This is a genomic window from Micromonospora sp. NPDC048170 (assembly GCF_040652795.1).
GTDB lineage: Bacteria > Actinomycetota > Actinomycetes > Mycobacteriales > Micromonosporaceae > Micromonospora.
This window is the reverse complement of sequence record NZ_JBEZMR010000031.1, coordinates 1-56,654: the sequence shown is the minus strand read 5'-3', so window position 1 is coordinate 56,654 and position 56,654 is coordinate 1. Positions and strand designations below refer to the sequence as shown.

The 56,654-nt window shown below is 73.8% G+C and carries 51 protein-coding genes and 1 pseudogene; 31 read left to right on the top strand and 21 right to left on the bottom strand.

Going from position 1 to position 56,654, the window contains the following annotated elements; all coding sequences use genetic code 11:
- Nucleotides 1–125 precede the first annotated feature (125 nt).
- A complete protein-coding gene (locus tag AB0D32_RS27670; RefSeq protein ID WP_357096348.1) occupies nt 126–773 on the bottom strand; it encodes a pentapeptide repeat-containing protein in 648 nt (215 codons plus the stop codon).
- Between the two features lie 195 nt (nt 774–968).
- On the opposite strand from AB0D32_RS27670, the gene AB0D32_RS27665 reads away from it, so the two are divergent.
- The 8 genes from AB0D32_RS27665 to AB0D32_RS27630 all read left to right on the top strand — a co-directional run bounded on the left by AB0D32_RS27665 (nt 969) and on the right by AB0D32_RS27630 (nt 11,505).
- Nucleotides 969–1,169 carry a hypothetical protein gene (locus AB0D32_RS27665; RefSeq protein ID WP_357096345.1) on the top strand — a complete coding sequence of 67 codons (201 nt, stop codon included), beginning with the start codon at nt 969–971 and terminating at the stop codon, nt 1,167–1,169.
- 222 nt (nt 1,170–1,391) lie between these two features.
- On the top strand, nt 1,392–2,411 hold the full coding sequence (locus tag AB0D32_RS27660) for a hypothetical protein (protein ID WP_357096343.1): 1,020 nt from the start codon (nt 1,392–1,394) through the stop codon (nt 2,409–2,411).
- Nucleotides 2,408–5,167 (top strand): thiopeptide-type bacteriocin biosynthesis protein, encoded by a 2,760-nt coding sequence (locus tag AB0D32_RS27655; RefSeq protein ID WP_357096341.1) that lies wholly within the window; start codon nt 2,408–2,410, stop codon nt 5,165–5,167. The genes AB0D32_RS27660 and AB0D32_RS27655 overlap by 4 nt, the downstream gene beginning before the upstream one ends.
- A complete protein-coding gene (locus AB0D32_RS27650) occupies nt 5,160–6,287 on the top strand; it encodes a hypothetical protein (RefSeq protein ID WP_357096338.1) in 1,128 nt (375 codons plus the stop codon). Before AB0D32_RS27655 ends, AB0D32_RS27650 begins: the two co-directional genes overlap by 8 nt.
- Nucleotides 6,284–8,353, top strand: coding sequence for an ATP-binding cassette domain-containing protein (locus tag AB0D32_RS27645; protein ID WP_357096335.1), 2,070 nt, complete (start codon nt 6,284–6,286; stop codon nt 8,351–8,353). The genes AB0D32_RS27650 and AB0D32_RS27645 overlap by 4 nt, the downstream gene beginning before the upstream one ends.
- Nucleotides 8,346–9,185 (top strand): hypothetical protein, encoded by an 840-nt coding sequence (locus AB0D32_RS27640; protein ID WP_357096332.1) that lies wholly within the window; start codon nt 8,346–8,348, stop codon nt 9,183–9,185. The genes AB0D32_RS27645 and AB0D32_RS27640 overlap by 8 nt, the downstream gene beginning before the upstream one ends.
- Entirely contained in the window at nt 9,182–10,444 is a 1,263-nt protein-coding gene (locus AB0D32_RS27635) for an FAD-binding protein (RefSeq protein ID WP_357096329.1), read from the top strand. The genes AB0D32_RS27640 and AB0D32_RS27635 overlap by 4 nt, the downstream gene beginning before the upstream one ends.
- Nucleotides 10,441–11,505, top strand: coding sequence for a glycosyltransferase (locus AB0D32_RS27630; RefSeq protein WP_357096326.1), 1,065 nt, complete (start codon nt 10,441–10,443; stop codon nt 11,503–11,505). Before AB0D32_RS27635 ends, AB0D32_RS27630 begins: the two co-directional genes overlap by 4 nt.
- Here the strand turns inward: AB0D32_RS27630 and AB0D32_RS27625 are convergent.
- The 8 genes and pseudogenes from AB0D32_RS27625 to AB0D32_RS27590 all read right to left on the bottom strand — a co-directional run.
- Nucleotides 11,445–13,607, bottom strand: coding sequence for a BTAD domain-containing putative transcriptional regulator (locus tag AB0D32_RS27625; RefSeq protein WP_357096323.1), 2,163 nt, complete (start codon nt 13,605–13,607; stop codon nt 11,445–11,447). The genes AB0D32_RS27630 and AB0D32_RS27625 overlap by 61 nt on opposite strands.
- Entirely contained in the window at nt 13,604–14,527 is a 924-nt protein-coding gene (locus tag AB0D32_RS27620) for a hypothetical protein (protein WP_357096320.1), read from the bottom strand. The genes AB0D32_RS27625 and AB0D32_RS27620 overlap by 4 nt, the downstream gene beginning before the upstream one ends.
- Complete coding sequence (locus AB0D32_RS27615; protein ID WP_357096317.1) at nt 14,524–15,324, bottom strand: methyltransferase domain-containing protein; 801 nt, start codon at nt 15,322–15,324, stop codon at nt 14,524–14,526. The genes AB0D32_RS27620 and AB0D32_RS27615 overlap by 4 nt, the downstream gene beginning before the upstream one ends.
- The gene (locus tag AB0D32_RS27610; RefSeq protein WP_357096314.1) at nt 15,309–16,460 is read right to left on the bottom strand and encodes an aminotransferase class V-fold PLP-dependent enzyme; all 1,152 of its coding nucleotides are present in this window, start codon (nt 16,458–16,460) and stop codon (nt 15,309–15,311) included. Before AB0D32_RS27610 ends, AB0D32_RS27615 begins: the two co-directional genes overlap by 16 nt.
- Nucleotides 16,457–17,506 carry an NAD-dependent epimerase/dehydratase family protein gene (locus AB0D32_RS27605; RefSeq protein ID WP_357096311.1) on the bottom strand — a complete coding sequence of 350 codons (1,050 nt, stop codon included), beginning with the start codon at nt 17,504–17,506 and terminating at the stop codon, nt 16,457–16,459. The genes AB0D32_RS27610 and AB0D32_RS27605 overlap by 4 nt, the downstream gene beginning before the upstream one ends.
- Complete coding sequence (locus AB0D32_RS27600; RefSeq protein WP_357096309.1) at nt 17,503–18,594, bottom strand: NAD-dependent epimerase/dehydratase family protein; 1,092 nt, start codon at nt 18,592–18,594, stop codon at nt 17,503–17,505. Before AB0D32_RS27600 ends, AB0D32_RS27605 begins: the two co-directional genes overlap by 4 nt.
- A 437-nt stretch (nt 18,595–19,031) precedes the next feature.
- Nucleotides 19,032–19,250, bottom strand: a complete 219-nt coding sequence (locus AB0D32_RS27595; protein WP_357096393.1) for a hypothetical protein — start codon at nt 19,248–19,250, stop codon at nt 19,032–19,034.
- A gap of 83 nt (nt 19,251–19,333) precedes the next feature.
- A pseudogene (locus AB0D32_RS27590) lies at nt 19,334–19,519 on the bottom strand (hypothetical protein); the annotation flags it as partial.
- 124 nt (nt 19,520–19,643) lie between these two features.
- On the opposite strand from AB0D32_RS27590, the gene AB0D32_RS27585 reads away from it, so the two are divergent.
- Together AB0D32_RS27585 and AB0D32_RS27580 are read left to right on the top strand one after the other, a co-directional pair.
- On the top strand, nt 19,644–20,741 hold the full coding sequence (locus tag AB0D32_RS27585) for an ionic transporter y4hA (protein WP_357096306.1): 1,098 nt from the start codon (nt 19,644–19,646) through the stop codon (nt 20,739–20,741).
- A 137-nt stretch (nt 20,742–20,878) separates the two neighbouring features.
- The gene (locus AB0D32_RS27580) at nt 20,879–21,532 is read left to right on the top strand and encodes an HAD family phosphatase (RefSeq protein WP_357096303.1); all 654 of its coding nucleotides are present in this window, start codon (nt 20,879–20,881) and stop codon (nt 21,530–21,532) included.
- Between the two features lie 50 nt (nt 21,533–21,582).
- On the opposite strand, the gene AB0D32_RS27575 is transcribed toward AB0D32_RS27580, so the two are convergent.
- The 5 genes from AB0D32_RS27575 to AB0D32_RS27555 form a co-directional block, all read right to left on the bottom strand.
- On the bottom strand, nt 21,583–24,132 hold the full coding sequence (locus AB0D32_RS27575) for an FtsX-like permease family protein (protein WP_357096301.1): 2,550 nt from the start codon (nt 24,130–24,132) through the stop codon (nt 21,583–21,585).
- Entirely contained in the window at nt 24,132–24,899 is a 768-nt protein-coding gene (locus tag AB0D32_RS27570) for an ABC transporter ATP-binding protein (RefSeq protein WP_357096298.1), read from the bottom strand. The genes AB0D32_RS27575 and AB0D32_RS27570 overlap by 1 nt, the downstream gene beginning before the upstream one ends.
- A gap of 342 nt (nt 24,900–25,241) precedes the next feature.
- Complete coding sequence (locus AB0D32_RS27565) at nt 25,242–25,928, bottom strand: response regulator transcription factor (protein WP_357096295.1); 687 nt, start codon at nt 25,926–25,928, stop codon at nt 25,242–25,244.
- Nucleotides 25,929–25,953: 25 nt separating this feature from the next.
- The gene (locus AB0D32_RS27560) at nt 25,954–27,147 is read right to left on the bottom strand and encodes a sensor histidine kinase (RefSeq protein WP_357096292.1); all 1,194 of its coding nucleotides are present in this window, start codon (nt 27,145–27,147) and stop codon (nt 25,954–25,956) included.
- Nucleotides 27,148–27,300: 153 nt separating this feature from the next.
- A complete protein-coding gene (locus AB0D32_RS27555; RefSeq protein ID WP_357096289.1) occupies nt 27,301–28,212 on the bottom strand; it encodes a RecB family exonuclease in 912 nt (303 codons plus the stop codon).
- 81 nt (nt 28,213–28,293) lie between these two features.
- Here AB0D32_RS27555 and AB0D32_RS27550 point away from each other — a divergent pair, with 81 nt between their 5' ends.
- The 3 genes from AB0D32_RS27550 to AB0D32_RS27540 all read left to right on the top strand — a co-directional run bounded on the left by AB0D32_RS27550 (nt 28,294) and on the right by AB0D32_RS27540 (nt 31,133).
- Nucleotides 28,294–29,448: a site-2 protease family protein gene (locus tag AB0D32_RS27550; RefSeq protein ID WP_357096285.1), complete on the top strand. Its 1,155-nt coding sequence runs from the start codon at nt 28,294–28,296 to the stop codon at nt 29,446–29,448.
- 41 nt (nt 29,449–29,489) lie between these two features.
- Nucleotides 29,490–30,479 (top strand): tRNA (adenine-N1)-methyltransferase, encoded by a 990-nt coding sequence (locus AB0D32_RS27545; protein ID WP_357096390.1) that lies wholly within the window; start codon nt 29,490–29,492, stop codon nt 30,477–30,479.
- Nucleotides 30,480–30,560: 81 nt separating this feature from the next.
- Nucleotides 30,561–31,133 carry a hypothetical protein gene (locus AB0D32_RS27540; RefSeq protein WP_357096282.1) on the top strand — a complete coding sequence of 191 codons (573 nt, stop codon included), beginning with the start codon at nt 30,561–30,563 and terminating at the stop codon, nt 31,131–31,133.
- 83 nt (nt 31,134–31,216) lie between these two features.
- On the opposite strand, the gene AB0D32_RS27535 is transcribed toward AB0D32_RS27540, so the two are convergent.
- Nucleotides 31,217–31,513, bottom strand: coding sequence for a ferredoxin (locus AB0D32_RS27535; RefSeq protein WP_091106683.1), 297 nt, complete (start codon nt 31,511–31,513; stop codon nt 31,217–31,219).
- Between the two features lie 177 nt (nt 31,514–31,690).
- Between AB0D32_RS27535 and arc the strand changes: the two genes are divergently transcribed.
- From arc to AB0D32_RS27490, 9 genes are all read left to right on the top strand, one after another.
- Complete coding sequence (gene arc, locus AB0D32_RS27530; protein WP_357096279.1) at nt 31,691–33,472, top strand: proteasome ATPase; 1,782 nt, start codon at nt 31,691–31,693, stop codon at nt 33,470–33,472.
- A 191-nt stretch (nt 33,473–33,663) separates the two neighbouring features.
- On the top strand, nt 33,664–35,181 hold the full coding sequence (dop, locus tag AB0D32_RS27525; RefSeq protein ID WP_357096276.1) for a depupylase/deamidase Dop: 1,518 nt from the start codon (nt 33,664–33,666) through the stop codon (nt 35,179–35,181).
- Nucleotides 35,182–35,285: 104 nt separating this feature from the next.
- A complete protein-coding gene (locus AB0D32_RS27520) occupies nt 35,286–35,501 on the top strand; it encodes a ubiquitin-like protein Pup (protein ID WP_091631007.1) in 216 nt (71 codons plus the stop codon).
- A gap of 6 nt (nt 35,502–35,507) precedes the next feature.
- Complete coding sequence (locus AB0D32_RS27515; protein ID WP_357096272.1) at nt 35,508–36,077, top strand: endonuclease domain-containing protein; 570 nt, start codon at nt 35,508–35,510, stop codon at nt 36,075–36,077.
- Nucleotides 35,996–36,835, top strand: a complete 840-nt coding sequence (gene prcB / locus AB0D32_RS27510) for a proteasome subunit beta (protein WP_357096269.1) — start codon at nt 35,996–35,998, stop codon at nt 36,833–36,835. The genes AB0D32_RS27515 and prcB overlap by 82 nt, the downstream gene beginning before the upstream one ends.
- 61 nt (nt 36,836–36,896) lie before the next feature.
- Nucleotides 36,897–37,718, top strand: a complete 822-nt coding sequence (gene prcA / locus AB0D32_RS27505) for a proteasome subunit alpha (protein WP_357096266.1) — start codon at nt 36,897–36,899, stop codon at nt 37,716–37,718.
- Nucleotides 37,719–38,146: 428 nt separating this feature from the next.
- Complete coding sequence (gene pafA / locus AB0D32_RS27500) at nt 38,147–39,505, top strand: Pup--protein ligase (protein WP_357096263.1); 1,359 nt, start codon at nt 38,147–38,149, stop codon at nt 39,503–39,505.
- A gap of 68 nt (nt 39,506–39,573) precedes the next feature.
- Entirely contained in the window at nt 39,574–39,759 is a 186-nt protein-coding gene (locus AB0D32_RS27495; RefSeq protein WP_357096260.1) for a hypothetical protein, read from the top strand.
- 126 nt (nt 39,760–39,885) lie between these two features.
- Nucleotides 39,886–40,434: a carboxymuconolactone decarboxylase family protein gene (locus AB0D32_RS27490; protein WP_357096257.1), complete on the top strand. Its 549-nt coding sequence runs from the start codon at nt 39,886–39,888 to the stop codon at nt 40,432–40,434.
- Between the two features lie 88 nt (nt 40,435–40,522).
- Here the strand turns inward: AB0D32_RS27490 and AB0D32_RS27485 are convergent, their stop codons facing one another.
- Entirely contained in the window at nt 40,523–41,608 is a 1,086-nt protein-coding gene (locus AB0D32_RS27485) for a DUF3866 family protein (protein WP_357096254.1), read from the bottom strand.
- A 109-nt stretch (nt 41,609–41,717) separates the two neighbouring features.
- Nucleotides 41,718–42,683 carry a cation diffusion facilitator family transporter gene (locus AB0D32_RS27480; RefSeq protein ID WP_357096251.1) on the bottom strand — a complete coding sequence of 322 codons (966 nt, stop codon included), beginning with the start codon at nt 42,681–42,683 and terminating at the stop codon, nt 41,718–41,720.
- A gap of 126 nt (nt 42,684–42,809) precedes the next feature.
- Here AB0D32_RS27480 and AB0D32_RS27475 point away from each other — a divergent pair, with 126 nt between their 5' ends.
- The 8 genes from AB0D32_RS27475 (at nt 42,810) to AB0D32_RS27440 (ending at nt 49,686) form a co-directional block, all read left to right on the top strand.
- Nucleotides 42,810–43,808, top strand: a complete 999-nt coding sequence (locus AB0D32_RS27475; RefSeq protein ID WP_357096387.1) for a WYL domain-containing protein — start codon at nt 42,810–42,812, stop codon at nt 43,806–43,808.
- Entirely contained in the window at nt 43,805–44,869 is a 1,065-nt protein-coding gene (locus AB0D32_RS27470; RefSeq protein WP_357096248.1) for a YafY family protein, read from the top strand. Before AB0D32_RS27475 ends, AB0D32_RS27470 begins: the two co-directional genes overlap by 4 nt.
- Before the next feature lie 10 nt (nt 44,870–44,879).
- On the top strand, nt 44,880–45,128 hold the full coding sequence (locus AB0D32_RS27465; RefSeq protein ID WP_357096245.1) for a hypothetical protein: 249 nt from the start codon (nt 44,880–44,882) through the stop codon (nt 45,126–45,128).
- 208 nt (nt 45,129–45,336) lie between these two features.
- Nucleotides 45,337–45,666 (top strand): Sec-independent protein translocase subunit TatA, encoded by a 330-nt coding sequence (gene tatA, locus AB0D32_RS27460; RefSeq protein WP_357096242.1) that lies wholly within the window; start codon nt 45,337–45,339, stop codon nt 45,664–45,666.
- An 18-nt stretch (nt 45,667–45,684) separates the two neighbouring features.
- Nucleotides 45,685–46,635, top strand: coding sequence for a twin-arginine translocase subunit TatC (tatC, locus tag AB0D32_RS27455; RefSeq protein ID WP_357096239.1), 951 nt, complete (start codon nt 45,685–45,687; stop codon nt 46,633–46,635).
- 393 nt (nt 46,636–47,028) lie between these two features.
- On the top strand, nt 47,029–48,147 hold the full coding sequence (locus AB0D32_RS27450) for a hypothetical protein (protein ID WP_357096236.1): 1,119 nt from the start codon (nt 47,029–47,031) through the stop codon (nt 48,145–48,147).
- A gap of 195 nt (nt 48,148–48,342) precedes the next feature.
- The gene (locus AB0D32_RS27445; RefSeq protein ID WP_357096234.1) at nt 48,343–48,948 is read left to right on the top strand and encodes a response regulator transcription factor; all 606 of its coding nucleotides are present in this window, start codon (nt 48,343–48,345) and stop codon (nt 48,946–48,948) included.
- A gap of 159 nt (nt 48,949–49,107) precedes the next feature.
- Nucleotides 49,108–49,686 (top strand): response regulator transcription factor, encoded by a 579-nt coding sequence (locus AB0D32_RS27440; RefSeq protein ID WP_357096231.1) that lies wholly within the window; start codon nt 49,108–49,110, stop codon nt 49,684–49,686.
- Nucleotides 49,687–49,710: 24 nt separating this feature from the next.
- Here AB0D32_RS27440 and AB0D32_RS27435 read toward each other — a convergent pair whose 3' ends face one another.
- From AB0D32_RS27435 to lanKC, 4 genes are all read right to left on the bottom strand, one after another.
- The gene (locus AB0D32_RS27435; RefSeq protein ID WP_357096228.1) at nt 49,711–51,519 is read right to left on the bottom strand and encodes an ABC transporter ATP-binding protein; all 1,809 of its coding nucleotides are present in this window, start codon (nt 51,517–51,519) and stop codon (nt 49,711–49,713) included.
- A complete protein-coding gene (locus AB0D32_RS27430; protein WP_357096225.1) occupies nt 51,519–53,246 on the bottom strand; it encodes an ABC transporter ATP-binding protein in 1,728 nt (575 codons plus the stop codon). Before AB0D32_RS27430 ends, AB0D32_RS27435 begins: the two co-directional genes overlap by 1 nt.
- Nucleotides 53,247–53,319: 73 nt before the next feature.
- A complete protein-coding gene (locus tag AB0D32_RS27425; protein ID WP_089003486.1) occupies nt 53,320–53,439 on the bottom strand; it encodes a SapB/AmfS family lanthipeptide in 120 nt (39 codons plus the stop codon).
- Between the two features lie 38 nt (nt 53,440–53,477).
- On the bottom strand, nt 53,478–56,045 hold the full coding sequence (lanKC, locus tag AB0D32_RS27420; protein WP_357096222.1) for a class III lanthionine synthetase LanKC: 2,568 nt from the start codon (nt 56,043–56,045) through the stop codon (nt 53,478–53,480).
- Nucleotides 56,046–56,271: 226 nt separating this feature from the next.
- On the opposite strand from lanKC, the gene AB0D32_RS27415 reads away from it, so the two are divergent.
- Nucleotides 56,272–56,654, top strand: a 383-nt coding sequence (locus tag AB0D32_RS27415) for an acylglycerol kinase family protein (RefSeq protein ID WP_357096220.1), incomplete at its 3' end; no start/stop codon positions are given.

The window sequence follows — 56,654 nt, the reverse complement described above, 5'->3', positions numbered from 1 at the left end:
TTGCTGTCTCGTCCCGTTCCCCGTGCCGGATCTCCCCGGCCCCTGCCAAGTCCGACCCGGAACTGTACGCACCGCACGGGCGCCGGCGCATCCCGCGTCGGCGCCCGCACCCGCTCACGCCGGGCTCACTCGCCGTCGGCGTCCTCGATGCGGATCCCCAGGGCTCCCGCCAGGGTGTAGGAAAGGGCGGCGAGGTCCTGGTGGGCGACGACTGCCCCGGCCATGCTCGTCACACCGCCGATTCCGGCCAGGATGCAGTTGGCGAACCGGGTACCGTCCAGCGTCGCATGGGAGAACTGCGCCCCGGTCAGGTCGCAGTTGGTGAAGCGGGCCCCGCCGAGGTCCGCGTTCTGGAAGTCCGCCCGGGTCAGGTTGCACCCCTCGAAGGCGACGCTGGAGAAGTTCGTGAATCGCCACGACGACAGGTCCAGCCGGCAGTCCGAGACGGTGACGTCCCGTAGCCCACCGTTGATCCATTGCACGCCTGTCATCCGCAACGTCGACAGTCGTACCCGCAGCATCGACGACTTCTCCGCCCGCAGGTTCGCCAGGTTCGTGCTCTCGAACAGGCAGTCGGTGAACTTCGCGCCCTCCAACTGGGTACTGCTGAGGTCCGTGCCCTTGAATCGGCATTGAGCGAACTCGACGTCGTCCGCCGATTGCCCGGACAAGTCAAGATCGACAAATCCCAGCCGCCGGAACGTGGCCTCGTCCTCGACGGCGGCGCTCTCGACCGTCGCCAGCTCGAGCGATGCGGGAGGCTTCGGCTTCACCGGCGGTCGCCACCGGCCAGGACCACGACGCGACGATCCCACAACCATCCCCGCACGCTAGCCGACAGTCAGCTGGCCGGGACGGCCGCACCACCCGCATTGTTCCGGGATAGGGCGCGCATAGCGTCGTCCCCGAGACTTGGCTGGGACCGGCGCGTCAGCCGTCCACATGGATTCGACCATGAGGAGAAACGCATGTCGTACGACACGAACTCGGGCGCTGGCACCGTCACGCCCGCCACCGAGAAGTTCATCGACCTCGACGACCTGGACTTCGCCGCCCTGGAGGTCGAGGGCACCGACGAGGTTGCCGGTGGCTTCGGGTTCCGGTGGACCGACTGGTGCTCGATCAGCAAGGCCTGCGGGACCGCCGGGTGCAACGACGGCAGCTACTGAGCCACCCGACATCGTGTGCCGGTGAGCGACCACGTTGCCCGGCAGCGGTGTGACGACGGTACGGGGTCCGGGGCTGGTGCCTCCGGGCCCCGTACCGGTCCGGCACGCCGTCGTGACCTGCGTCGATGTCGGATAGCGGGGGAGAAGCAGCCGGATAGCGGGACGGGCCAGACTGCGGTCCGCAGACTGAAGTACCCGGCCGGGGGCGGGAAGTATCCACCAATGCCTGACACTTGCCACAACACCCAATATGACGCCGGGGACCTGGCGCCGGTCGCCGTCCCGACGCAGACCGTGCCGGCCGTCCCGGCGGCGTGGCCGTACCCGTTGGTCTGGCGCCGCGACGGCCCGGAAGCCGGCAGCCTCGTACACGGCGTGGAACTGGTCCGCCAGGTGGCGACCGGGGACGTCAGCGAGGGTTGGCTGTGCATGATCGCCAACGGGACGGCGCACTACCTGTCGACCTTCGCCTCCGACGAACTGCTGGCGCGGTTGTACGTCGACGCCAACCAGGTGTTCGGTGTGGTGGCGCAGGCTGGCACGATCGTCACCGAGCCGGATGGCTCGCTGCGGGTCGACGGGCGCTGGCGGTTCGCCTCCGGCGCGGACCGCGCCACCTACCTCGCGATGGGCTGCGCGCCCGTGGAGGGCCGGCGCCGCACCGTGCTGCTGCCCCGTGCCCAGCTCCGGGTCGACGAACCGTGGGCCGGCCCAGGGATGCTCGCCACCACCAGTCACACCCTCCGCGCCGACCACCTCCCGCTCGTCCCGGACCACGTCGTCGACATGACGGACATCCCCTCGGGCCGGCCCGTCGGCATCCACGGCGACGCGGAACTCTTCCTGTGCAACATGCCCGCCGTGCCGCTCGGCCTGGCGGAGAGCCTGCTGGCGCTGCTCGGGCCGTCGGTCACCACCGCCTCCTCCTGGGGGGCGGTGTACAGCGACGCGTACAGCCGGTGCGTCGTTGCCCGGCGCGGCGTCACCGAACTGTTGCGTGACCTCGACAGCCTGGCCCGGGCCGGTCGGCTCGGCCCGTTCGCACCGCCGCTGCGCGCGGAGTTCCGGGCGCTGCTGTCCGGCGCGTACCACGTGGCGCTCGACGCGGCGCTGGCCCTCGTCAACGCCTGCGACACGACCGACCCCGCGCTGCGCAGCCGACTGGCGGCGGCCCGGCTGGACGGCGCCACCATGCGCCCGCACGCCGCGATGCGCTCCTACCTCGCCGGGCGGCCCGCGTGACCGGCCGCCCCGGTTCCGGGCTGAGCCCCGTGGACTGGTGCCTGGTCCGGGTGCCGATGCTGCCGGCGACCCCCCGGCCCGACCCGGCCGACACCGGCGCGGACGGTCTCTCCGACCGGCTGCTCGACCTGGCCGTCGCGTACGCGACGACGTACGGCCGCACGCCGGAACCGGACCAGGACGGCCGCGACGACCCGACGCTGCGGGCCATGTACGCCAGCCGGGCCCGGCACCGGCCCACTCCGTTCGGCCTGTTCGCCTTCTCCGCCCGCGCGGACCTGGTCGACCAGCCCAGCCCCACCACGGTCGACCTGGAGACCGAGGTCATGGTGCACCCGGTCGACGTGCCCCGGCCGGACGGCGGATGGTTGGTCAACCCCACGCTGGCCGCCGACGCCGGCCGCTGGATGTACGTCCGTCCGGACCGGGGCGGCGCCTCCTCCGCCCCCGACACCCCGGTGCTGCGACAGATCGCGCATCACCGGGAGAGCGGGCCCCGCCCGGCCGCCGACTGGATCGCCGACCTCGGCCAGGACCGGTTCGACCAGTACGTGGAGCGACGGGTGCTGCTGCCCGCGCACACGCCGGGACCCTTCGTGGACCCGGGCGCGTCGTCGCCGGTGGCGACGGTCGGCGCGGTCACCGGTCGGCCGTTCGACCGGGACCGGTTCGTCGACGCGTTCAGCAAGGTGCGACCCGCGCTGGACCGGGGCGCCGCGCGGACCCTGGTCGCCGGGGCGGCGCAGGTGCTGGGGATGACCTGGACGAGCAACCGGCTGTCGTCCCTGCGCGGCCACCTCGAGTCCGCCGTTACCGGCGGGGCCGTGCCGCTGTCCTGGTTGCTGAGCGCGCCGGTGGACCACCCGCTTGGAAGCTGGCGGCGGGATCCGGCTCCGACGACCGGAACAGCACCGCCGCCCGGTCCCGTACGGCGGCTGTTCGTGCCGGCCCGGGACCGGGACACCACGCTGGTCGACTGGTGGAACACCAGCCAGGACGTCGACGCGTGGCGGCCCAGACGGCCGGCCGACGGGGACGGGCCGACCGGCCCGGTGGCGGTCGCCGAGCCGCCCACCGGCATGGTCTGCGGGGTGTTGCTGGCCGCGCCGGTCTCCGACACCGACGTGTGGCTGAAGGTGGTCATGCCGGGGCTCTGGGCCGGGCCGGGCGCCCGGCTGGCCGACCTGGTGACGCTGCCCCCGCCGCCGGAGAACGCCGACCTGGGGCGGCTCACCGTCGAGCTGGGGTGGACGCCCACCGATGCCCGGGCGCCGCTGACCCGCCGGCCGGCGGGGTCGCTGCCCCGGCTCAACCTCAACCTGCCGCGTCGCCCCGGTGACATCGGGCTGGACGACCTGGCGGTGACGGTGTTCGACGGTCGCCTCCACCTCGTGTACCGGCGGGACGGCCGGCCGGTCGAACTCCGCTTCGACAGCCCGCTCAACCTGGACCAACCGCTCAACCCGTGGGTGGTACGGCTGCTGGGGATGATCGCCGCCGAGGGCAACGCCACCGGCCGGATGGTCGACCCGAGCTACCGGCTGCCACCGGGCTCGCCGATTCCCCGGATCACTGGCGGACGTTGCCTGTTCGCCCGGCGCGGGGTGGTACTGGACGACCGGCACCGGGCCGATCTTCTCGCCCTGGCCGGCGATCCGGCCGCGCTGGCCGGGGTGCTCACGGAGGTGGGCCTCGGCCCGGTGATCGAGGTGACCGAGCGCTCCGCCGACCTGACCATGCGCGTCGACGTCACCGATGCCGACCACCGCCGGTGGCTGGTCCGCCGGCTGCGCCGCCCCGGCCTGTTGGTGCTGCACGAGGCGCTGCCCGTGGCCACGCCGGTGACGTCCCGGCTCGGTGAGCACGCCCACGACGTCTGGGTGCCGTGGGTGCGGGTCGACGCCCGTCCCACCCCACGACTGTCGCCGACGCGGATCGTCGACCGGCCGCCGGCAGCGGACCCCGAGTGGACCAGCTGGTACGTCTACGCGCCCGACCGGATGGTGGAGACCTGGCTGGCCCGCCCGGACGTGCTCGCCCTGATGGACCGCGCCGAGCTGTTCTACATCCGCTACCGGGACGACCGCCCGCACCTGCGGCTGCGGTTGCGTGCGACGGCCGCCTCCCCGGAGTTGCTGGCCGACCTTCGCACCCACCTCGCCGCCTGGTCACCGCACCACCCCTGCCCGGTCGAGACGTACCCGTGGGTGCCCGAGGACCACCGGTACGGCGGCCCGGTCGCCCGCGCCGCGACCGTCCGCCACTTCTGTGCCGACTCGGCCTGGTGGACCCGACGTGTCGCGCGGGCACCCGAACCCGCCGGGCGGTACGCGCTCGCGGTGACCCGGATCGCCACCTGGTGCCACCAACTCGCCGCAGACGACGCGGTTGCCTTCCTGGCCAACCTGCGGGGCCTCGACCCCCGACTGCCGAGCAACCAGGCCCAACGGGAGTGGATGGCCACCTACCGGGCCGCCCGCACCGACCTGGACCGCCGGTTCGCGCAGGAGAGCGGCACCCCCGACCCGACCCTGGCGCACCTGGCCGGGCTGGACCCGGACGCCCGCGTGCTGACGTTCAACAGCATGATCCACATGACGGTGAACCGGGGTATGCCAGTTTCCCAGGCGGTGTCCCGCGAGCCGGAGATCGTGCTGGCCGCCGCCCGCGTACTCAGGGCGCGGGCGGCCCGCGCCGCGACGCCGGGCGGGGGACGGGCGTCCCGCGCCGCCCACCCGGGCGGTCCGGATGCCTGACACCGACGCCGCCGCGAACCTGCTCGCCCGGCTGGTCGCCGCCGTGCGGCACCGGCGCCGGGCGCCGGCGTCCGCCCTGGCCGGCATCGCGCTGCTGGCCCTGCGTCTCGACCGGCAGCCGCTCGCCGCCGCGTTGACCCGGGTCGCACTCGGCGGTGGTCCGGTCGCCGACGACCGGACCGCGTGGCTGCTGTGTCGACTCGCCGAGTACTGCCTCAGCGCCGCGCCGGATGACCGGGCGCTGGTCGCGGCGGCCCGACGGAAGGCCGTCGCGGTGCTCCACGAGCAGTACCGGTTCGACCTGGCTGCCGACCACGTCGACCTGATCAACGGGGCCGGCGGCGTGGGCATGCGGCTATGGGACGTCGCCGACGACGCGCTCCGCCGAGCCGTGGCACCCTCCCTGGCCGAGGCGGCCAACCAGATCGCCCGGCAGCCCACCAACGGCCTCTACCACGGCCGCAGCGGCGCCCTCCTGCTGCGGCGGATGCTGCACACGGTCCCCACCGCCGACACCGCGTCCGCTGCTCCCGCCGTCGCCGACACCGCTGGCGGCACCACCCCCGGCCCAACCGCTGCCCGGCGGGACACCGGCGATGCCGTGGTCGTCGACGACCTGGCCCGGCTGACCCCGGCCGCGCTGGACACCGGGGAGCTTGGCATCGGCGGGGTCACCCTCTGCTATGGGCTGCCGGGCATGGCCGTGGCCCTGGGACCCGACGTCGACCCCCGACTGGCGGCCGCGGTCGAGGGGACACCGGTCGCCGCCGCGTCGCTCACCCGGCTGGCCGCGCTGGTTGCCGACCCGGACAGCGACGAGACCCTCTGCCACGGGCTGGCCGGGGTGGGTCTGGCGATGCGGCTCGCCCCACTGTGGCGGCGTATCGTCCCCGACGATCTGCGGACCCGGCTCACCGACCGGCTCGTCGCCCACCTGGACCGTGCCGACGACGAGCAGGTGTACGCCACCTTCGACGTGCCGTCGGTGCACGCCATGCTCAGCGGGCCGCTCGGCGTCGCGCTGGCGCTGGCGGAGACAGCGAACCCGACCCCGCCCTGGTGGGGTGCCGGACTGAGCCTCGGCGACGGGACACCGACGGTGGCCGGAGGCGGAAGATGACGTTCACGCTGCAACAGCAGGACAACGACTGCGGCGTTCAGGCCCTGATCACCAGCCTGCGACTGCTGGGGCACGAACCGCCCGAGGCGCGGCTCCGGGAGGCCCTCGACATGCGGGGCGCCCGCTCGATGCGGGAACTGCGCGACACCGCCGCCGACGTCTGCGGCGTCCGCTACCGGGGCGTCCGCGACTGTCCGTTCGACACGCTCACCGTCGGCGCGGTGGTGCACCTGCAGGCCGAGCACTTCGTCACCGTGGTCGGCCGGCGGTTCCGCCGGGTACGGATCTTCGACCCGGCAACCGGGCCGGGCTGGCTGGACGAGCACGCCTACCGCGACCGCGCCTCCGGCTGGGTGCTGTTGCCCCAGGCCGACCCCGGGTCCGCCCCGGTGTCCGTGACCGGGCCTGTGCGGGTGTCCCGGTTCGGTTGGCTGCGCCCGCTGGTGAGCGCCGGCGGGCTCCGGTTCCGCCAGGTCGTCCCGGTCCTCGCGGTCAGCCTGCTGCTCTACACCGGCCTGACCCTGCTAAACCTCGTGCTGGTGCCGTACCTCAACCGGACCAGCATGGGTGGCGACGGCGCGCAGGTCGGGCTGCTGGTCGGTCTGATGCTCTTCTTCGTCATGCTCAGCGCGATGTTCTGGTTCCGGCACCGGCAGCTCACCACCCTGGGTCTGGCCTTCGACCGGGCGTTGATCACTCACCTGGTGGACCGGCTCTCCCGGACCGCCACGACGACCGAGACGTCCTCCGGCTCCCTGTTGCACCGGGTGATGACCGTCCGGGAGGTCCGCGAGGGAAGCACCACGATTGCCCTGTCGATCTTCACCAACGCCTGCGCCGTGGTGATCCTCATGGGCTTCATGATGTCCATGTCCCTGCCGCTCTCCGCGCTGGTCGCCGCCCTCGCCGTCGGGCATGTCGGGTTGACCACCCTGGCCCGCCGCCCGATCGTGCGCCACTACGACGAGCGGCTCCGGCTCGAGGGCGAGGTCCAGGACATCCTCATCACCCTCACCAAGGGCCTGTCCACGTTCCGGGGGCTGGGCGCCACCGGCCACCTGCGGACCGCCCACGAGCAACGCCTGGACCAGCTCAACGCCGCGATCCGGGCACTGCAGTTCCGGCTCTCCTGGATCAGCGGCCCGACCGAGGCGCTGCGCTTCGTCGGCCTCTACGCGATCCTGCTGGTCGGCTCGGTGCTGGTCGGCGCCGGCACGGTCAGCACCGGGGAACTCTTCGGGTTCCTCACCATGGGCGGGACGGTGATGTTCGCGATCGTCAGCATCGCGGAGAGCCTGCCGGCAACCGCCCAACTGGAACGCCAGCTGCGCTACGTCGCCACCCTGCTGGACCTGCCGGTCGTCCCGGCCGGCACGCACACCGATCCGCTGCCCGGCGCCCCGGCGGTGGTGCTGCGTGACGTCCGGGTCCACCGCCCCCGCGACCGCTTCGACCTGCGGCTGGACCTCCAAATCGAGAGGGGCGAAACGGTCACCGTCGGCGGGGCGAGCGGGGTCGGCAAGTCGACCATGGCGCGGATCGTCTGCGGGCTCGACCCGACCCCGTCGGGTTGGGCCGGTGCCTACGGCGTCCCCCTCGCCGAATGGGACCCGGACCGGCTTCGTCCGATGGTCTGCTACGTGCCGCCGCGGTCGGACTTCGCCCGCACCAACCTGCGGGACAGTCTGTGCAGCGGCGCCGACGACATCGGCGACGACGAACTCGACGAGGTGCTGCGCCTGTTCGAACTGGACGAGGTGCTGCGACCGTTACGGCTGGGCCTGCGCACCATCCTCCAGATCGACGGCGCCACCTTCAGCGCCGGTGAGGTGCAGCGTTTCGCCCTGGCCCGGGCGCTGCTGCGGCGGCCGTCGCTGCTCATCCTCGACGAGGCCACCAACTCCCTGGACCGGGCGATGGAGCTGCGGCTGCTGCGCGCCGTTCAGCAGCGGGTCGAGACCCTGGTGGTGGTCAGCCATCGGCCGGTCGCGGCGCACCTGGACAGCCGGCACCTCGAGATCGAGCGGGACGGCGACGGCGTCTCCCGGCTGGTGCCCGATGGCTGACGGACTGAACGGCGTGCACGCGTACTGGCGGGTCCCGGGCCGGCAGCCCCGCGCGTACCGGCAGCTCGCCGCCCTGACCTGGCTGCTCAGCATCCTCTCCTGGCGTCGGTACGCCGGCCCGGTGGAGCTGTACGCCGACGCCCCGACCACCGACTGGCTCGCCGGGTTGGGCTGGCTCGACCACTACGACCGGACCACTCTGCTCGACGACACCGGCCTCGACGACCGGTACGACCGCGCCGCCTGCTTCGCCCTGCCGAAGCTGCTCGCCCTCGCCCGGTTCCCGGCCGCCGTGCTGGTCGACACCGACGCCTACCTGCTCGCGCCGCTGCGGCTGGCCGGCCCCGGGTCGCACTTCGCCCACCTGGAACTCGGCGACGGCGACTTCTACGTCGGCCTGCACGGGCTGCGCAACCCGGCCGGGGTGGAGCTGCCCGACGCCCCGGAGCTGATCGGGAACACCTCGCTGTTCCGCGCCGCCGACCCCGCCCTGGCCAAGCGGATCAGCGCCGCCGGACTGGCCTTCCTGGCCGGCAACCCGGCCACCCCGGGCCGGGACGTCCACCTGCACATGACCGTCGCCGAACAGGTGCTCGCCACCCATCTCACGCTGCGTGCCGGGGCGCCGGTGGCCAGCGTCTTCGACGCCCGCTGGTCGACCCGGTCACTGCGGTGGCTGACCCCGCCACCGGCCTTCGGCCACCTGTGGAACCTCAAGCGCGGCGGCGGCCCCGACCAGCTCGTCGAGGTCTTCACCCAGGTCCGTCAAATTCTCGTCCGGGCGTACGGGATCGCGCCCGACCGGCTGCGCACAGTCCTGGAGCGAGCATGATCGGCACCGACCTGCCGGACCGGCTGACCAACACCGGCGCGGTGGTACGCCGGGCACCGGACTCCACCGTGCCCGGCGGACATCCGCCCGACTGGCTGGTCGAACCCGGGTCGCTGGCCGGACTCGTCGTCGCCGTCGGTCTGCTCAACGCCGCCGGAATCCGTTGGCGGGTCGACGCGCTCGGCCGCAACTGGGGCTACGACGACGCCCGGGTGCCCGAGCCCGGAGTGATCCTCCGGCTGGCCCGCCTCGACCGGCTCGACCTCGACCCGGAGTTGGGCCTGGCCACTGTGCAGCCGGGGGTCACCTTCGCCCGGTTGAAGGCGGCGCTGGACGACACCCGAGCCCCGTTCCGGCTGCCGGCGCCCGGATCGGGTCCGCACACCTCGGTGCTCGGCAACGCCCTCGACCGGGGGCTGCTCGCCGGCCTCGGCGAGCGGGAACAGCACTGCCGGGACTTCCTGGTGCTGGCCCGTGACGGCACGCTGTCCCGGCTCGACTGGACTGGGTACGAGGACGACCGGGTGCGCCGGGCCCTGCCCTACCCGGCCGGCCCGCATCGGCGCGGGTCGGTGTTCCAGACCGGCGGGCACGGCCCGGTCGTGGTCGAGCTGACCCACGTGCTGCCGGCCGCCGTGCCGTACACCGCGCCACTGGTCCTGCTCGCCGGCCCGGAACCCACCGAGGCCCTGCTGCGCTGCTGGCGGGAGCTGCTCCTGCAGCGGCTGGTGAACGGATCCCTGCTCCAGCCGCCGACCCGGCGTCGGATCCAGGGCGTGGTCACCACCCACGACGGTCTGGTGCTGCACCTGACCGTCGGCGCCGGGTCCCGGCCGATGCTCGGTGCCATCGTCGCCGAGGTCCGGCGGATCGCCGGGCAACACGGGCTACGGGTGGCCCTCGACGCGGCCGGCCCTCCCGACGACCTGCGGGTGATCGACGGACGCGCCGATCAGCCGGACGCGGTGGCGCAGAGCCCGGTGGGACTGGAGTGGCACACCACCTGCCTGCCGTTCGACCCGGCGCTCGTCGTCGCGTACTGGCGGGCCAGCCAGGAGGAGCCGGCGCTGACCGACGGCCCGTGGACGCTGCGCCCGCTGGACTCTCGGGCGCTGGTCTGGCTGGCCCCGCTGACCTACCGCAAGGACGACCCGGCGAGCCTGGCCGACCTGCGCCGGCGCGGGGCGGCGTTCGACCGGGTCCGGGAGGCGTTCGGGCTGCCCTCGTACCGTCAGGGCGGCCTGCGGGCGCCCCGGTGAGCCACCTGCTGGTCGTCAGCGTCCACCAGCTCACCGGTGGCCGCTCCGGGGAGGCCGTCCACCTGCGGCAGCTCGCCCGGGCGCTGACCGCCGCGGGGGACCGGGTCACCGTCCTGGACGGACCGCTGCACCCCGGCCGGCCGGTGGCCGACCCCGGCACCGTGCTGCGCCCGCTGCACGCCGACCTGGACCGGCTGCTCGACGCGGACCGGCCCGACGTGGCCCTGCTCTGGCCCGGCGCGCGGGGCGAGGAGACGCCGCTGGCCCGCCGGCTGGCCGACGCCGGGGTACGTCTGCTCCTCGAACACCCCGCCGCCGACCTGCCCCCTGCGCCGGGGACGGTCGACGTGGCCGCCGAGGTCGTCGTGCCGTCGCAGTTCGCGCGCCGGCATTTCGCCGCCGCGAGCGGCCGGTGGGCGCATGCCGTCGAACCGCTGCTGCGCGCCTGCGACTGCCCGCCCGACCGCCCGCCCGCCGCAGGCACCGGGCCGGTACGCGTCACCTTCGTCAATCCCGAACCCGCCAAGGGTCTCGGCGTCGTGCTCGCCGTGGCGCAGGCCAGCGCCGTGCACCGGCTGCCGTTCCGCTTCCGGATCGTGGAGGGCCGGTGGACCGCCGCCGAGCTGCGCCGCATCGGTGTCGACCCGGACCGGATCCCCCATGTGGAGGTGGTGCCGTTCCGGGAGGACGTCTGCGCCCTGTACGCGCAGACCGACCTGCTGCTCGCGCCGAGCCTGTGGCAGGAGAGCTTCGGGATGGTCGCGCGGGAGGCAACGGTGCACGGCGTACCGGTCGTGGCGACCCGGGTCGGCGGGCTGCCGGAGGCGGTCGGCGCGGGCGGGATCTGCCTCGATCCGCCGCCCTGCGACCCGAACTATGCGGTGGCGCTGGCCGGCTCGGAGATCCGGCGGTGGCTGGAGGCGATGGTCGCGGTCCTGCGCGGGGACCATCGGGCACCGGCTGGACTGCGGGCGGACAGCGCCGCCGCCACCGTCGTCGCCTACCGGGAACTCCTGCTCGGCCCGGCGACGGCCGGCACCGGCCGGCCCGCGCAGCCGTAACGGCGACCGCGTGCCAGAGCGGCGGCAACCCGTACGGCCAGCTGCGGCCAGTCCCGTTCCCCGGCGAGGACCAGCACCGCGGCGAGGTTCGCCCGCTCCTCACGCAGCCAGCCCGCCGGGTCGGCAAGGGCCCGCTCCCGCAGGTCCACCGGCAGGGCGTCCCGGCCGTCGCCGCGTGGCGGCCCCGGCGTGTCGATCCGCCGGACGGCCTCGGCGGCCAGCACGCCCCAGGTGTGCGCGGCGCGGGCCACGGGGTCGGCGGGCGGCGTGTCCCCGCCGCCGACGTCGGTGGCTATGAACGCGGCAACCAGTGGGTGCACGAGGTAGTGGTTCGGACCGGGCACCCCCCGGTGGGCCAGGATCAGCAGGTGGCGGCGGACCAGTTCGTCCAGAGCCCGGACCGCCTCGCGGGTGCCGAGGCCGGCGCAGGTCAGCGGCACCCAGTCCGGCACCGACGGCGTCGGCAGACGGACCACCGCCGACAGCACCCGGGTGGCCGTCGGACTCAGCGAGCGGTGTACGGCCGTCAGGCCGTCCCGGACCGAGATCCCGTCGACGGCGAGTTCGTCCAGCAGGTGCCGGGGATTGCCGAGCAGGTCCGCCAGGTCGGCCAGCCACGTCCCGGACCGGACCCGGGCCGCCGCGATCCGCAGCGCGAGCGGGTGCCCGCCGCAGGCCCGGACGACGGCGCGGGCCGCGCCCAACTCCGCGTCGACCCGCCCGACGTCGAGGTGTGCCGCCAGCAGGTCCAGTGCCGCCGTCTCCGGCAGCGGGTCTACCCGGTGCCGCCACGCCCCGGGCAGGTCCAGCATGTGTCGGCTGGTGACGACGATGCCGCAGGTCGGCGCGGCCGGGACGAGCGGCTGGACCTGGTCGACCGAGCCCGCGTCGTCTAGCACGACCAGTAGTTGCCGGTGCGCGACCAGGCTCCGGTACAGGGCGGCGCGTTCGGCCAGCGAGTAGGGAATGTCCCGGTGGTCCACACCGAGACCGCGCAGCGCCTCCGCCACGACGTGCCGGGGGCTGCGCGGTTGCGGGCCGCTGCCGCGCAGGTCGAGATAGAGGTGCCCGTCGGGGTGGCCGGCCGCGGCCGTGTGCGCGACGTGCACCGCCAGGGCGGTCTTACCGACGCCGGGCATCCCGTGCAGCAGCAGTACGGGTGGGGCTGGACAGCTGCCCGGGTGCTTCGCCCCACGCAGGCGGCCGGCGAGATGGGCCACGTCGTCGGCGCGGCCGGCGAACGGGTACGGGGCCGGCGGCAACTGGGCCGGGTCGCACGGCACCGGCGTGCCCGGACGCTCGTCGCCCGCCCCGGTGACCATTTCGGCTGGCGGGGCCTCCGCCAGGTTCAGCGCCGGATCCTGGCGCAGGATCGCCGTCTCCAGCTCGGACAGCGCCGGCCCGGGATCGAGCCCGAACTCGTCGGCGAGGATCTCGCGACCCCGACGGCCGACCCGCAGGGCGTCCGGCTGCCGGCCGCTGCGGTACAGCGCCAGCATGAGCTGCACCCGCAGCCGCTCCCGTAGCGGGTGTTCGGTGACGTGCTCGGTCAACTCGGCGATCAACCGGTGGTGCCGGCCGAGCGTCAGCTCCAGGTCGACCAGCCACTCGTACTCGTCGAGCCGGTGCTCCTCAAGCCGGGTGCGGGCCGGCTCCAGGAGGTCGCCACCGGCCCCGGAGAGCGCCGGGCCGCGCCACAGCGAAAGCGCCGAACGCATCAGGTCGGCGGCGGCCGCGCACCGTCCCCGCTCGGCCTCGGCCCGGGCCAGCAGCGCCCGGTCGGTGAAGAGGTTCAGGTCCAGTTGCTCCGGCCGCAGGTCCAACCGGTACCCGCCTGGCTGGGTGGTGATCGGCTCGTCCGGCGAACCGGCCGAACGGATGGCCCGGCGCAGCCCGTGGATGTCGGACTGGATCTGCGCACGCGCGGTGGCCGGTGGCGCGTCGCCCCAGGTCGCGCCGATCAGCCGGTCCACCGTGACCACCTGGTTGGCGTTGAGCAGCAGGTACGCCAGCACCGTCAGCCGGCGGGGCCGGTGGATCTCGACTGGTTGCGCTCCTACGGTGACCCCGACCGGGCCGAGCACCGTGAACCGCAGGGTCATGGCCCGGGCACCGGATCCGGGGCCCGGTCGCGCACCGCGGCGACCGCCGGGGCGAGGGGGGCGATCGCGGCGAGCCGGTCCAGGTCCGCCGGCCAGTGCCGGCTCACCTCGGTGACCAGTTGGCGTACGTACCGGGCCTGCCACACCGGGTCGATGGCGAGCATGCTCTTGCGGAACCAGGTGTGGCGGAACGGCACCCCGGTGGTGTCGCCGGACCAGTCCCGCCGCTGCGGATCCCAGACCGCCGGGATCACCGGCGCGCAGGTCAACCCGAGGCGGTCCGCTTCGAGCAGCACCAGCCGCTGCTCGCAGAAGGCGGGCAGGGCGACCGGATCGCAGCCGGCCGGGTCGGCGTTGCCACGCATGAACCGCGCCGCCGTCGCGGTGAAGGCGGCCCGGTGCCGGTCGTCGTTGAACACCGCCAGTGAGGTGTTCGCCGCCCAGTCCGGCGGTGTGCCGGTGACCCTGCCGGCGCCGGGAAGCCGGTCCAGCGGCGGGTAGATGTCGCCGTTGGCGCGTTCCCGGTGCGCGAAGACGAAGTCGGCCCGGGTGGTGTCGACCGCCCTGAGCAGGAACAGGTCCAGGTCCAGCATGGCCACCGGGGCGCGTTCGGCGGCCAGCGCCACCAGCTTGCCCCCGGTGTAGTAGACGACCGGGTCGATGTCGTCGGCAGCGATTCCGGAGAGGTCCTCGGCCACGTCGGCGTAGAGGTCGAGCAGTCCCAGCCGATCCAGCAGCCGGGCACCGTCATGGTCGGTGTGCAGCCCAACGGGCCCGTGGAACCGCTGCCAGGACCGGACCGACAGCACGGTCGTGACGATCTCCCAGGGGGCGAACTCGTGGGTGGCACCCTGAGCGCGGCTCGGCGCGGTCCAGAGGGTGTGGAAGGCCGGTACCCTGGCCGTCGGGACGTCGCTCATGCTTTCTCTCCCACCAGGTGCACGTGCCGCCCCAGCCGGGACAGCACCGGGTCCTCGCCGGCGGCGCGGTCCAGGGCGAACACCGCCTCCAGATCGACGGTCGAGTCGCCGGACGCGGCGGCGAGCACGTCGTTGAAGATCCGGACGCCGTAGTGGCCGACGACGCGCAGCCCGGCCGCCCGCATCCGCCGCGCGACTTCCTCGGCGGGCAACGCCGGGCGGGTGAACCGGTGCCCGTCGAGGCCGACCGTGAGGGCACCGGAACGCAGTTGGTCGAGCAGGTGCCCGGGGTCGGCGCCCCGCGCGGCGGCGGCCAGCAGTTGGCCGTACGAGTTGCTGACCACCACCGAGACCAGGCATCCGGCGGGCAGCGTACGCAGGCAGCCGTCCAGGGCGGCGACCCAGTCGGGCAGGTACTCCAGCACGTTGTGCAGGCTGAGCCCGTGCGGGGCCTGTCCGGCCACCAGCCGGGGGACGTCGTCGACGGTGCCGGCGACGACGTCGCACCGCTGGAGCAGCCTCGCCGAGGCCAGCCGGTGCCGCGCCGCGTCCCGCAGGTCGGCGGCGGGCTCGACGAGGGTGACCCGGCGGCCGTGGCCGGCCAGGTCGGCGGCGAGCAGCCCGTCCCCGGCCCCCACGTCCAGCCAGCTGCGGTGCGCGGCGGTCAGGTGCCGGCCGAGGTTCGCGATGATCAGCCGGTGCCGCAGCCGCTGCCACGGCGTCTCCTCCAGGGCCGCGTACTGCGCGGCGAGCCCGTCGAACGCGTGTGGTGCCGTCGGGTTCACAGCCTCTCCCACAGCCGCTCCAGGTCGTCGTCCGTGGTGTAGTAGTGCGGGGCCAGCCGGATGTGGTCGGTCCCCGGGCCGGGCAGCCGACGCACCGAGGTGACCACCCCGCCGGCCAGCAGGTGCCGGGCCAGGACGTCGGCGTCCACGTCGTCGCGGCGGAACGCGGTGATGCCGCTCCATCGCGCCACGTCGGCTCCCGGCACGTGGTAGCCGCGCCCGGTCAGGCCGGCGACCAGCGTCCCGCGCAGGGACCGCAGCCGGTCGGTCACGGCGGGCAGCCCCACTTCGGCGAGCAGGGTCAGCGCGGCCCGCAACCCGAGCAGGCCCAGCACGTTGAGCGAGCCCGGCTCGAACCGTCGGGCGTCCTCGGCGAGCGGCCCGTCGGCGGCGTACCGCTTCGGGTCTTCCAGGCTGTGCCAGCCGACTGCCGGCACCCGGAGCTGGTCCAGCAGCGCCCGGCGGACGTACAGCACGCCCATCCCGGCCGGCGCCAGCAGCCACTTGTGCCCGTCGGCGGCGAGGAAGTCGACGTCCCGGGCGTCGACCGGGAACGCGCCGAGGGTCTGGATCGCGTCGACGGCCAGCAGCACCGACCGCCCGCGCAGGGCCCGCCCGAGACCGGACAGGTCGACCACCGGCCGGCCGGTCACGAAGTGGGCGGTGGAGACGACCACCAGCCGGGTCCGGTCGTCGACGGCGCCGAGCACCTCGTCGCTGCCGAGCGGCGCGTCCCGGTACGGCAGGGTGGCCACCTCGACGCCCTGCTCGCGCAGGCCGGCCCAGGGCAGCAGCAGGCTGGGGAAGTCGTCGGCGAGGACGAGGACCCGATCCCCGGCCCGCCAGCGCAGCGCCCCGGCGACGGTGCCCAGCGAGGCCGACGTGGACGGGCTCAGCGCGATCTCGTCGGCGTCCACCCGGAGCAGGTCGGCGGCGAGCCGCCGGGTGTCGTCGGCCAGGCCGGGGCAGAGCAGGTCGAACTGGCCCTCGCCGGCGGCCCGGTGCAGGTAGCCGGTGACCGCGTCGACCACCGGTCGGGGCAGCGGCGCGACGGCGGCGTGGGCGAGGAAGGTCCGGTCCCGGGTCACCGGGAAGACCTCCGCCCGGTGCGCGGCGTCCCGCAGGAGCCGCTCCAGCGGCGCGCTCATCCGGGTGGACCCGTGGCGGCGTACCGGACGGTGCGGGCGAGCCCTTCGGCGAGCGGGACGGTCGGCGTCCAGCCCAGGTCGGTCCGGGCCCGGGTGACGTCCAGGCTCTTGACGATCGGCCGGTCTCGGCGGGGTCCCCGGAAGATCGGCACCCGGGCCACAGCGTCGTACGCCTCGCTGACCATCCGGACCACGTCACGGATGGCGGTGGGCCGCCCGGAGCCGAAGTTGTAGCAGTCACCGGGGTGCCGGGCGAGGCGTTCGGCGACCCGCAGGTAGCCCTCCACCATGTCGCCGACGTAGAGGAAGTCCAGGCGGGTCGTGCCGTCGTCGCGGTCGCCGAAGTCGTACGGGCCGCCCTCGCCGAGCCGCCGGATCGCGTGCGGCACCAGCCGGGAGGTCTGCCGGTCGCCGGGCCCGTAGGTGTTCATGAACCGGCACACCGAGGCGGGCAGGCCGAACGTGCGGGCGTACGCCTGCACGGCCACGTCGGCGGCGATCTTCGACGCGCCGTAGAGGTTCGCGGCGGCGCGCGCCGGATCGTCCTCACGCAGCGGCCGGTCGTCATGGTTCTCGCCGTAGTACCCGCCCGTGGAGGCGAAGACGAACGCCTCCACGTGGTCGACCCGACGGACCGCCTCCAGCAGGGTGTATGTGCCACCCGCGTTCACCGCGAGGGTGTCGGCCGGCGCGCGGACGCTCTCCGGCACCAGCGGCTGGGCGGCCAGGTGGAAGACCGCCTGAGGCCGCCACCGACGCAGCACCCCGGTGACCGCCGCCTCGTCGCGGACGTCACCCCCTACCACGTCGACCTGGGTCCGCGCCGGGCTGTCGGCGAGGACACCGGCCTGTTCCGGGTCCCGGTCGAGCACGCCCACCTCGGCGCCGAGCGCGACCAGTCGGATCACCAGGTGGCCGCCGCCGAACCCGCAGCCGCCGGTGACCAGCACCCGCCGGCCGGTCCAGAACGTCGCCGGGTCGACTGCGGACGGCCCGACCGGGATCGGGGGAGTCCCCGGACCGGCCGATGGGATCGACGCGCTCATCGCGTGGTGCCGGCGAGTACCGGACGCGCCGCCGGATCGAGGTGCCGAGCGCGGGCCGCCCGTACGGTCGCCCGAAGTCCCTGGTCGAAGTCGAACCGGGGGCGGAAGGAGGTGAATTCGCCGAATTTCGTGCCGTCAAGGTGCTGGCGGCTGATCGTGGTCACCCCCGGTGTCTGCCCCCGTACCACCACCCGGAACCCGTTCGCCATGATCCGTTCGGCGCGCTGCGGGTCGTGGTCGCGTTCGTGGCTTGCGGCGGCCTCGACGATCCTCCGCAGCACCTCCGGCGTGCTCAGGTTGACGCAGCCGGCGATGTTGAACACCTCGCCCCGGCAGGCCGGGCGGACGGCGGCGAGCAGCAGCGCCGCCACCACGTCGTCGACGTAGACGTAGTCCCGCCAGTGACCGATCGACTCGAAGTACAACTCCGGTGGCACCGGGCCGGTGGGGTCGAAGAGAAGCGACAATGACCGGGGGACCAGCCGGTAGCGGCAGTTCCGGTCGTCCGGGCCGAACACGTTGCACAGCCGCAGGACGACGGTGGGGATGCCGAAGGACTGGTGGAAGGCCTGCCCCATGACGTCCCCGGCGAGCTTCGCCGCATCGTAGATCCCGATGCCCCGCAGCGGGCTCTGCTCCGTGTATCGGTTGCCCTCCATCTCGCCGTAGACCTTGTCGGTGGAGGCGATGACCACCGAGTCGGGAACGGTGGCCGGCGAGCGGCGCAGTGCGTCGAGCAGGTTGACTGTGCCGATGGCGTTGGTGGCGATCGCGCCGGCCGGGTCCTGTGCCGCCCGCTCGATGACCGAGTACGCCGCCAGGTGGAACACCGACCGGAAAGGGCCGTCGGCCAGGGCCTGCTGGAGGTCCTGCGGGGACCGGATGTCGCCAGCGACGAAACGCAACCGCGACCCGGCCCCAGCCGGCAGAGTCGGTCGCACCCGCGCGGCCCGCTCCGGCGTCTGGTCGTTGTCGAAGACGGTGACCTCGCCGCCGAGGGCGAGCAGGTGCCGGACGAGGTGAGCGCCGACAAACCCGAGCCCGCCGGTCACCAGGTAACGGCCACCCGCCACCGTCGCGGCGGGCACCGGCCGCGCCTCGGGTTCCTGGGCGCCGTCCGCCGCTACGGGCGCGGGGGTGCGGGGGCCTGGAGACTCCAGGGAGCCATCGGCGGCTGCGTGGGACACCCGTGACTCTGGTTCCACCACAACCTCGCTTACTGTCGGTGACCTTCTGCTGCTGCGGGGACTGCCGGCCGCCTACAGTCGGGAGATCCTGCGCTGGGTGGTCCATAGTGTCACCACCGCCGACATGGTGACCGGAATCACTGGTCACGGCCCAGGTTACGATGCCCGCACCAGAGCGGCAACGTCGTGGTGATCTCGTAACGGTAACGCGGGGGCCGCTACAGTCTACAGTGGAGCCACTACCTTAAGTGACTATCCAGCTCGCCGGCGCCCGCGGTGCGACCTGAGCAGGACCACGCCGTTGCTGTCCCCGGTGCGGATCCGCAACCAACCGATCCTCACCGCTCCGCGGCTCCCGACGGTACGCGATCCAGGGTGCTCGGTGACCGCGTCGCCGTGAGCATGCTGTTGGCGGACCTCGGGGCGTCGAGTCGCCTGCCGAGGAGGATCCAGGCGCCCACGGCTGCCATCGGCATCGCCACCAGGAGCATCATCGCGATCTTGTCGAGCCTTCCGCCCTCCACCAGCAGCGCGCCCGTGGGCAGAGACAGAACCATAGCCAGGCGAGGGCGATCTCCTGCAACTGGAAACCCACCGCCAGGCCGCGTACTCGGCGCCGGAGTAGTTCACGCCGCAGCTGGCTCGCGGCCAACAGCAGGTCCGCCGGGCGTTCGGCCAGCCCGAACCCGGTGACGCTCTCGTCGACCGTGCGGGTGCGTCCGTTCGTGAGCCGGGTGAACAGGCCGAGTTCGACGCCGACCGCGAGGGGCCACGGTGGACCTGCCCGGCCGCGTCGCTGTGGGCCGGTGGCGCCTGCCCCACACATCGTCGCCGATCCGGGCACCGCCCGCACCGGCAACCGCCGGACGTCACCGGACCAGGTACGGCACGGCCCAGCTGATCCCGCCGGTTGGCGATCGGATGATCGTCCTTCCTGACAAGGTGGGGGGATGGCCATGCTGTTCCGCTCCCGTCTGACCGACTGGACGGTCTTCGTCCCGGTGCTGGCGATCCTGGTGTTGCTCCTGACCTGGGAGCGCGACCTGTCCGGACCCGCCGTGGTCGTGTTGGCCGTGCTGCTGGCCGGCGCGGTGCTGGCCGCCGTGCACCACGCGGAGGTGGTGGCCCACAGGGTGGGGGAGCCGTACGGCTCGCTCGTGCTCGCCGTGGCCGTCACCGTCATCGAGGTCGCGCTGATCGTCACGCTCATGATCAGCGGCGGCGAGAAGACGGCGTCCCTCGCGCGCGACACCGTCTTCGCGGCCATCATGATCACCTGTAACGGCATCCTCGGGCTGTCGCTGCTGCTCGGCGCGCTGCGCCGCCGGGTGGCGGTGTTCAACTCCGAGGGCACCGGCGGGGCACTGGCCACCGTGACCACCCTCGCCACGCTGAGCCTCGTGGTGCCGAACTTCACCAGCCGGCCGGGCCCGCAGTTCACCCCGGCGCAGCTCACCTTCGCCGCCGTGGTCTCGCTCGCCCTCTACGGCCTGTTCGTCATGGTGCAGACCGGCCGCCACCGTGACTACTTCCTGCCCGTCAACAGTCAGGGACGGGTGCTCGACACGGACGGGCACGCCGAGCAGCCCTCGAACCGGGCCACCCTGATCAGCGCCGGCCTGCTGTTGGTGGCGCTGGTCGCCGTGGTCGGCGACGCCAAGTCGGTGTCCCCGGCGATCGAGTCCGTCGTCACCGGGGCGAACCTGCCCCCGTCGTTCGTCGGTGTGGTCATCGCGCTGCTGGTGCTGCTGCCCGAGACGATCGCCGCCGCCCGGGCCGCCCACCGCGACCGCGTGCAGATCAGCCTGAACCTCGCCCTGGGCTCGGCGATGGCCAGCATCGGCCTGACCATCCCGGCGATAGCGATCGCCTCGATCTGGTTGGAGGGGCCGCTGCTGCTCGGCCTCGGCGGCACCCAGTTGACCCTGCTCGCCCTCACCGTCGTCACCAGTGTGCTGACCGTGGTGCCGGGGCGGGCCACTGTGCTCCAGGGCGGCGTGCACCTGGTGCTGCTCGCCGCGTTCGTCTTCCTCGCCGCCAGCCCCTGACCACCCGAGCCGCCCCTGCGCAACCGTCGGCCAGGTCACCCCACCGGCACCGGGGCGCGCCGGCGGCATGCCGGCTGAGAGGATCCCCGGGTACGCACCCGAGGGAGGACCCACTGAACAGTCACCACCCCGCCGCCGTGCTCTTCGACATGGACGGCACCCTCGTCGACAGCGAGAAGCTGTGGGACGTGGCGCTGCGCGAACTGGCGGCCGAGTACGGCGGCACCCTCTCCGACACCGCCCGCAAGACCATGATCGGCATCAGCATGGCTGCGTCGATGCGCATCCTGCACGACGACCTGGGCCAGCCGGAACGCGACCCCGAGACGAGCGCGGCGTGGATCAACGCCCGCATCCTGGAGCTGTTCCGCACCGGACTGCGCTGGCGCCCCGGCGCGCTGGCCCTGCTGCGGGCCGTCCGGGCGGCGGGCATCCCGACCGCGCTGGTGACCTCCAGCGGCCGGCCCCTCGTGGAGGTGGCCCTGGACACCCTCGGGCGGGACAGCTTCGACGCGGTCGTCTGCGGCGACGAGGTCGACGCGGCCAAGCCGCACCCGGAGCCGTACCTGACCGCCGCCCGGCTGCTCGGCGTGCCGATCGCCCGCTGCGTGGCGATCGAGGACTCGCCGACGGGGGTGGCCAGCGCGCTCGCCGCCGGCGCGGCGGTGCTGGCCGTACCGGCGGAGGTGCCGATCGGGCCCTTGGACGGCGTACACCAGTTGGAGAGCCTGACCGGCGCGGACCTGGAACTGCTGGCCGCGCTGCTCGGCGCGCCCCCGCCCGGCGCCTGACGTGACGAGGGGCCCCGCCGACCGGCGGGGCCCCTCGTCGTCGATCGGGATCAGTCGTGCGCGATGGCGCCGAGCACGTTGATCCGGGCGGCCCGGACCGCCGGGAGCGCCGCGGCGACCACCCCGACGATCGCGGCGAGACCGAGGAAGACCCCCATCTGGGTCCAGGGCAGCACCAGGTCGGTGATCCCCTCGTCCCGCAGCGCCTCGACCACGGCCGCGCCGAGGCCGGCGCCGACGACGACGCCGAGCAGCGCGCCGAAGACCGAGATCACCACCGCCTCCACGGTGATCATCCGCATGGTCTGCGCCCGGCGCAGGCCGATCGCCCGCAGCAGACCCAGCTCCCGGGTGCGCTCCAGCACCGACAGCGCCAGGGTGTTGATGATGCCGAGGACGGCGATCACGATGGCCAGCGCCAGCAGGATCTGGATCATCGTGAGCAGCCCGTCCAACTGGCCGGTCTGCTGCTCGATGAACGCCTCCCGGTCGGCCACCGACACTTCGGGGGAGTCGGCCAGCAGCGCCTCGATCTGCGGCTGCACGTCGGCCACCCGGGTGCCCGGGGCCAGCTGGATGAAGCCCTGGATCGGCTGCGGGATGGTGAAGCCGCGCGCCGCCTCCGCCGGCAGCACCACCGGGTTGGTCAGCTGGGAACTGGCGTAGATGCCGGTCACCGTGTAGGTCTGTGCCTCACCCCGGGACGTCTGCACCGGCACCTTCGACCCCACGGAGAGGCCGCGCGCCTTCGCGGTGTCCGAACTGACCAGCATCTCGTCCGGCGCCAGCCGGTCGATGTTCCCCGCGGTCGGCTCGGCCCCGAAGATCTGCCGCAGCGCGGCCACGTCGCTGCTCGCCGCCACCCAGGTGCGCTCGCCGCCGACCATCGCCAGGTCGCCGTACTCGCCGTCGGCCAGGCGCACCCCGGGGATCGCGGCGGCCTTCTCCAGCACCGCCGGGTCGAAGCTCGGCGGCCGGGGGCCGCTCTGCGCCCCGGCGATCACCAGTTCCGCCTTCAGGTTGTCCTGGGCGAGCCCGCCGATGCTGCTCTTCGCCGAGTCCAGGATCACCGTCACCCCGGTGACCAGGGCGATGCCGACCATCAGCGCGGCGGCGGTGATGGCGGTACGGCGCGGGTTGCGCCCGGAGTTGAGCCGACCCAGCTTGCCCGGCACGGACCAGGCGAAGATCGCGCCGAGCAGGCTCACTACCGGCCGGCTGATCAGCGGGGTGAGCAGGGCGACGCCGATGAAGGCGAACAGCACCCCGCCGAGGATGGTGACCAGGGTGCTGCCCCCGGCGTTGCCGGTGAGGCCCAGGGCCAGCAGCGCGCCGCCGATGGCGGTGACGATCGCCCCGGCCACGGTGACCTTGGTCAGCGGGCGGTCGGGGGTGGCCACGTCCTGCATCGCCGCGATCGGCGGGATCCGGGACGCCCGCAGTGCCGGCAGCAGCGCCGCCACCACGGTGATCACCAGGCCGACGGCGAACGCGCCGATCACGGCGGAGAGCGGCACCCCGACCCCCGCCAGGGTCAGCCCGCCGGCGAACGTGCTGAACAGGTACGCCAGCAGCGCGCCGATGCCGATGCCGGCGCCGAGGCCGAGCACCGAGGCCACCAGCCCCACCGCGACGGCCTCCAGTACCACCGATCCGATGATCTGCCGGCCGCTGGCCCCGACGGCGCGCATCAGCGCCAGTTCCCGGGTGCGCTGCGCCACGATGATCGAGAAGGTGTTGAGGATGAGGAAGGTGCCCACCAGCAGCGCCACCGCGGCGAAGCCGAGCAGGATCCGGTTGAAGAAGGACAACGCCTCCTTCATGCCGGCCGCCGCGTCCTCGGACAGCTGCGTACCGGTCTTCACCTCGAACTCGGCGCCCACCGCGGCGGCCACGGCGTCGCGCAGTTCCTCGTCCGACACCCCGCCGGCGGCGGTGACCGAGATGTTGCTGTAGGTGTCCGGCGCGCCGAGCATCAGCCGCTGCGCGACCGGCGTGGTGAACATGATCTCGTTGGCGCCACCGATGGAGTCCCGGCCGCCGCTGTAGCCGAACAGGCCGACGATGGTGAACTCCTGCTTGGGCGCGAGGGTCAGCACGCCGACCCGGTCGCCGACCTTCACCTTGCCGGCCACCGCGAGCGCCTTGTTGATGACGATCTCGTCGTCGGCCTGCGGCGCCCGCCCCTCACGCAGCTGCACCAGGTCGCTCTCGCCGGTCCAGTTCTCGCCCAACTGGGGCGGACCGAACGAGGCGACCGCCTTGCCGTTGCTGCCGATCAGCCGGGCCCCGTCGACGCCGACGACGCCGGTGGCCTCGGCCACCCCGGGCACCGCCCGGACCTTCTCCAGCGTGGCCGCTGGCACCGGCGAGGTGGCCTGCATGCCCTCGGTCTCGCCGATGTCGATCTTCGGCTTGGCGGCGACGTTGACGTCCACGCCCTCGTACGCGTCGGCGAAGATCGCGTCGAACGAGCGGCCGAGGGTGTCGGTGAGCACGAACGCACCGGAGACGAACATGACGCCCAGCACCACCGCCAGGCCGGAGAGGATCAGCCGGACCTTGCGGGCCAGCAGGCTCTTCAGGGTCGCCCTGAACATCAGCGCGCCACCTCGGCGGGGGTGTCCAGCTTCTTCATGGTGTCCAGCACCGTGTCGGCGGTCGGCTCGATCAGCTCGGAGACGATCTGCCCGTCGGCGAGGAAGACCACCCGGTCGGCGTACGCGGCGGCGGTCGGATCGTGGGTGACCATCACGATGGTCTGCCCGTGCTCGCGCACCGAGTTGCGCAGGAAGTTCAGCACCTCCGCGCCGGCACGCGAGTCCAGGTTGCCGGTCGGCTCGTCGGCGAAGATCACCTCGGGCCGGGCGACCAGCGCGCGGGCGCAGGCCACCCGCTGCTGCTGGCCCCCGGAGAGCTGCGCCGGCCGGTGGTCCAGCCGGTCCCGCAGCCCCACCGTGGCGATCACCGTGTCGTACCAGGCCGGATCCGGCTTGCGCCCGGCGATCGACAGCGGCAGCAGGATGTTCTCCTTGGCCGTCAGCGTCGGCAGCAGGTTGAACTGCTGGAAGATGAAGCCGACCTTGTCCCGGCGCAGCTTCGTCAGGCCCGCGTCGCCCAGGCCGGTCACCGTGGTGTCGCCGATCGACACCGTCCCCCGGGTCACCGAGTCCAGCCCCGCGAGGCAGTGCATCAACGTCGACTTGCCCGAGCCCGACGGTCCCATGATCGCCGTGAACCGGCCCCGCTCGAACTCCGCGCTCACCCCCCGCAGTGCGATGACCTGCGCCTCGCCACTGCCGTACACCTTCCACACGTCGTTCGCCCGGGCCGCGGCCTGCGCCTGCTGGCCTACCGTCGCGGTCACGTCATCTACCTCTTCCGTCTGTCCTTCGATCCGCGCCGCCCCCGCTGGTCCGGCGCGGCAGTTCCATCATCTGTGCCCGCCGGCGCCGATCCGTCCGACTCCGGTCGGAGCCACGGCGGATTTCACGCTGCGGGTGCCCCCCCAGTGCCGACTCAGGGTTGCCCCTGAGTCGGCGATCGGTCGACGGCTTTTTCCGCCGGCCGGGACCGATCCTGCACAGTGACGCCGCGTCAGGGTCAACCTCCCGGCGCCGTCTCCGGTCACGGTAGGTGACGGCGACAACCGCGCCGCCGGGCCCCGGCACATTCCCTGGTACGCCGTGGACCGGCCGGCGACGAGGCGTTACGCCCGCGGGCGGACCAGACCCGACTCGTACGCCAGCACCACGGCCTGCACCCGATCGCGCAGCCCCAGCTTCGTCAACACGTGCCCGACGTGGGTCTTGATGGTGGTCTCGCTGACCGACAAGGCCCGGGCGATCTCGGCGTTGGACAGCCCCCTGGCCATGTGCACGAGCACCTCCCGTTCCCGCTCGGTCAGCGCGCCCAGCACCCGGGGCGGCGTTGCCGCGGGGTCGGGCAGCGCGTCGGCGAACCGGTCCAGCAGGCGCCGGAGGATGCGCGGCGCCACCACCGCGTCCCCGGCGGCCACGGTGCGGATGGCGGCCACCAGGTCGTCGGCCGGCACGTCCTTGGCCAGGAAACCGCTCGCCCCGGCCCGCAGCGCCCCCACCACGTACTCGTCCAGGTCGAAGGTGGTCAGGATCAGCACCCGCACCGGCAGCCGGGCGTCGACGATCGCCCGCGTCGCGGCGACCCCGTCCATCCGCGGCATCCGGATGTCCATCAGCACCACGTCGGGCAGCAGCCGGCGGGACAGCTCCACCGCCTCCAGGCCGTCGGCGGCCTCGGCCACGATGTCCAGGTCGTCCTCCGTGCCCAGCACCATCCGGAAGCCCGTACGCAGCAGCGGCTGGTCGTCGGCGAGCAGGATGCGCACCGGTCGTGCCGGCACCGTCGTGTCGGTCACCTGGTTCCCCCGTTCCGATCCCCGGTCACGCCGCCGCGCCCCGGGGATCCACCGGGATCCTCGCGGACACCCGGAAGCCCCCGCCCGGGCGTGCCCCGGTGCGCAGGACACCACCGTAGAGGGCGACCCGCTCCCGCATCCCGACCAGGCCGTGCCCGATCCGGTCGCCGTCCGGCCCGGGGCCGCGCCCGGTGTCGGTGATCTCCACGTCGACCGTGCCCCCGTCGAAGCCCAGCAGCACCTGCACGGTGGCTGAGCCGGCGTGCTTGAGCGTGTTGGTCAGCGCCTCCTGGGTGATCCGGTAGAGGGTCAGCGCCACCCCCTCCTCCAGCGCCCCCGGGGTGCCCCGGACCCGCAGGGTCACCGGCAGGCCGGCCTCGCGTACCTGCTCGACCAGCGCCTCGATGCCGGCGAGTCCCGGTTGCGGGGCCAGGTCGGCGGCCGGCTCGGCATCGGTACGCAGCACGTCGAGCAGCCGGCGCAGCTCCCGCAGCGTGGCCCGGCTGGTCTCCTCGATGGTGGCGATCGCCCCGTCGGCCGCGACCGGATCCCGGGGCAGTACGCGACGGGCGCCCGTGGCGAGCACCCCCATCACGCTGACGTGGTGCGCGACCACGTCGTGCAGTTCCCGGGCGATGCGGCGACGCTCGTCGGCGACCGCCCGCTCGGCCAGCGAACGCTGGTTCTCCTCGGCGGCCCGGGCCCGCTCCCGCAGCGCCTCCGTGGAGGCCCGGCGGGCGTGCACGGCCCGTCCCACCGAGTACGACACCACCCCGATCAGCAGATTGTTCAGCACCAGGTACGTGGAGTTGACCTCCGCCAGCAGTTCGTCGGGCGGCGCGGCGGCGCTCGTGACCCCGACCGGGACCCACAGCGCCAGCGCCGCCACGGCCGCCGTACCCGGTGGCCCGGCGGCGGCCATCGTGTAGGTGAGCACCATGAAGGTCAGGCCCTGCGCGGTCGGCGCGGGACCGACCAGCAGGGGCACCGCCAGGGTCGCCACCGCCATCCCGACCGCCGCCCACGGCGCCACCCGCCGCCACACCACCGGCGCGGCACAGACCACGCTCCAGCCCAGCGCCGCCAGCAGCCGTCCCGGCCAGTACTCGCGGGGCGTCAGCGCCGTGAGCACCACCTCCGCGACGACGAGCCCGCCGGCGAGGAGCACGTCCGCGGCGAGCGGGTGCCCGCGCAGCCACGCCCGGGGCCCAGAAGTCATACCGCGACGCTATCCGGCGACGCGCCCGATTGATCGTCGCGGACGGTGAACCCCGCCTCCTCCCTCAGGAGGAGAGTCACTCATCCCCGGCGGGGCGGCGCTGGCCCCACGCGGTCATCCGCCGGCCCGTGCGGTTGTTCGCCGGCTCCGTGGTCACTCGTCGGCCCCCGGAGGCGTCGGGCGGGACCGGGCGTCGCGCAGCGGATCCGGCGCCGCCTGCGTCGGGAACGGCGGCGGCGTGCCCCCGAAGGTCGGGCAGAGAGCCTGGTGGCTGCACCAGTCGCAGAGCCGGCTCGGCCTGGGGCGGAAATCCTGCTGGGCGGTCGCCTGCTCGATCGCCCGCCACAACGCCACCACCGTGCGCTCAAAGCGCAGCAGCTCGTCGGCGTCCGGGGCGTAGTCGCAGACCTCCGCGTCCTTCAGGTAGAGCAGCCGCAGCACCCGGGGCACCACGCCCCGGGTGCGCCAGAGCACCAGCGCGTAGAACTTGAGCTGGAACAACGCCCGCGCCTCGAACGCCTCCCGCGGCGCACCGCCGGTCTTGTAGTCGACCACCCGCAGCGCCCCGTCGGGCGCCACGTCGAGCCGGTCGACGTAGCCCCGGATCAGCAGCTCCTCGTCGACCACCGCCGAGATCAGGCTCTCCCGCTCGGCCGGCTCCAACCGGCGCGGGTCCTCCACCGTGAAGTAGCCCTCCAGCAGTCCGGCGGCGGACCGGAGGAACTCGGCCGCCGCCGGGGAGTCGCCGTCGGCGAACAGCGCCGCCAGCTCGGGCTGCTCGGTGACCAACCGATCCCACTGCGGGGCCACCAGGTCGCCCGCCGCCGTCGGGGTGCGCCCGGCGGCCGGCAGGTCGAACAACCGCTCCAGCACCGCGTGCACCAGCGTGCCCCGGGCCTGCTCGACGGTCGGCCGCTCGGGCAGCCGGTCGATGCTGCGGAACCGGTAGAGCAGCGGGCAGGTCTTGAAATCCGCCGCCCGCGACGGCGACAGCGAGGCCCGCACCGTCGCCGGGACCTCGGCCGGGGTCGAGGACTGCTGCGTGGTCACCGGTTGCGCCGTCATGCCCGGAAGGTTAGGGCACCGGTATGACACCACCGCCGTCGCCGCACCGGCGCATGATCCCCGCCGCGTAGCATCGAGCCGATGGAGCAGACGAGGCGACCGCGCCGCCGGCCCGACGCGCGGACCGGCCTGACCGTCGGCAGGGTGTTCGGGGTGCCACTGCACCTCAACGGCTCGATGGTGCTGCTCACCCTGCTGGTGACCGTGCTGTACGCCGAGTTCGCCCGCCGCCAGCTCGATCTCTCGCAGCTCGCCGGCTACCTGATCGGCTTCGGCTTCGTGGTCTCCCTGCTCGGCTCGGTGCTCCTGCACGAGCTCGGCCACGCCCTCACCGCCCGCCGCTACGGCATCGGTGTGCGCGGGATCACCCTGGAGCTGCTCGGCGGCTACACCGAGATGGACCGGGACGCCCCGACACCCCGGATCGACCTGCTGGTGTCCCTCGCCGGCCCGGCCGTCTCCGCCGTGCTCGGCGTGCTCGCGGTCGCCGCCACCCTCGCCCTGCCCGACCGCACCCTGGCCAACCAGCTCGCGTTCCAGCTGGCGGTGAGCAACGTCATCGTCGCGCTGTTCAACATCCTGCCCGGGCTGCCGCTCGACGGCGGGCGGGCGCTGCGGGCGGCGGTCTGGGCGGTCACCCGCGACCGGCACCGCGGCACCGAGGTCGCCGGCTGGGTGGGACGCGTCGTGGCCGTCGGCACCGCCGCGCTGGTCGCCCTGCTCACCCTCACCCGTGACCTGGTGCCGCTGGCGCTGCCGCTGATGCTGCTCGTCGCGTTCACCCTGTGGCGCGGTGCCGGCCAGTCGATCCGGATGGCCCGGATCAGCCGACGCTTCCCGCTGATCGACCTGTCCCGGCTGGCCCGGCCGGTGCTCGCCGTGCCCACCGGTACGCCGCTGGCCGAGGCGCACCGGCGGCGCGTCGACGGGGGCACCCCGGACGCCGCGCTCCTCGTCACCGACACCGCCGGGCGGCCGATCGCCCTGGTCGACCCGGCCGCGGCGCAGGCCGTGCCCGTGGAACGCCGACCGTGGCTGGCCGTCGACGCGGTCGCCCGCTCGCTGGCCGCGCTGCCCTCGATGCCGGTCGGTCTGGACGGGGAACGCGTGATGGAGACGGTGCAGACCCACCCGGGCGCGCAGTACGTGGTGACCTCAGGCGAAGATGTCGTCGGCATCCTGCACATCGCGGATCTGGCTCAGCTCCTCGAACCTCAACGGAAGATGAACACGTGACCGCAACTCCCCCCGTCGCCCCGGCCGACCCGGGCACCCCGGTGCCCGCCGACACCCCGGCGTTGCCCCCCGTGCACCGCGGCCCGTTCCGGCCCGGCGACCGGGTGCAGCTGACCGACCCCAAGGGGCGCATGCACACGGTCACCCTGGAGCCGGGCAAGGCGTTCCACACCCACCGCGGCATCCTGGAGCACGAGGCGCTGATCGGCCTGCCCGACGGCAGCGTGGTCACCACCTCCGGCGGCGGCACCGCGTTCCTCGCCCTGCGTCCGCTGCTGTCGGACTACGTGCTCTCCATGCCACGCGGCGCCCAGGTGATCTACCCGAAGGACTCCGCCCAGATCGTCGCCATGGGCGACATCTTCCCCGGCGCCAAGGTCCTGGAGGCCGGCGCCGGCTCCGGCGCGCTGTCCTGCTCGCTGCTGCGCGCCGTCGGCACCGAGGGTGAGCTGCACTCCTTCGAGGTGCGCGACGACTTCGCCCAGATCGCCCGGCGCAACGTCGAGGCGTTCTTCAACAGGCCGCACCCGGCGTGGCACCTGCACGTCGGCGACGTCGCCGGCTGCACCGAGACCGGTTTCGACCGGATCATCCTCGACATGCTCACCCCGTGGGAGACCCTCGACATGGTCGAGCGGGCCCTGGTGCCCGGCGGCGTGTTCATCGGCTACGTCGCCACCACCCCGCAGCTCTCCGAGCTGGTCGAGGCGCTGCGCGAGCGCGGCGGCTGGACCGAGCCGCGGGCCTGGGAGTCGCTGGTCCGCGACTGGCACGCCGAGGGCCTGGCCGTGCGACCGGACCACCGCATGATCGCGCACACCGCGTTCCTGGTCTCCGCGCGTAAACTCGCCCCCGGCGTCACCGCTCCGCCGCGCCGCCGCAAGCCGAGCAAGGGCGCCGAGGCGTACGCCGAACGCCGCCAGGCGCTACGCGAGGTCGAGGCCGCCAGGCAGGCGGCGGCAGCCGAGGCCCAGCAGTCGACGGCGGAAGCCCAGCGGGTAGCGGCGGCCGGTGACCCGGAACGGCCGTGACGGCACGGCGGGGCGACGAGGAGTGAACGGACGGATCCCGCCCGCCGGCGCGCGCCGGCGGGCCGGGCACGGGGAGGTGGCATGAGCCGGCCGGGTTTCGGCGGGGGTGACCTGCCGGCGGTGTTCCCGGACTGGTCGCCCTACCAGGACCTCGAATCGGCGGCCCGGGCGTACCTGCGGGATCCCGACGTCGCGCTGGAGGCGCTCGGCGGGGTGCTGCGGGGCGCGTCGGTGCTCGGCTTCACCCTGGAACGCTTCGTCAACGAGGTGAACGGGGTGTGGCAGGAGGTCGTGGTCTGCGACGGCAGCCGGCTCGTCCTCTGGCACGGCGAGGACGTGCCGCCGGGGGAGGGGCCGGCGGGGTCGATGACCTCGTCGCTGCGGGTGGTGCCGGTCTCCACGGTGACCGAGGTCGGCTGCCGGCGCCGGCTGACCCGCGACGACGACGGCGGGATCCAGGTCGACAGCATCGACGTCTACCTGCTGCTCACCTCGCTGGACGAGGCGCCGCCCAGCGACGAGTCGGTCGGCGCGCCCCGACACGACGCGCTGCGCTTCGGCAAGACCCTCGACGACGGCGGCGCCGGGCAGATCGCCCGCCTGGAGGAGTTCGCCCGCCTGGTCGCCTCGGTGGTCGGCCGCCCGATGCTCTGAGCCGTACGACCGGACCGGCCGCGCCAGGCGGGGCGCGCGGCCGGGGTCGTCCCTCCGCGCCCGACGGCACGGGGGACAGGCCGTCAGTCCTCCTCGGCCTCCGGGCCGGCCACCTCGACGCCGTCGCTGCCGCGCACCACGTGGATGCACTCGCCCGGGCATTCCTTCGCCGAGTCGATGACCTCGAGGCGCAGGTGTTCCGGCACGTCGACCCGGCTGCCCGGGGCCAGCCGCAGCTCGCCGTCGGGTCCCTTGACGTACGCGAGCCCGTCGACGTCGAATTCGAAGACCTCGGGCGCGTACTGCACGCAGAGCCCGTCTCCCGTGCAGAGATCCTGGTCAACCCAGACCTGCAGCTGATCCGTCACGACCTCCGCCACGGCGTAACCCCCATGTTCTCCCGTCCCACGCCCCGACGGTACCCGAACGCCGGGACCGGCCCCCGGGGCCACCCTTCGCGATCAAGGTTCGGTGACGAGCGCGTTGCGTGGGACCGAATCGGCCTCATAGCGGCTAGTGTTAGGGCAGAACGTTCAAGCCCCCCGGGGAGGTGGGACGTGGCACGCAGCGACGACGCGGACTCGCGCGCCGCACGGTGGGAGAAGGAGGCCCACGATCTCTCCACGCAGGTCGCGTTCCTTCAGGAGGAACTCGCCCTGGTGCGGCGCAAGTTGACCGAAAGCCCCCGACACGTCCGGCAGCTCGAAGAGCGGTTGGCGGCCACCCAGGCACAGTTGGCGCGGCTGACAGAGAACAACGACCGGCTCGTGAGCACCCTCAAGGAGGCGCGCGCGCAGATCGTGACGCTCAAGGAGGAGATCGACCGCCTCGCGCAACCGCCGAGTGGTTATGGCGTCTTCCTCGCGCGGCACGACGACGGCACGGTGGACGTCTTCACCGGCGGGCGCAAGCTCCGCGTCGCCGTCTCGCCCTCGCTGGACGTCGCCGAGTTGCGGCGCGGCCAGGAGGTCCTGCTCAACGACGCGCTCAACATCGTCGACGCGCTCGGCTACGAGCGGGTCGGCGAGGTGGTGATGCTCAAGGAGATCCTCGCGGGTCCCGACGACGGCCCGGGCGACCGGGCGCTGGTGGTCTCGCACTCCGACGAGGAGCGCATCGTGCACCTCGCCGAGTCCCTGATCGGCGCGCCGATCAGGGCCGGCGACTCGCTCATGATCGAGCCCCGCTCGGCGTACGCGTACGAGCGGATCCCGAAGAGCGAGGTCGAGGAACTGGTCCTGGAGGAGGTGCCCGACGTCGGCTACACCGACATCGGTGGCCTCCACTCGCAGATCGAGCAGATCCGCGACGCGGTGGAGCTGCCCTTCCTGCACGCCGACCTGTTCCGTGAGCACCAGCTCCGCCCGCCGAAGGGCATCCTGCTCTACGGCCCGCCCGGCTGCGGCAAGACGCTGATCGCCAAGGCGGTGGCCAACTCGCTGGCGAAGAAGATCGCCGAGCGGGAGGGCAAGGAGCGGCACACCAGCTTCTTCCTCAACATCAAGGGCCCGGAGCTGCTCAACAAGTACGTCGGCGAGACCGAGCGGCACATCCGGCTGATCTTCCAACGGGCCCGCGAGAAAGCCGGCGAGGGCACCCCGGTCATCGTGTTCTTCGACGAGATGGACTCGATCTTCCGGACCCGTGGCTCCGGTGTCTCCTCCGACGTGGAGAACACCATCGTCCCGCAGTTGCTCAGCGAGATCGACGGTGTGGAGGGGCTGGAGAACGTCATCGTCATCGGCGCCTCCAACCGGGAAGACATGATCGACCCGGCGATCCTGCGCCCCGGCCGACTCGACGTGAAGATCAAGATCGAGCGGCCGGACGCCGAGGCGGCCAAGGACATCTTCTCCAAGTACATCCTCTCCGGGCTGCCGCTGCACCCGGACGATCTGGCCGAGCACGGCGGCGACCCCCAGGCCACCGTCGCGGCGATGATCGACGCGGTCGTGCTGCGGATGTACTCGGAGACCGAGGAGAACCGCTTCCTCGAGGTCACCTACGCCAACGGCGACAAGGAAGTCCTCTACTTCAAGGACTTCAACTCGGGGGCGATGATCCAGAACATCGTCGACCGGGGCAAGAAGATGGCCATCAAGGAGTTCCTCACCTCCGGACGCAAAGGCCTGCGCCTGCAACACCTCCTCGACGCCTGCGTCGACGAGTTCCGGGAGAACGAGGACCTGCCCAACACCACCAACCCCGACGACTGGGCCCGCATCTCCGGCAAGAAGGGCGAACGGATCGTCTACATCCGTACGCTCGTCTCCGGCGGCAAGGGCGCGGAGGCCGGCCGGTCCATCGAGACCGCCAGCAACACCGGCCAGTACCTCTGACGGACATCCGCACGGGGCCCGCGACGCGACGCGTCGCGGGCCCCGGCCCGTCCGGGCCGCCCCTCCGACCAGAGACGGCTCGGCGACGGCCGTGCCGGCGTCGCCCCGGTCCGGCGTGCCCCCTTCCGCCGCGCGGCCGACTACGCTCGACGTGACGGGGGACCGGTCGGGCGAGCGAAGCGGGTAGGTCGATGAGCGTTAGACGGATCATGGGCACCGAGGTCGAGTACGGCATCTCCGTTCCCGGCCAGGCCGGGGCCAACCCCATGGTCACCTCCTCCCAGGTGGTCAACGCCTACGGGGCACGCCCCGAACTCAACAGGGGCGGCCGTGCCCGCTGGGACTACGAGGAGGAGTCGCCGCTGCGGGACGCGCGCGGCTTCACCTACTCCGGTGCCGCGTACGACCCGGCCGAGGCGCTCGCCGACGAGGACCTCGGGCTCGCCAACGTGATACTCACCAACGGGGCGCGGCTCTACGTCGACCACGCCCACCCGGAATACTCCACACCCGAGGTGACCAACCCGCTGGACCTGGTGCGCTGGGACAAGGCGGGGGAACGGGTGATGGCCGAGGCGGCCCGCCGCGCCGCCACCATTCCCGGCACCCACCCGATCCACCTCTACAAGAACAACACCGACAACAAGGGCGCCAGCTACGGCTCCCACGAGAACTACCTGATGCGCCGCCAGACGCCGTTCGCCGACATCGTCGCGTACCTGACGCCGTTCTTCGTGACCCGGCAGATCGTCTGTGGCGCCGGTCGGGTCGGCATCGGCCAGGACGGCGGGCAGAGCGGCTTCCAGATCTCCCAGCGTGCGGACTTCTTCGAGGTCGAGGTCGGCCTGGAGACCACCCTCAAGCGCCCGATCATCAACACCCGCGACGAGCCGCACGCCGACGCCGACAAGTACCGCCGGCTGCACGTCATCATCGGCGACGCGAACCTGTCGGAGATCTCCACGTACCTCAAGGTCGGCACGACGGCGCTGATCCTCACGATGATCGAGGAGAAGGCGCTCGGCCCCGACCTCGGCATCGCCGACCCGGTCAGCGAGCTGCGGGCCGTCAGCCACGACCCGTCCCTGACGCACCGGATGCGGCTGCGCGACGGGCGGCGGCTGACCGCCCTGGACCTGCAGTGGGCGTACTACGAGCGGGTCCGGTCCTTCGTGGACGACCGCTACGGCAGCGACGCCGACGCGCAGACCCTCGACGTGCTCGCCCGCTGGGAGCGTGTGCTGGACAGGCTGGGCCGCGACGTCATGCTCTGCGCCGACGAGCTGGACTGGGTGGCCAAGCTGCGGCTGCTGGAGGGTTACCGGGAGCGGGAGCAGCTCGGCTGGGGCTCGCACAAGCTCCAACTGGTCGACCTGCAGTACTCCGACGTCCGCCCGGAGAAGGGCCTCTACCACCGGCTGGTCTCCCGCGGCGCGATGAGGACGCTGCTCGACGACGAGCAGACCCGTACCGCGATGACCGAACCGCCGGAGGACACCCGGGCCTACTTCCGTGGCCGCTGCCTGGCCCAGTACGCCTCCGAGGTCGTCGCGGCCAGCTGGGACTCGGTCATCTTCGACGTCGGGCGGGAATCGCTGGTGCGGGTGCCGATGATGGAGCCGGAGCGCGGCACCCGCAAGCACGTCGGCGCACTCTTCGACCGGTGCCCCAGCGCCAAGGACCTGTTGGAGACCCTCACCGGCGGCTGACCGTCGTCGACGGATGCCCGTCGCGTGCCGAAGCCGGCGCGCGGCGGGCTTTTCGTCGCCTCCGCGAGGTAAGTTGATCGCAGGCGATCGTGGAGGAGGCAGCAATGGCCACTCGTGACAGCGGCGGGCAGTCGCAGTCGGGCAAGTCGCGTCAGGGCGAGGAAGTCGAGGACGTCACCACGGAGGCGAACCCGGAGGTCGCCGAGCGGCACGCCGAGATCACCGAGGACGTCGACGACCTGCTCGACGAGATCGACTCCGTCCTCGAGGAGAACGCCGAGGAATTCGTGCGCGGTTACGTGCAAAAGGGCGGTCAATGATACCTTATGTCCGATTTGCAAATCATGTCGGACAAGGTGTGCCCCCAGGGTGACCGTCTGCTGCCCGTCGCCGAGTTCCACCGCAATCGGCGGCGGGTGGACGGGCTTGCCTACTACTGCAAGTCCTGTCCGGCGGCCCGTTCTGCGGCGAGTCGTCGTAAGCGCGGCATCGGGCCACGGAATCGTTCTGTCGTGCCGGTTGGCGAGGGTCTGAAGCGGTGCCCGGACTGCGAGCAGATCAAATCGGTGGAGGACTTTCCGCGGACGACCAGGGGCAGCGGGCGGCACGGCTACTGCAAGCCCTGTCACAACGCACGGGGCAAAGAGCCGGCCCGGCGGCTCTACGGTGGCGCGGACCCGCAACATCTGGACCACGATCATCGCACCGGGTGGGTGTGCGGGATATTGTGCTTCAACTGCAACGGTGGTCTTGGCCAGTTCCGTGACGATCAGTCGCGGCTGGCCGGGGCGATCACATATCTGAGAGGAACCACGTGGCAGCGGGTTTTGATCCATCCGGGCGTCTACCAGATGTGTTCACCAACGCGGGGACGTCCTCCTTCACCTCGTTCCTGAGCAAGGTGGCCCCCGAGATGCTGCCCGGCCGCCGGCCGCTGCCGCCGGGTATGGCCGCCGACATGGCGCCGCACGCGACGACCATCGTGGCCATCTCGGCCGTCGGCGGTGTCGTGATGGCCGGCGACCGGCGGGCCACCATGGGCAACCTGATCGCCCAGCGCGACATCGAAAAGGTGCACCCGGCCGATGCGTACTCCCTGGTCGGCATCGCCGGCACGGCGGGGATCGGCATCGAGCTGATGCGACTGTTCCAGGTGGAACTGGAGCACTACGAGAAGATCGAGGGCGCGATGCTCTCGCTCGACGGCAAGGCCAACCGGCTCGCCTCGATGATCCGCGGCAACCTGGGCGCCGCGATGCAGGGTCTCGCGGTGATTCCGCTCTTCGCCGGCTTCGACCTGGCTGGCAAGGACCCGGCGCGGGCCGGCCGCATCTTCAGCTTCGACGTCACCGGCGGCCCCTACGAGGAGACCGGCTACGACGCGATCGGCTCCGGCTCGCTCTTCGCCCGGTCGGCGCTGAAGAAGCGTTTCCAGCCGGGGCTCTCCATCGACGAGGCGGTCCGGCTCGCGGTCGAGGCGCTCTACGACGCGGCCGACGACGACACCGCCACCGGCGGCCCGGACCTGATCCGGCGGATCTACCCGGTCGTGATGACGGCGACGGCGGAGGGCACCCACCGGCTCACCGACGAGGAGATGTCGGCGATCGCCGAGAGCGTTGTCTCGGGCCGGATGGAGAACCCGGGCGGTTGATCCGCTCCCGCCCGCACCAGTCAGCAGCCGCCAGCACAGCGCCCTAAGGAGAACCGCCGCCGTGGCCATGCAGTTCTACGCCTCGCCCGAGCAGATCATGCGCGACCGTTCCGAGTTGGCCCGCAAGGGCATCGCCCGGGGCCGCAGCGCGGTGGTCCTGAGCTACGAGGGCGGGGTGCTCTTCGTCGCCGAGAACCTCTCCAGCGCCCTGCACAAGGTCAGCGAGATCTACGACCGGATCGGCTTCGCCGCCGTCGGTCGCTACAACGAGTTCGAGAACCTGCGCCGCGCCGGGGTGCGGATGGCCGACTTCAACGGCCTGAGCTACGACCGGCGTGACGTCACCGGCCGGGCCCTGGCGAACGCGTTCGCGCAGACGCTGGGCGCCATCTTCACCGAGCAGTCGAAGCCGTTCGAGGTGGAGATGTGCGTGGCGGAGGTCGGTGCCACCGCCGATGACGACGAGCTCTACCGGCTCACCTACGACGGCTCCGTCAACGACGAGCCGGGCCGGATGGCGATGGGCGGGCAGGCCGAGGCGATCACCGGCGTGCTGAAGTCCCACCACCGTCCGGACATGTCGCTGGGTGAGGCGGTGAAGGTCGCGGTGCAGGCGCTCGGCAGCGTCGGGGGAGAGGGCGGCGCCGCGCGGACCATCGCCGCGAACCAGCTGGAGGTGGCGGTGCTGGACCGGCGCCGGGTGGGGCGGACGTTCCGCCGCATCACGGGGGCCGCGTTGACCGCCCTGCTCGACGGCGACAGGGTCGAGGAGCCGGTGCCGGCCCGCCCGGAGACGCCGGCCTCGCCGACCGAGGAGGCGAAGAAGCCCACCACGTCGGCCGGCTCCGCGGACCTGGAGGGCCAGGAGAACCCCGAGGCGTAGCGGAGCAGGCCCCGGACGGGCGGCCGAGGGCGCGTCGCCGTGCCCGGCCGTCCTCCGGGGTCCGCGTCCGCCGGTCCGGGCGTGGCCGGGACTCTTCGCGGGCCGGTCCACGCGACGGCCGGCGGTCCCGGGTGCTTCCGGCGCGCCGAGGCGGGCGGGCCCACGAATTCACTCGTCCGCGCACCGGCAGCCGGGCCGACCGGCCGCGAACTGCCGGTCGGCCGAGCCCGGCAGCAGCCGAGCGTCACGCAGCGCCGAGCGTCCACCTGGGACGCGGAGACGGGCGGGGACGTGTCGCCCGTGGCGGCTGACTCCCGTGTCCACCGGGCACGGTGGCGCGGGGTCCGGGGTGACCATTGGGCGTCCGGGTGAGACAGGCCTGCTGTGTGCGCTGCCCGTCTGGGGCCTCGGGCGGCTAATGTCTCATCATGGAGCGGCGAATCTTCGGCATCGAGACCGAGTACGGCGTCACCTGCACCTACCGTGGGCAGCGGCGGCTGTCCCCCGACGAGGTCGCCCGATACCTCTTCCGCCGCGTGGTGTCGTGGGGCCGGTCGAGCAACGTGTTCCTGCGTAACGGCGCCCGGCTCTACCTGGACGTCGGCTCGCACCCGGAGTACGCCACGCCGGAGTGTGACTCGGTGGTGGACCTGGTCGCGCACGACCGGGCCGGTGAGCGGATCCTGGAGGGTCTGCTCGTCGACGCGGAGAAGCGGCTGCACGACGAGGGCATCGCGGGCGAGATCTACCTGTTCAAGAACAACACCGATTCGGCCGGCAACTCGTACGGTTGCCACGAGAACTACCTGGTGTCCCGGCACGGGGAGTTCGGCCGGCTGGCCGACGTGCTGATCCCGTTCCTGGTCACCCGGCAGTTGATCTGCGGGGCGGGCAAGGTGCTGCAGACGCCGCGCGGCGCGGTCTACTGCCTCTCCCAGCGGGCCGAGCACATCTGGGAGGGTGTCTCGTCGGCGACGACCCGGAGCCGGCCGATCATCAATACCCGGGACGAGCCGCACGCGGACGCGGAGCGCTACCGCCGGCTGCACGTCATCGTCGGGGACTCCAACATGAACGAGGTCACGACGCTGCTCAAGGTCGGCACGGCCGACATCGTGCTGCGGATGATCGAGGCCGGGGTGGTGATGCGCGACCTGACGCTGGAGAACCCGATCCGGGCGATCCGCGAGGTGTCGCACGACATCACCGGCCGGCGCAAGGTGCGGCTGTCCTCCGGCAAGGAGGTCAGCGCGCTGGAGATCCAGCAGGAATACCTGGCCAAGGCGACGGAGTTCGTGGAGCGGCGCGGCGGCGACCAGACCGCCAAGCGGGTGGTGGACCTGTGGGGCCGCGTGCTGAACGCGGTGGAGACCGGTGACCTGGAGCCGGTGTCGCGGGAGATCGACTGGGTGACCAAGCTGCGGCTCATCGAGCGCTACCAGCGCAAGCACGACCTGCCGCTGTCGCATCCGCGGGTGGCCCAGATGGATCTGGCCTACCACGACCTGCGCCGGGGCCGGGGCCTCTACGGGCTGCTGGAGCGGCGCGGCGAGGTGGACCGGGTGGCGACCGATCCGGAGATCTTCGAGGCCAAGGAGACCCCGCCGCAGACGACCCGGGCCCGGCTGCGCGGGGAGTTCATCCGGCACGCGCAGGAGAAGCGGCGCGACTTCACCGTCGACTGGGTGCACCTCAAGCTCAACGACCAGGCGCAGCGCACCGTGCTCTGCAAGGACCCGTTCCGGGCGTACGACGAGCGGGTGGAGCGGCTGATCGCCAGCATGTGACGGTGACGCCGGCCCGGTGCGGTGCTGACCGCCGTCCGGGCCGGCCGGCCGGGTAGGCTGACCGCGCCATGACGACTTCTGAACCTCCCGAGAGCGGCCGCCAGCGCCAGAACTGGGCCGAGCGCCGCCGCGAGAAGATCCGCGCCGAGATCGAGCGTAACCGGCGCGGCGAGTACACGGTGCCCACCTGGGTGCTGGCGGTCGCACTGGCGCTGATCGTGGGCGCCTGGCTCGCCTTGATCTTCCTGGTCTGATCCCGCCGGGCGACGCCGCAATTCCGAAGTTGTGCCGGCTCCCGCGAAGCTGGGACCGTCATGCCCGTTCGGCATTGTCGGCGATCGACCGCGTGCGAGCGCGGCCGTGGCAGGGAGGGTGACCGCATGGCACACATCGACCTTGGTCTCGACGAGCAGGCGCATCCGGGCATCAATGGCCCGATGCGGTTCCGTCCCGAGACGGCCAAGCCGCTCAGCGAGTTGGCGGAGACGCTGCTGCGTACCCCGCACCCGACGCTGACCCCGGGCGAGCGGGAACTGATCGCGGCGTACGTGTCGGGGCTGAACGAGTGCCGCTTCTGCTGTGCCTCGCACTCGGCGTTCGCGGCGGCGCAGCTTCCCTCCGGCATGCGGCTGGTGGACCAGGTCCGTGCCGATCCGGTGACCGCCGAGATCAGCGACAAGCTGCGGGCGCTGCTGGAGATCGCCGGTGCCGTGCAGCGCAGTGGCCGTGACGTGACGGCGGACCTGGTCAAGGTTGCCCGGGCCGCGGGCGCGACGAACCTGGAGATCCACGACACGGTGCTGATCGCGGCGGCGTTCTGCATGTTCAACCGGTACGTGGACGGGCTGGGCACGCTGGCCCCGGAGGACCCGGTGGTGTACGAGAGGTCCGCCGAGCACATCGTGCGGTACGGCTACGGCGCGCGCTGACCGTCCGGCGGGCACCTGCGCCAGCGCCTGCCGGGCGCCGCCGCCAGCGTCCGCCGGGGCGGCGGTGCGCCGGCGGCGCCGGCGTGGGTCAGGTCAGCAGGCGCGCGGCGTGCCGGCCGGCCGCGGCGGCGGCCAGGAAGTAGGCGTGGTCGGCGTCGAGACCCCGGCCCATGGTGGACAGGGCCACCGGCGTGGACCGCAGTGCGGCGTCGAGCCCGTCGGTGGGTACCCGGACGACGGTGTGCCGCGCCGCGAGGGGCGTCAGCGCCGCGTCGACCTCGGCGGCCAGCGCCGGGGCCAGGCCGTCGGGCACGACCAGTTCGGCGGGGGCGAGGGCCACCCGGCCGTACGCGGTGAGGCTGTGGTGCGACACGCCCCGGTGCCGGGGGCGGGGGTCGGCGTCGGAGATCCGCAGCGACCCGACGGGGCGTCCGCCCAGCGTGGCGACGGCGTTGACGGCCTCGCCGACGGCCACCCCGGAGAAGCCCCACCGGGTGCCGGTGCCCAGGTTGCCCGGCCCCTGGGCGACGATCGCCACGTCGGCGCGCAGCACGTGCCGGGCGGCCAGCAGCGCGCTGTGCACGGTGCTCGCCTCCAGGTCCCCGCCGAAGGCCTGGCCGACGGTGACCGTGCCGACGAGGTGGTCGCGCAGCCCGGCGAGGGTGCGGGAGAACCAGGCCGGCAGTGCCCCGCCGTCGGTCAGCAGGTACGCGACCCGGGAGTCGGGGACGTCGGCGTGGATGCCGGCCAGGATCGCCGGCAGCGCGGAGTGCAGGTCGGCGGTGACCACGGGCAGGCCGGCCAGGTCGTCGGCGGCGGCCATGACCTCCCGGTGCGGGGAGGCATCCTCGTCGACGCCGAGCAAGATCGGTTGCAGCGGGGTGTAGCGGGCCTTCACCAGGTGGCCGGCGTCGCGGGTGTCGAGGGACTGCGGCGGGTCCGGCGGCAGCCGGTCGGGCAGCGCCACGACCAGGGCGTACCCGCCGGTGCCGAGACCCATCAGCAGCGCGCCGGCGTTGAGCAGCACCCGGTCGCCGGGCTCGGGCCGGCCGACGAGCGCGGGGTAGGCCAGGGCGCGTACGGTGCCGCCGTCGGGCAGGTCGACGTCCAGTTCCACCGCCCCGGTCCACTGCCGCCGCAGCGCCGTCACCGTCCCCGACCGCCATCGCACCATGCCCGGCACGCTAGCGTCGCCGCCCCGGCCGGCCGCGCCCGGGGCGGCGCGCCCGGACGGCGGTCAGCCGCCGGGTCCCTCGGGCTTCCGGTCGTCGCCGGGCCGCCGATCAGTTGCCAGGGACCTCGGGCTCCCGGTCGTCGCCGGGGCCGCCGCTGCGGGTCGGGTCGAGGAAGACGTACCGGATGTGCGGGTGGCGGGCGATGAGCCGCCGCTCGGCCTGGTCGGCGGCGGCCTCGATGGTCGCGCCGCTCGCCTCGTCGTCGAAGTCGACCTTCGCGGCGACCAGGACGTCGCTCGGCCCGAGTTGCATGGTCAGTAGCGTGTCGATCCGCCGGACGGCGGGCAGGCCGGCGAGTTCGTCGGCGATCTCGCCGCGCAGCCGTTCCGGCACCGCCCGGCCGACCAGCAGCGAGATGTTGCTGTGGGCGAGGACGGTGGCCACCACGAGCAGCAGCACGCCGATCAGGACGGAGGCGATGCCGTCCCACAGTTCGTCGCCGGTGAGCTGGGAGAGTGCCACCCCGGCGGCGGCCAGCACCAGCCCGATCAGGGCCGCGCTGTCCTCGAGGAAGACGGCCTTGACGGCGGTGTCGGAGGTCAGCCGCAGGAACCGGCGCGGCGTGGTGCGCCAGCGTCGGGACTCGGTCCGGACCTGGCGTACGGCGCGGGCCAGCGAGACCGACTCGATGGCGAAGGAGACGGCCAGCACGACGTAGGAGGCCAGGAAGTCGCCGCTGTGCTCGTGCACCAGGATGGTGGTGACGCCGTGGGTGATCGCGAAGCCCGCGCCGGCGACGAAGGTGAACAGCGCCGCCAGGAACGCCCAGACGTAGCTCTCCTTGCCGTACCCGAACGGGTGCCGGGCGTCGGCGGGCCGCGCGCCGCGGCGCAGCGCGAGGTAGAGCAGCACCTCGGTGGTGGTGTCGGCGACGGAGTGCGCGGCCTCGGAGAGCATCGCCGCCGACCCGGAGATCACCCCGGCGATCAGCTTGGCGACCGCGATGGCGAGGTTGGCGGCGCCCGCCACCACGACGGTGCCGACGCTCTCGCTCCTGACCTCCGGCTGGGTCACCACGCCACTGTATGGTCGTCGGCGGTGGGGCGCCCGGTGACCGGTGAACAGGCCGGCTGCGACGCGGCGCACGTCCTGCCCGCGTGGGTGCACGGGCGCGGCGCGCGGGCTGCTAGCGTCTACCGCGTGTCGCGGACCCGCACCGAACGCCTGGTCAACCTGGTGATCTGCCTGCTGTCCACGCGACGGTTCCTGACCGCCGCGCAGATCGCCGCGACCGTGCCCGGCTACGAGCACGATCCGGACGACGCGCGTGACCACGAGGCGTTCCAGCGCAAGTTCGAGCGGGACAAGGCCGAGCTGCGTGAGTTGGGTGTGCCGCTGGAGACCGGGACGGCGAGCGTGTTCGACGCGGAGCCCGGCTACCGGATCGCGCACCGGGAGTACGCGCTGCCCGACATCCCTCTCGAACCGGACGAGGCCGCCGCGGTCGGCATCGCCGCCCGCCTGTGGCAGCACGCCGGCCTGGCCGCCGCCGCCTCCTCCGGGCTGGCGAAGCTGCGCGCCGCGGGCGTGGACGTGGACCCGCAGGCCACGTTGGGCCTGGAGCCGATGGTGACGGTGGATCCGGCGTTCGCGCCACTGACCGCCGCCGCCCGGGACCGGCGCGAGGTCAGCTTCGACTACCGGGTGCCGGACCGCGACGACTCCACCCGCCGCCGCCTGCAGCCGTGGGGGGTGGTGTGCTGGCGGGGCCGCTGGTACGTGGTCGGGCACGACCTCGACCGCGAGGCGACCCGCTGCTTCCGGCTGTCCCGGGTGGTCGGCACGGTCCGGGCCACCGGCGCTGCCGGGGGCTACGAGCCGCCGGTCGGGGTCGACCTGATCAGCCACGTGGCCCGCTGGTCGGGGCCGGCGGAGCGCACCGGGCGGGCCACCGTGCTGGTCTCGGCCGGACGCGCCGCCGGGCTGCGCCGCTGGGCGGTCGGCGTCACCGCCGGGGTCGACGGCGACCGGCTCGTCCTGCCGTACGCCGACGCGGACGTCCTCGCCGGCCAGCTCGTCGGCTACGGCCCGGACGTGCGCGTGCTCGATCCGCCGGAGGTGCGGGACGCGGTGATCCAGCGGCTCAAGGAGATCGCCGCCCGGCACGACGACCTGGCGGTCGCCGGGGGTGCCCGGTGACCCGGCCGGCGGCCCGGGGCGGTTCCCGCGCGTCGGCCGACCGGCTGGCCCGGCTGCTGAACCTGGTGCCCTACCTGCTGGCCCGGCCCGGCATCGAGATCGCCGAGGCGGCCGGCGACCTGGGCGTCACCGAGCGGCAGCTGCGTGAGGACCTGGAACTGCTGTGGGTGTGCGGCCTGCCCGGCTACGGCCCGGGTGACCTGATCGACATGGCGTTCGACGGCGACCGGGTGACGATCACCTACGACGCCGGCATCGACCGGCCGCTGCGGCTCACCCCGGACGAGGCCCTCGCGTTGGTCGTGGCGCTGCGGATGCTCGCCGAAACGCCCGGTGTGACCAACCGGGAGGCCGTCGAACGGGCGCTGGCCAAGATCGAACACGCGGCCGGTGACCTGGTGGCGGCGCCGGTCGAGGTTCGGCTGCCCGCCGACACCCACCGGATGGAGGAGCTGCGGACGGCCGTGGAGAGCGGCCGGGCGCTGCGCATCACCTACTACACGGCGGCGCGCGACGAGACCACCGACCGTGTCGTCGACCCGCTGCGGATGCTGATGGTCGGCGGGCGGGCGTACGTGGAGGCGTGGTGCCGCCGGGCGGAGGCGGTGCGGCTGTTCCGGGCCGACCGCATCGACGCGGTCACCGAGCTGGACGAGCGGGCCGTGGTGCCGCCGCAGGCCCGCCCGCACGACCTGACCGAGGGCGTGTTCCGCCCGTCGCCGGACCTGCCGCTGATCACCCTGCGGATCGGTCGGGGCGAGCGGTGGCTCACCGAGTACTACCCGTGCGAGCGGATCGAGGCCGGTGGTGGCGACCACTGGCTGGTCTCGCTGCGGGTAACCGACCTGGGCTGGGCCCGCCGGTTCGTGCTGGGGCTGGGCCCGGAGGTGACCGTGGTCGCCCCGGTCGAGCTGGCCGAGCAGGTCCGGGCCGCTGCGGTCGCCGCCCTCGACGCGTACGCCTCTCCGGCGCCGGCCGGGCCGTGTGTGCCGGTGGACGGGTCGGACACGCCGCGGGCGGCGACCCCGGCCGACCCGGCGGTGACCGCGGGCACGCAGTAGGCTGGCCGCCGTGGTGAAGTGGATCGTGCTCGCGGTGGTGCTGTTCGCGCTCGTCGTGTTCGCCCTGGCCCTGCGGCCGTTGCTGGGGCGGCTGCCCCGGCTGCGGCGCGCGGCCGTGGCCCTGCAACGCCGTGCGGCCGAGGCGGAGGCGCTGCGGGAGACCGCCGAGACCCTCCAGGCACGGGCGGAGGCGCTCCAGGAGCAGCTCGACACCGCCCAGCGGCGGGTGGCGGTGATCAAGGCCCGGCGCGGCAGCTGAGCGATCGGTGACCGGTTCCTGCGCGAACCGGTCCGGTTCCGCGCAGGAACGATCCTCCGGCAGGTGGTTGACGAGACGTCCCGCGTTGGTCAAGACTTCACCGGCCGGGACGAACCACCACCACCCGGCGGGTGTCAACGGCCGTCGGCGCACGTACGATGGGCTGCGGTACACCCCTCACGACGACACAGAGCGACTGGAGCTTCCCATGGGTGCCCTCAAGCCGTGGCACATCGCCGTACTCGTGGTCGTGCTGATCCTGCTCTTCGGCGCGAAGCGGCTCCCCGACGCGGCCCGCTCGCTGGGCCGTTCGCTGCGGATCATCAAGGCCGAGACCAAGAGCCTGCACGACGACGACCGCGACCTCGCCGAGAAGGCCGACGCGCAGTCCGCCTACCAGCCGCTCCCGCCGCAGACCGTTCAGGGGCAGCCGTACGCGCCGCCGCACGCGGGGCAGCAGCCGCACGCCGCCCCGCCGCAGCAGCAGCCGTACGCACCTCCGGTCAGCGACCCGGTGCAGCGCGTCCGCGACAACTGATCGAAGGGCCCGAGACCCGTGGCCTTCGCCCTCAAGAAGCGCGGCCCGAGCAACTTCGAGCGGGCCGCCGACGGCTCGATGACACTCATCGAGCACATCCGCGAGCTGCGCACCCGGTTGTTCCGCGCCTCCCTGGCGATCGCGGTGGGGCTGATCATCGGCTTCCTGCTCGCCCAGCCGGCGTTCGACCTGCTCAAGCAGCCGTACTGCCGACTTCCCGGCATGATCGTCGACGGTGAGTGTCAGAACTTCTTGCAACTCGCGCCGACGGACGGCTTCGTCCTCAAGCTGAAGCTGGCGCTCTGGATCGGGTTGATCATCGGTGCCCCGGTCTGGCTCTACCAGCTGTGGGCGTTCATCGCGCCGGGCCTGCACCGGCACGAACGCAAGTGGGCGTACGTCTTCGTCGCGATCGCGGCGCCCCTGTTCGCCGCCGGCGCGGTGCTGGCGTACTTCGTGGTGGACAAGGGCCTGGCCTTCCTGCTGGAGGCCGGTGTCACGGGCACCGACTCGCAGCTGGAGGTGACCCGGTACATCTCGTTCGTCACCAACATGATCCTGCTCTTCGGAGTGGCGTTCGAGTTCCCCCTCACCCTGCTGATGCTGAACTTCACCGGGGTGGTGAGCGCCCGCCGGCTGCTGGGCTGGTGGCGAGCCGTGGTCTTCGTCTGCTTCGCGTTCGCGGCGGTGGCGACCCCCGACCCCGGGCCGTTCGGCATGACGCTGCTGGCGCTCTGCCTGTCGCTGCTCTACTTCGTCGCCGTCGGGGTGGCGTTCCTCAACGACAGGCGTAAGGGGCGCGGCAAGGAGGTCTACGCGGGCGTTGGCGACGACGAGGTGTCGCCGCTCGAGTTCGACCCCGAGCCGGTGGAGGCCGGGCAGCGGGTGGACGGCAGCGCTCCGGTCGCCGCCTCGGAGCCGGTCGCGGCGCCCGCGCCGATCGACCGCCGCTACGACGACATGACCTGACCAGCCGGTCGTCCCGCGACGCACGGAACAAGCCCTCCCTCACCGGGGGGCTTGTTCCGTTGCCGGCCGGCCGGGGGTAGGTGCCGCTGCCGGGCCGGACGAGCGTCGCGCCGCCCGCCGGGGTCGCACTGCCTTCGCCGACCCCGTGGTGCCCGGCATTGCCGCAGGTGCAAGCGGCTCCGGAGGCGGCTTCCTCTAACGCATCGCGCGCCAGCCGTCAGCACCCAGTCGGCAATCCGTCACCGCGCATTCACGAGCTGCGATCGGGTAAGCAGATCTTTACGATGTGTCGACGTGCCCGACGAGGGAGGTCGCTGTCCAGTGCGTCGCCCGACGTTTCGTCGTACACCCGTCGCCGTGCCGGAGCCAACTTCTCCGCCGCGGCGGCGCAGGATGCCCGTCGCCCGGTTCGCCGTGCTGTTGGGCGCGGCCGTGGGGGCGGGTGTCCTGGGTGTCGCCCTGTCCGGCGACCCGGCCGCCGCCGCGGACCGGGCCGGCCTCGCCGGGGCGGGGCAGAGCGGCGTCACGGAGGCCTCGGGCCCGCCGGGTTCCCGACCCGCTCCGGCGCTGGAGGACGACGGTCCTGCCGTGGTCGGGCCTGCCCGGTCCGCGACCCGCGTCGGGCAGCGTGACCGGCCGGGCGCGCGTGCCGGCCTGGTGACGCCGGTGGGCGACCTCGTGGCCGAGCTGGGCCGGCGGGTGACGACCCCCCAGGACCGGGATCGCCCCCGGGACGACGAGCGGCACCGCAGACCGGTCGCCGCGACCCCTGCCGCCCCGGTCACTGCCGCCCTTGGCGCCGTCGTGCCGGACGACGGCACGTCTGCGCCCGTACGCCGCGTCGCGGCCTCGTCCCGCACCCGGCCGGCCACTCCTGCCGGGACCTCCCTGGTTCCCCGTCTTGCCGGAACGGCGTCGTCCGTCGCGCGGCCGGCGGCCTCTGCCGGGGTGTCCCTGGTTCCCCGGGTCGCCGGCACCGTGTCGTCCGTCGTGACGCCGGTGGTCCGCACGGCCCTGTCCATCACGGACTCCGTGCTGTCGCGCGTGATCGGGCTGCCCTGTGTGGTCGCCCCGGCGCCGCCCGCGGCGCCGGTCGTGCCGGGTGACCCGTCGTCGCCTCCCGACGGCGGGCCGGGCCTGTCGCCCCCGGACGTGGGGGCGGTGCGGCCGGTGACGTCGGCGCCGGTGATGTCGCCGGGCACGGCGAACGCCCCACCACGGGCCACCGGGACGTGGTTCCCGATCGCCTCGGCGCCCGGTGGCGGACTGGACTGGCGTACCGGCCGGGGCGGTGGGGACGCCGCCGCGTCGGTGCCGGGACAGACCGGCCTGCCGGCCCGCCCCGTGGTGCCGGGCGAGGGCGACGTCGCGGCCACCCGGGACGGCAGTGCCCCGGCGATGACCGAGCCGTCGATCGACACGGACCGTCCCAGCGGGACCGACGGCGGGTCGCCGCCCGCACCACCGGCCCCGGGTGACCGCTTCCCCGGGGTGAGTGCCCGCCCCGGCTGAGTCCCTGGGGGCCCGCCTGCGCGGTCGTCCGGCCCGTCCGGCCGTATCGCCCGGCGCCTGGCCACACGGTTGCCCCAGACCGTCGGGTCGTTGACGCGTCGGGGCCAGGATCCAGCCGTTTCGTGCGGCCGGCCCGCGCGGTCCCGTCGACAGGACCCGGTTGCCGCTCGCGCACCCCGAGATCGGAGCTACGCGTTGATCCGCGTCGTCGTTGTTGAGGAGATGGGTCTGCTGCGCACCGCGCTGTGCGCGGCGTTGTCGAGCGAGGAGGACATCGAGGTCGTCGCCGAGGTGACCGGGATGACGGAGTTGCCGGCTCTGCTGCGTCGGCACCGGCCGGACGTGGTGCTGGTCGATCTGGCGCCGGACGCCCCGCACCCGGTCGAGGCGGTCGCCGAGATCACCGGAGCGGCGCCCGGCACGGCCGTACTGGCCATGGGCCGGCGGTGGAGCCGCAGGGTGGTCGAGGACCTGCTGGCCGCGGGTGTCCGGGGCCTGCTCGGCAAGGACGCCTCCCTGGAGGCGTTGGTCGAGGCCGTCCGGGAGCTCGCCGCAGGGGAGACGGTCATCGACGCTGCCGCCGCCGTGACGGCGCTGCGCCCCGCGTCGAGCCCCCTGACGCGTCGGGAGGTGGAGGTGCTGAGGGCGGCCGCGGAGGGCCTGCCGCTCAAGGAGATCGCCCGCCGGCTCTTCCTGGCGCACGGCACGGTACGCAACCACCTGTCGGCGATCATGCGTAAGACCGGCGCCCGTAACCGCATGGAGGCGGTGTGGCGCGCCCGGCGCGACGGCTGGATGTAGCCGTCCAGGCACGGGTCGGGCTGCCTGTCCGGCCCGTACCTCGGGCGCCGTGCTCATCCAGCGTGGACGGTGCCGGTCGCTCGCCGAGCGGAACGCACCGGGACGTGTTTGAATGCTGACGGTCCGTGATCTGTCTGACGACGCCCCGGAGGGCCAACGGTGATCCGTACCCTGCTCGCCCTGGACGGCGCCCTGGTCCGTGGCGCCCTGTCGCTCGTCCTCGCCGCCGAGGTGGACATCAGCGTGGTGGCGGAACTGGACCGGGGCGACGCCCTCCCGCCGGCGGTCCGCGCGCAGCGCCCCGACGTCGCGGTCGTCGACCTCGACCTCATCGGGGAGGCGGGCGTGGCGGGGCAGTGCCCGTTGCTGGTGCTCGCCGACCGGCGCCGGGCGCGCAGCCTGCACCGGGTCTTCGCGCCGGGACGCCCCGTCGGGATCCTCGGCAGCGACGTCTCCCCGCACCGTGTGCTGGACGGCATCCGGCGGCTGGCCCGGCGCGAGTCGGTGGTCGACGCCGACCTGGTGATGGCGGCGCTGTCCCGGGAGAGCCCGCTGACCTCGCGGGAGACCGAGATCCTCGACCTGACCGCGGCCGGGGCACCGGTCGTGGAGGTCGCCCGGGCGCTCGGGCTCGCCCCGGGGACCGTGCGCAACCACCTGGGCCGGATCACCCGCAAGGCGGGCGCGCGGACGAGGGTGGAGGCGGTGCGGGTCGCCCGCGAGGCCGGCTGGATCTGACGGGGGAGCCGGCCCGGCGCGTCGTCACGCGTGGCCGAGCGGCACGCGGGCCGGCGGCGGCACGTCCTCCCAGTGCCCGACCAGTTCGCGGTAGGTGGGCGAGCGGGCCAGCAGGTCGTCGTGGGTGCCGACGAGCGGCCGGTCGCCGTCGAACACCAGCACCCGGCGGGCCCGGGTCGCCGAGCTGATCCGGTGCGCGATCACCACCAGGGTGCCGCCCCGCCGGGCGAAGGCGCGCTCGACGGTCGCCTCCAGCGTCGGATCCAGGTGACACGTCGCCTCGTCGAGGATCACCAGCGACGCCGGGGCGAGGTAGGCCCGGACCGCCGCGACGAGCTGGCGTTCCCCGGCGGAAAGGGTGGCGGGGTCCACTTCGCTGTCGAGGCCCCCGAGGCGGTTCACCAGGGCGCCCGCCCCGAGGGCGTGCACGGCGGCCAGGACCCTCGCGTCGTCGGCGTCGGGGCACAGGTAGCGGAGGTTGTCGCCCAGGGAGCCGGAGCGCACGTACGCCTCCTGCGGCACCAGCACCCGCAGCCGGGCCAACACGTCCGGCGGGGTGCCGGCGACCGGCACGCCGGCCAGGTGGACTGAGCCCGAGTCCGGCGACACCAGCCCGGCGACCAGCGCGGCCAGGGTGGACTTGCCGGCCCCGCTCGGCCCCACCACGGCCAGGTGCTCGCCGGCCGCCACGGTCAGGGTGAGGTCCGCCAGGACAGGTCGGGCCTGTGGGCCGTACCGGAAGGTCAGCCCGCGCAGCTCCACGACCCACGCCCCGGCGTCGCCGCCGACGGGAGCGGCGGTACGCGGGACGGAGCCGGTGCCGGCCGGTGCCGGGGCGGCGTCGACCGGGGGCGTCGGAGCGGCGGGCGGTGGCTGGTCGGGCGGGCTCGTGCGCAGGATCCGGCCCAGCGTGACGGCGTAGCGCAGGCCCCCGCCGCCGACGCCCTGCACGACCGCGTGCAGCGCGGGTTGCAGCCCGGTGGTCACGTAGACCAGTGCGCCCAGCACGGCCCCGGCGCTCAACCCCTGCCGCACCAGCCACGGCGCGGCCAGCAGCAGCACCGCCACCGGCAGCCAGCCGCCCACCCCGAGGCTGAGGCTGCGCAGCGCCGCCATCCGGGCCAGTGTCCGCTCGGCGTCGGCCTGCGCCGTGACCCGCCCGTCCACGTCGGAGACCACCCGCTCCCGCGCGCCGCAGGCGACGACGTCGCGGTGCCCGGCCAGCGCGGACGCCGCCGAGCGGCCGAGCCGCTCGCCGGCGGTCACCTGGGCCCGCTGGTGCGCCACCATGGCCGGCAGCGACGCCCCGAACACGGCGAGCCCCACCACCAGCGGGGCGGCCACCGCGCCCGCCAGCGGCGGCGCCAGGGCGAGCAGGCCGAGCAGCGCGGCGACGGCGGTGAACAGGAATCCGCGTACCACCAGCAGCAGCCCGCCGAAGGTGTCCCGGACCACCTCCACCTGGTGGGTCAGCCGGGCCACGGCGGCGCTGTCCGCCCGGCCGCCGGCCCGGGTCGCCTCGCGCAGCGCCCCGTGCACCACCCGGGCCGCCAACTCGTCGCGGAACGGCTCCACGACCCCGCCGAGGCTGCGGTACACCTGCCCGGTTGCCGCCGCGCCCGCCAGCACGGCCACGGCCAGCCCACCCAGCCAGGCCAGGCCGGTGGTGAACTGGCCGGCCAGGAAGCCCCGGTCGACGGCCCGCGCCACGAGCACCCCGCCGAGCAGCGCCGGCAGGGCCTCGACCGCCGACCAGGCGGCGAGGCGACCCAGCGCCCGGCGGCGGGCGCGCAGTGCCGCCCAGGTGGTCCGGCGCACGCCGGGGCCGCTCATCAGGCGACCCCGTCCGGTGCGAAGACCGCCCGGTAGGCCGGGTCGGCCCAGAGCCGCCGGTGCGGCGCCACGGCCCGCAACCGCCCGCCGTCGAGCCACGCCACCAGGTCGGCCGCCGCCGCCGTCGTCGCGCGGTGGGTCACCACGAGTCGGGTACGCCCACGGGCGCCGGCCGCCACCGCCCGGGCGATCCGGTGTTCGGTGGCGGTGTCCAGGCTGGACGTGGCGTCGTCGAGGACGAGCAGCCGCTCGGCGGGGAACGCGCGGGCCAGCCCGAGGCGCTGCGCCTCACCGCCGGAGAACGGCGCGTCCGCCAGCCGGGTGCGGAAACCCTCGGGTAGCCGGGCGACGACGTCGGCGACCTGGGCCGCCCGTGCCGCGGTCAGCACCGCCGGGGTGGCCGGGGCGGTGCCGGCGGGCGGCCTCGCCGATCCGGCGGGCAGCCCGAGCCCGATCGCGTCGTGCACCGTCTCGCCCACCAAGACGGGCCGGTCGAAGGCGTGGCCGACGGCCCGGCGCAGCGCGGGCGGGCTCAACCGGCGCAACGGCACCCCGTCCAGCAGCACCTCGCCGACGTCCGGGTCGTGCAGCCGGCCGGCCACCGCGGCGAGGGTCGACTTGCCGGCGCCGGAGCGCCCGACGACGGCCACCGTGGCGCCCGCCGGGACGACCAGGTCGATCCCGTCGAGGACCGGCCGCCCGTCCTCGGTGCGGACGCCGACCCCGCGCAGCCGCAGTTCCCCCCGGCCGGGCGGCAGCGGCTCGGTGCCGTCCGGGCGTACCGGGTGGGCCAGCGGCTCGGCGATGCGGCCGGCCGCCGCCCGGCTGCGTACCAGCCGGTTCAGCGTGGCCAGCACCGCGCCCAGTCCGGCACCGAGGGCCGCGTACTGCACGGCGGCGACGAGTTGGCCGGGGGTGAGCCAGCCGACGGTCAGCGCGTACCCGCCGACGGCCACGACGGCCACCTGCAGCAGCGGCCCCACGGCGGCGGTGCGGGCGCTCGCCCTGGCCAGCAGTCGCCAGCCGAGCTGGCCGTACCCGCGCAGTTCCGGCAGGGCCGCCAGCACCCGGTCGCGTTCCCGTTCGACGGTCGCGGCGGCGGCGATGGTGCGGGCGCCGCCGAGGGCCTCCAGCAGCCGCCCGGCGACAACCCCCAGCACCCGCTGGTAGCCGGCGACAGCGGCGGAGGCGTCGGTGACGAAGGCGCGCATGAGCAGGGTGAGCAGGGCCAGCCCGCCGAGGAGGGTGACGCCGAGCAGCGGTTCGATCAGGGTGAGCGCCACGACACTGCCGACCGGGGGGAGCAGCGCGACGACGCCCAGCACCACGGCGGTGCCGGCCTGCCCGGCGTCGGCGGCCTGCCCGACGAGCCGGCCGACCAGGTCGCCCACCGGATAGCGGCGGACGGTGCGTACGTCGCAGGCGAACAGGTGACGCAGCAGGCGCCGGCGCAGCCGCGCGGTGGCCCGGGCCGCACCGTATCCGCTGGCCACGTCGGCGAGGATGTCGGTGAGCATGAGGATGGCGATCAGGCCACAGGCGGCGGCCGGCCACCAGGTGCCCCCGTCGCCGCCGACGGCGGCGTCGACCGCGAGCCCGAGCGCGGCGGGCAGGGCGAGTTCGGCGGCGGCTCCGGTGAGCGCGACCGCGCCGAGCAGGACCGTCCACCCGCCGCCGTCGCGGACCACCCGCCGCAGCAGGCGGTCGGAGCCGATCGGCGTCCCCATGGCTTCTCCCGCGAAAGACGTGCGGCCCTGGGCGGACATGTCCGTCCGCCCAGGGCCTCGCGTGGTGACCTGATCAGTTGCAGGTCGTGACGGACAGCGAGCTGTCGCCGCAGAGCAGCAGGCTCGCCCGGCTGCCGCCGCCGGTGCGGTCGGCGGGGGCCATCTCCATGCCCTGGAGGTCGAGAAGCGCCATGTCGTGTCACCTCCTTCCGTGCTGGTCGGTCGGATCGGTCACCCTCGCCGAGGCGAGGGAGTCAGGGCGCCCGCCAGGGGCGCGAGGAACGGCAGGCTCACCGGGGCGTCGGGCCGTGCGGTGGCCAGTGCCAGCAGCACGCCGGCGGTGCCGGTGCCGAGGTCCATGGACAGCCGCAGCAGCTGCTCCCCGGGAAAGGCCGTCCCGTCGGCGTAGGGCAGGGCGTGCCAGGCCAGCCGGGCCACCTGGGCGTCGCGTTCGCGGCACCGCTGCGGATCGTCGGGGTACGCCGCCAGGTAGGCCACGATGCCGGCCCGCCCGGCGAAGAGGCCGGACTGCGCGTAGAAGGGGGACCGGGCGGCGCGGCGCACACCGGCGCTGGCCTCGGCGAAGCGCTCGTCGGCGCGGTGCCGCAGGTACTGGTCGAGCACGAGCCCGATGCCGACGCTGCCCTGCCCGAGGTAGGGCATGGTGCGCCAGCCCTCGTTGACCTCCAGCGCGCCGTCGGGGCGTACCACGCAGCGACGCAGGTCCTGCCGCAGGGCCGTGGCGGCGTGCTCCAGCAGGGTCTGCTCGCCGGTCAGCTCGTACAGCCGCACCAGCAGCAGCGCCGGTCCGGTCCGGCCGCGCAGCAGTCCGGCGTACGGGTGCCGCCCGCCGCTGATGTCCGGCCCCGGATCGTCGGCGAGTTGGTCGACCACCCGTTCGGCGACCCGCCAGACGGCGTCGCGCAGGGCCGTCTCGCCGGTGCGCCCGGCCAGCTCGGCCAGGTTGAGCGCGATCCCGGACAGTCCGCCGGAGAGGCTGTGGTCCAGGCCGTCCAGCGGTTGGCGCAGGCAGATGTCGAGCACGTCGAGGGCGTCCTGCCGGCGGTCGAGCGCCTCCAGGGCGTACGCGACGCCGTGCAGGCCGTCGTAGAAGCCGCAGCGGGTGCCCGAGGCGGGTGCCGTGGCGTGGCGGACCAGCCACTGCTCGTGTCCCGGCCACCGCCCGGCGCCGCTGACGTGCAGGGCGTACAGGACGCCGGCCGCGCCGTGGGCGAGGTTGAGCCCGCCGCTGCGGAACTGCTCGATGTCGCCGGGGAAGAGCCGGTCGTCCCGCTCGGGTGTCGCGCTGGTGAGGATCGCCCGGGTGAGCCGGTCGCGGTGCTCCGGGCCGACGTCGACGGTGAGGTCGGGGGCCGACTCGGCGTCCGCCGCTGCGGTGCCGGTGATCTCCCGTACGGCGGCGGCGAGCAGGTCCTCCGGCACGGGGAAGTGGGCGGCGATCACGTCGGCGAGGTGTGCGGCCTTGTCCGGCCCGAGCCGGACGAGCTGGGTCAGCGGCAGGAACAGCGCCAGCCGCAGGCAGGCCAGGGCGTACCGGTCGACGGCGGGACCGCAGCGGTCCCGGGGTGCGGCGAAGCCCTGGTTGCGTAGGCCCGGCCGGCGGTGGCCGTCGATCGGCGCGGCGACCTCGAAGTCGACCAGCGCGATCCGGTCGTCCGGGCGGACCATGACGTTGAACAGGTGCAGGTCGCCGTAGACGAGGCCGCGTTCGTGGATGGCCGTGACGACCTGCTCGACCTGCCGGTGCACGTCCAGCGCCCACCGGGTGTAGTCGGCGCGGTCGGCGCTCGTGGCGTCGGCGTCGATCAGCGGGTACCGGTCGACGAGGACCTTGTTCAGCGGGCGTCCCTCGACGAACTCCAGCGCGAGGAACCGGTGCTCGCCGAGGGTGAACTCGTCGTGCACCCGGGGCACCTGGGGCAGGTCGGCGAGCCGGCGCAGGGCGTCGGCCTCCCGGGCCAGGCGGGCGACCGCGTCGGCGCCGTCGGCGTCGAGGCCGGCGTGCGGACGGGCCTCCTTCAGCACCACCTGCGTGTCGGTCCGCACGTCCCGGCCGACGTAGAGGCCGCCACCGTTGGAGAAGTGGATGACCTTCTCGATCCGGTACGGCACCTCGTCGGTGCTGGTGGCGTTGCGGGCGGCCAGGTGCGGGCCGAGGAAGTCGGGCAGTGTCACCCAGGACGGCACGTGGAACACGGGATCGCGGCGGTCGGGCACCAGCGTGCCCGTGTCGTCCTCGATCGCCGGGACCACCTGGCCGTCGGGGGAGTGGCAGTAGCGCGCGGCGAAGCCGCCGTAGCGTACGTGCACCGGACCGGCGCCGTGGCGCAGGTCGCTGAGGATGTACGGGCCGGGCTCGCCGGCGAGCAGCTCGTCGAGCTCCTTGCAGACCAGCTCCAGCTCCGCGTCGTCGCGGGGGTAGACGGTGACGAACTTGCCGCTGGCCGCCCGGGCGGCGTACTTGGAGTTGCGCAGCAGCAGGGTGCGCGGGCCGCGGAGGAACTTGAAGGACAGTCCACGCGGGACGCAGTAGTCCCAGACGGTGTCCAGCACCCGCTCCGCGTTGGCCAGCGTCGCCGACACGTGGATCTTCCAGCCCTGCTGGGGCAGCGTGCCGCCCTCCGGGGCGTAGATCAGCCAGTCGTCGAGCGGCTCGGAACGCCAGCCGTCGGGGACGGGCCGCCGTGCCGCCGGGAAGGTGGGCTGGTCGACCGCGCTGCCGAGCGAGTCGTAGAACAGTCGGTCGGCGGCGCAGTAGCTGTCGTAGCGCTCGTCCACCGTGACCACTCCCTCCACTGTTCGGTCGATGCCTTCGTCCTGCTGACGGATATGAGTTTGTCCGTTCGGGCTATGGCGGTTCCAGTGCGTTCAGTCATGACGAGTAATGCGTGCCGCACGGCGGGGCATGACAAATGTCAGGTGCTCCCGGGTCGCCCGGGCTCCGCCCACGGCACCCCCGGCCAGCGGGCCGGGCGGTGCGCCTTCGCGGACCGGTGGCGGTACGGTGCTCGCCGTGACCGCAGACGATCACCCCTCCGTGGCCCCCGACGGGCCCGTCGCCGTGCTGGCCAACCCGACCGCGGGCCGGGGGCGGCACCGGGGGTTGCTGCCGCAGGTCCTGCACCGGCTCGAGGCCGCCGGCCGGCCGGTACGCCCGCTGCGCGCGCACACCGCCGACGAGGCCGAGGCGGCCTGCCGCGCGGCGGTGCGCGACGGCGTCTCGGCCCTGGTCGCGGTCGGCGGCGACGGGACCGTGCACCGCGCGGTGCAGGCGGTCCCCGGGACGGCGGTGCCGTTCGGGCCCGTGCCCGCCGGCACCCGCCACGTCATCGCCGCCGACACCGGGATCCCGGTCGGCCCGCGCGCCGCCGTCGACGGCATCGCGGC

What these genes read in the sequence shown, in the direction of transcription:
- AB0D32_RS27425 (WP_089003486.1), bottom strand. Translation starts at nt 53,439, where the DNA reads ATGGCGCTTCTCGACCTCCAGGGCATGGAGATGGCCCCCGCCGACCGC.
- AB0D32_RS27550 (WP_357096285.1), top strand. Translation starts at nt 28,294, where the DNA reads ATGGAGCAGACGAGGCGACCGCGCCGCCGGCCCGACGCGCGGACCGGC.
- AB0D32_RS27585 (WP_357096306.1), top strand. Translation starts at nt 19,644, where the DNA reads ATGGCCATGCTGTTCCGCTCCCGTCTGACCGACTGGACGGTCTTCGTC.
- AB0D32_RS27540 (WP_357096282.1), top strand. Translation starts at nt 30,561, where the DNA reads ATGAGCCGGCCGGGTTTCGGCGGGGGTGACCTGCCGGCGGTGTTCCCG.
- AB0D32_RS27430 (WP_357096225.1), bottom strand. Translation starts at nt 53,246, where the DNA reads ATGGGGACGCCGATCGGCTCCGACCGCCTGCTGCGGCGGGTGGTCCGC.
- AB0D32_RS27660 (WP_357096343.1), top strand. Translation starts at nt 1,392, where the DNA reads ATGCCTGACACTTGCCACAACACCCAATATGACGCCGGGGACCTGGCG.
- AB0D32_RS27635 (WP_357096329.1), top strand. Translation starts at nt 9,182, where the DNA reads ATGATCGGCACCGACCTGCCGGACCGGCTGACCAACACCGGCGCGGTG.
- AB0D32_RS27560 (WP_357096292.1), bottom strand. Translation starts at nt 27,147, where the DNA reads ATGACTTCTGGGCCCCGGGCGTGGCTGCGCGGGCACCCGCTCGCCGCG.
- AB0D32_RS27665 (WP_357096345.1), top strand. Translation starts at nt 969, where the DNA reads ATGTCGTACGACACGAACTCGGGCGCTGGCACCGTCACGCCCGCCACC.
- AB0D32_RS27610 (WP_357096314.1), bottom strand. Translation starts at nt 16,460, where the DNA reads ATGAGCGCGCCGCTGGAGCGGCTCCTGCGGGACGCCGCGCACCGGGCG.
- AB0D32_RS27575 (WP_357096301.1), bottom strand. Translation starts at nt 24,132, where the DNA reads ATGTTCAGGGCGACCCTGAAGAGCCTGCTGGCCCGCAAGGTCCGGCTG.
- AB0D32_RS27620 (WP_357096320.1), bottom strand. Translation starts at nt 14,527, where the DNA reads ATGAGCGACGTCCCGACGGCCAGGGTACCGGCCTTCCACACCCTCTGG.
- AB0D32_RS27625 (WP_357096323.1), bottom strand. Translation starts at nt 13,607, where the DNA reads ATGACCCTGCGGTTCACGGTGCTCGGCCCGGTCGGGGTCACCGTAGGA.
- AB0D32_RS27595 (WP_357096393.1), bottom strand. Translation starts at nt 19,250, where the DNA reads ATGGTTCTGTCTCTGCCCACGGGCGCGCTGCTGGTGGAGGGCGGAAGG.
- tatA (WP_357096242.1), top strand. Translation starts at nt 45,337, where the DNA reads ATGGGTGCCCTCAAGCCGTGGCACATCGCCGTACTCGTGGTCGTGCTG.
- AB0D32_RS27650 (WP_357096338.1), top strand. Translation starts at nt 5,160, where the DNA reads ATGCCTGACACCGACGCCGCCGCGAACCTGCTCGCCCGGCTGGTCGCC.
- AB0D32_RS27605 (WP_357096311.1), bottom strand. Translation starts at nt 17,506, where the DNA reads ATGAGCGCGTCGATCCCATCGGCCGGTCCGGGGACTCCCCCGATCCCG.
- AB0D32_RS27645 (WP_357096335.1), top strand. Translation starts at nt 6,284, where the DNA reads ATGACGTTCACGCTGCAACAGCAGGACAACGACTGCGGCGTTCAGGCC.
- AB0D32_RS27485 (WP_357096254.1), bottom strand. Translation starts at nt 41,608, where the DNA reads ATGGTGCGATGGCGGTCGGGGACGGTGACGGCGCTGCGGCGGCAGTGG.
- AB0D32_RS27555 (WP_357096289.1), bottom strand. Translation starts at nt 28,212, where the DNA reads ATGACGGCGCAACCGGTGACCACGCAGCAGTCCTCGACCCCGGCCGAG.
- AB0D32_RS27490 (WP_357096257.1), top strand. Translation starts at nt 39,886, where the DNA reads ATGGCACACATCGACCTTGGTCTCGACGAGCAGGCGCATCCGGGCATC.
- dop (WP_357096276.1), top strand. Translation starts at nt 33,664, where the DNA reads ATGAGCGTTAGACGGATCATGGGCACCGAGGTCGAGTACGGCATCTCC.
- AB0D32_RS27520 (WP_091631007.1), top strand. Translation starts at nt 35,286, where the DNA reads ATGGCCACTCGTGACAGCGGCGGGCAGTCGCAGTCGGGCAAGTCGCGT.
- AB0D32_RS27515 (WP_357096272.1), top strand. Translation starts at nt 35,508, where the DNA reads ATGTCCGATTTGCAAATCATGTCGGACAAGGTGTGCCCCCAGGGTGAC.
- AB0D32_RS27640 (WP_357096332.1), top strand. Translation starts at nt 8,346, where the DNA reads ATGGCTGACGGACTGAACGGCGTGCACGCGTACTGGCGGGTCCCGGGC.
- AB0D32_RS27435 (WP_357096228.1), bottom strand. Translation starts at nt 51,519, where the DNA reads ATGAGCGGCCCCGGCGTGCGCCGGACCACCTGGGCGGCACTGCGCGCC.
- AB0D32_RS27450 (WP_357096236.1), top strand. Translation starts at nt 47,029, where the DNA reads ATGCCCGTCGCCCGGTTCGCCGTGCTGTTGGGCGCGGCCGTGGGGGCG.
- AB0D32_RS27495 (WP_357096260.1), top strand. Translation starts at nt 39,574, where the DNA reads ATGACGACTTCTGAACCTCCCGAGAGCGGCCGCCAGCGCCAGAACTGG.
- pafA (WP_357096263.1), top strand. Translation starts at nt 38,147, where the DNA reads ATGGAGCGGCGAATCTTCGGCATCGAGACCGAGTACGGCGTCACCTGC.